Here is a 57,289-nt window from a genome sequence, read left to right on the forward strand (position 1 = left end):
ATGGACCGTCCAACACCCTGTACTCAAAACACACCACTCTCCTGAAATCGGCTCGTCGAACCACAACAGGAAAGCGGGTAGAGAACGATATCGGTATCGAGGACGACCAGTCCCGCGGGTGCGGACTCGTCGTAGGAAGCGCCCCGGTCGGCAGCCCGAGCGGCGGCCTGCGACCGCAGCGGCACTATCCCGCCTCTACAGGTGTGGAGATGCGGGTCAGGTGGACCGGTAGCTGTTGGTGGCCGACGCTGATGAAGCTGTCCAGCGATTCCAGCGCCTCGGGTTCGGTGGCGAGTGTGAGGTGGGGGAATCTGGTGAACAGGGCGGGCAGCGCGGCCGCGGCCTCGAGGCGGGCCAGGCCGGCGCCGAGGCAGTAGTGCGGGCCGTAACCGAAGCTCAGGTGTTCGAGGTTCGGCCTGCTGGGGTCGAATTCGTCGACGTCGGTGCCGGGCCGACGACGGTTGGCGGCGGCGATCGCGGCGATGATCGGATCGCCCGCTTCGATCCGCTGGCCCGCGACGTCGACGTCGATGTCGGTGATCGCGTAGCGCAGCGGCAGATTCGCCACCGGCGGCGCGTAGCGCAGGGTCTCCTCGACCAGACGCGGCCATTCGACGGTGCCCGCCCGGAGCGCTGCCCCGAGTTCGGGGCGGGTGGAGACTTCGTAGATGGCTTGGTCGAGCAGGTTGACCGTGGTCTCGAATCCGGCGGTGATGACCAGCAGCAGGGTGTGGACGAGTTCTTCTTCGCTGAGCCGGTCTCCTTCGTCGCGGTGGTTGATGAGCAGGCTGGTCATGTCCTCGCCGGGTTGCGCGCGGCGCAGCGCCACGAGGGTGGTGAGCAACTCCAGCATCTCGGTGAGGGTGAGGGCCGGATCGCGTTGTGGGAGTGTGGAGAAGATCTCCTCCACGCATACCCGCAGGCGTGGTTGGAGACGGTCGGGTACTCCCATCAGTTCGGTGATCACCCGCAACGGCACCTGGGCGGCGTATTCCTCTCGCAGATCGACCACCGATCCCGGCGGGTGTTCGGCGAGTTCGTCGAGCAGGTCGCCGACGATGCGGTCGATCTGTGGTTGCAGCGCGGTGACTCGTCGGGCGGTGAACGCGGGTCCGACGAGTTTGCGTAGCCGGGTGTGGTCCTCGCCGTGGGCGGTGAACATGTTGCGCACCGACACCCACGTGATCAGTGGCCAGTCCGGCGGGACCTCGCCCGCGAGGAACGCGGGCCAGTGCCGGTAGCTGTCCTTGGACACCCGCTCGTCGGCGAACAAGGATTTGAGCAGGTCCGAGGTGGTGATCGCCCAGGCCCGGATCCCGCCGGGCAACACGACCGGGACCAGCGGCCCACGCTCACGCAACAGAGCGGCTTCACCACGAATGTCGGTACCGGTGGCATCGAGTACGTACGGGTCGAGGACGGATTTGAGAGCGGTCATACCAGGACTCCAAATGCAGAAGGCGATCAGAAAATGCGCGGTAGAACAGGTCGGGTGAACGGTCAGCGGTGGGCGTGCCGCGCGGTGAGCGGATCGAAGGCCACCGGTAGGGCCGTGAGCGCGCGATGGAAAGGCCCCGGCCGCCACACCAATTCCTCGCGGTGGCAGGCGAGTCGGAGATCGGGCAGGTGATCGAACAACTCGCCGACAGCGTCGGTGGCGCATTGATAGGCGATGTCGCGGGCCGGGCAGTCATGGGCTCCCGCCGAAAAACTCAGATGCGAGACGTTGCGGGAGTAGTCGATGTAGCCGGTGGCATCGGGGTCACGGGTGACGCGGGGGTCGGTGTTGCAGGCCGCCATGCCGATGAGCACCGGCTGGTCCGCGGGCAGGATCACACCGTCGAGGTAGTGGACCGGATGACGGGGATAGCGGACACACAGGTTGGCCAACGGGGAATCCCGGAACAAGACCTCGTCCAAGGCATGTTTCGTCGTGCACGCCCCACTCACGACCTCTCCACCGAAACGCGGATCGGTCATGACCAACCAGCCGGTGTTGACAATCCAGTGTTGGAAGGGCTCGATACCCGCCGCGCACATGGTCAAGACCTGCTCACGTATTTCCCGCTCGCTCATATCGCCCGCGTGCCGAATCAGCCTGGTCGTGACGTCATCACCCGGCTCGGCACGTTTGAGGTCGATCAACGCCCCCAGCGCCGCATCGAGGATCGCATCGACCCGCTGAGGATCAGGCACGGCCTCGAACATCATCGCGAAGCCCGCGGCAAGCTCGGCACCGATATCCGGCGGGCAGCCCATGATCTCGTTGATCGTTCGAAACGCCAGCGGGCCCGCGTAATCCGCGACCAGGTCCATCTCGCCGTTGGCGGCGACCGCGTCGATGAGAGCGCTGCCGTGTCCGGCGACGGTTTTGTGCAATCCGTGCAGATTCACCGCTTTCAGCGCGGCGTTGGTGGCCTTGCGGTATCGGAGATGGTCGTACCCGTCGCTACGCAACGCGTTGTCCCTGTCTCCCATCATCGGCAGGACCGGGCACCGCGGATCCATCGTGGCCTGCCACCTACTCGGATCGGCCCGAAAGCGATCCGAGTCGTGCAGGATCTGCACCCCACGCCCCCACCCGATCACCAACGTCGCCATGACGCCCGGTGCCAGCTCGACCCGAGCGAAATCGGGATGGTAGCGGCGCATTTCGGCGTAGAAGCGATGCGGATCGCGCGCAAACGCCAGCGAATGCAGCGCGAACACCGGACCATCCAAGCCGCTCGGTACGGATTGCTGTCTGACCGTGCCTCCCACCGAGGCCGACAAAGTGACACGGTGCGTGGGCGATGGAGGGACCGTAGTGGCCATGGAGCGTGTCCTTCTCTACGACTGTTTGCGATCCAGTCGGCGTCTCAACGCAATGCGTCTGGTGGGCACCGGAACCGAGAAATCGCGGCTGTTCAACACTCTTTGCAGATCAGTGCGCCGGGATGGGACCGACATTCTCCCGAACCGGATGCTTGCAGCGACGGTAGGAGCCGCCGAATGCCTGCGGTGTTGGGATATCGATGATCCGGATTCGGATATACGGAAACTTGTATATTGTTCCGGCGGAGCTTATTTCGAGGCGTGAGGCATTTGATTTCTCCCGGCGGCGAGGACATCGAAGTCGATCCGCTGCCGGGAGGCTTGGAGCATTGGGCGTTGGGCTGGCCGGTGGTTCCCGGCGTACTGCACGGAGTCGCGGCGTTGCCCGGCTCGTCCGACCTCCACGTGTCGGTGGCGCGTCAGCCGAGGATTTGCCACCTCGGGCCGTGGTTGCCATCGTTCGATCTCCGCTCGGTACTGTCGGCTCGTCCTATTGCTCAGCTCTCAGGAAACTGGCTGCCTACACTGATCAGAAAGGTGGCAACTCCCGGGAACGGGGTTTGCCATACCCGTGGGGTACACAAATCGATCCAAACGTGGAGGGCATCGGTGACAGGTCTGACCGAACCGGACCGGCAACCGGCGGCCATCGCGAACCGTTTGGCGCGTGAAATCAAGCGGCGGCGCCTCGAGGCGGGCCTCAGCCAGCGCAAGTTGGCCGCCCAGATCGGCTACACACGCCAGTATGTGTCCATGTGTGAATGGGAGGATGCCAGCCTTCCTTCGGCGGAATTGGTTGCGGCGATAGACACCGCAGTCGGCGCGAACGGTGAACTGGTCTCGATGCGCGCCGAAGCGCCCGACAGACGTCACCGATCTCGGCGAATATCGACCGAGTTGGTGGCGGCGTCCGAACGCGGCCCGGCCGCTGCGATTCAGTCGACGGCCGTGGTGGCTGCCGAACTGGATCTCGATCGGGCGTTTGATGCTGAGTTGGCCACGTCATTTCTCCGGTCGCGCTCGGTGTCGGAGGCGACAATCGACAGCTTCACCGCAGTCACGAATCTCCTCGCCGGTCAGCGGCAGAGTATTGCGCCCGACGCACTGATAGGGCCGATAGAAGCTCATCGGGACGCTGTTGCCACACTGTTCCGTGCTGCCACAAATGAGCGTGTCAAACAGCAGGTCGGAGCTCTCCTAGGGGAGACTTCTGTTGTCGCAAGCCGCGTTTGGAGCGCCGTAGGCGACAGGTCGATGGCTCTGACCCATTGCGCGTTCGCCCGCAAGCTTGCAGACCAGCTGCAAGACAGGGCAATGAGTGGAATTGCGCGAATATTTGAAAGCAATCTACGATCCGACGCTGCAACATTGATCAGCTCGGATGGCGATGTGGTGATCGGACTGCGGATTCTCAAGGAAGCCGCTGAGTTCGCCGATTGTCTACCACCCGCCGCACGAGCCCGGATCGGCGCGGAGCAAGCACAGGCATACGCAGTACTCGAGCTGCGGGAGGAATGCGAAGAAGCACTCATGCGCGCCCAGCGAGCCGCTGAATATATCTCCGAGGGTGACCGCACAGGATTATTCAGCGACTGGAACACGACACGAATTCAGGTGTATGTGGGCACGAGTCAGCTCCTGCTCAACGAGCCTAAGAGGGCGATCGCTGCTCTCAGCTCAGCTTTGAACACCAAAATGGGCGACAGCCCCAATGTCGAACTTGCTGCGCGTGTTGACCTCGCCAGCGCATACACGCTATCCGGTGAGCTAGAAGAGGGTTGCAGGATTCTTGAAGACGCATACGATGCCCTGGCGGCGATGGGGAATCATCGCGGAATCGAGCGCGCGCACCGAGCCATCGAGAGGATGTCGCCCTGGCAGAATGAACGGCCGGTACTGGCGATGAGGGAAAAGATCGGTAGTCTCAATTCCTGCTGATGGTGCCGATTATCGACTCGATGGCCTGTACCGTCGTATCGGGGTCTAACCAATCAATAATCGAATCAGGCGAGTGTTGCGACAATTCGGCGCGCGTTACTCTGTGAGTGACAGCAATGACTCTAAATCCAGCGTGTCGTGCGGTTGCGATATCGTTGGGTGCATCACCGATGATGATCGTTCGCGTGGGGTCAACTGCTTCTCCATATTTTTCGGAGAATCGACCGGACACGACGGCAGGCAGTTCAAATCTGTCTCGAGCATCTGAGCCAAAGCCGCCGATATTCAGATCGAGGTACGAATCCAGGCCTGCTACCCTGAGTTTGAATTCCGCAGCGACGCGCAAATTTCCAGTCAGCGCGGTCTGTACGAACCCACTTTCTGCCAGGGCGGTGATAGTGTCGGCCGCGCCAGGATATGCAGGCTGGTCCCGTGCAAGTTCGTCCTCTCCGCGGGACATGACATCTACCAACTCGACACTGAATCTTTCTAGTCCGCTTTCTGCCAATGCAGCGGAAATTCCAGACGCGATTGCAGTATCAATAACTATGGACTCGTCGGTATAGCCGTGGACGCGCGCGGGAGGGAAAATCACTTCAGACTCCTCAAGACCGTATGTCCGTGCGACGGCCCTGCGCAGCCAACGCAAGTCCGCAGGAATCAAAGTGCCATCAACATCCCAAATAACGAGTCCCTTGTATGTCGCAACCATGCCTACGGATTCTTCCAGACACCACCGTTTACCGCAGTGCGCACCCCGACGAACCGGAGCACCGGGAGGGTGATCAGGCGTCCTCGACGGCAAATTCTGCCGTGACGGTAGGTACACGGCCGTCGACTAGATGATTGAGCTCGCAGTGCCCCGTCGGAGGTGGAGATTGCCGGGAACCCGGCAAATTTACTGACGGCCCGACAGCGACCAAGGCCGCCGACCACAGGGAAGCGGACAGGATCGCGACCCTACCGGAGAGGGTGCTCACGATCAGTCCGGACAGCCGTGCGCTGCCTGCCTCGATCCGCACCCGCCTTGGCGGGGTGTCGGTATCCATGGTGTGTCGTCCCCCGTTGTCGATCCTGGTCATCGCGAGCCGCGCGAAGCGAGGCCGGTCGGCTCATGCTTGCGTGCGAGGCGGCGCTCACTCGGTGGGTACCGGTGCGACACCTGACCGAGGTGCGGGGTTCGTCCCCGGCTTCGGTCAGGTGCCGCTGTATCCGATCCGGCGTCCTGGGGCGGTCGAATGGCTGTACGACGTCAAGGGCACCGAGTGATAGTCCACCAGTCGCTGGTCCATACCGTGGTGTAGGCGGCGGCCGTGGCCAACAGTGGCAGACCGAGCAGGATCAACAACAACAGCAGCAGCGCTGGGTTTCAGCTGCTGCTGACGTGGCGCGAGGGGTCCTGTTCCGATTCTCTTTGTCGGTGAGCAAGGATGAGCGGATGTCGAAGGCACGGGGGCAGTGTTCTAGCAGTTGCTCACTGAACCCGACCTGGGAACTTTCGCTCCCCAGCACTGCACACTCGTGGAGAATCCGCAGCTCGCCGAGATCGGCGACGTTCTCGTACGGGCTGCCCGCGAGGCCGAGGATGTTCTGTTGGTGTACTACAGCGGTCATGGCCTCGTCGATAGTCGAGGACGCCTGTATCTCGGTCTTCCGGGCAGCAGCCAGACGCGAGCAGCCTGGAAGGCTCTACCCTTCGAAACGTTGCGTGAGGATCTCCTGGACAGTCCGGCCAAGATACGGGTTCTGATCTTGGACTGCTGCTTCTCCGGTCGCGCGTTCGAGTCCATGAGCGACGCCGATACGTTGCAGGCCAACCAGTTCCGGACTAATGGGACATTCACGCTCACCTCCTCCGCAGCGAACGAGCCGTCCTTCGCGCCGCTAGGAGAGATACACACGGCGTTCACCGGGGCCCTCCTGTCCCTCGCCCGACTGACACCGGGGCTGACCCTCGATGAGCTGTATGGCGCAGTGCAAGGCCACTTGTCGGCCCTCGGCCGCCCCGCGCCTCGCCGGCGAAGTGTCGATGAGGCCGGGACTTGGTGATCTTCGGGCATCCTCACCAGAGCCGCTCGGCTGCTGGCATCGAGGTGGAGCGGTTCGAGCGCACCTATGAGTTCGATGAAGCCAGAAGAGTCGCGCCTAGTGTGAACCCGACTTTGGGGTTGCCCGGCTTCTGGGACGTCACAGTCCACAACGGCAGCGCCACACCGATCGCTCAGCTCGAAGCAGATGTCTATCCCGTTGACGCCACAGGCAGTCGCATCGAGGACGAGTGCGTGACAGCCAAAGGTCATCGAATGCTGTGGAAGACCCTGAGCGACCGCAACCGCGCCGAGGTTCGGGGCAAGGTCAATTCATCCAACCCACACAGCGGCACTCCGTTCGCCGAAATCACCGCCGCCACGATGGAAGACTTGATCATGAATATCGTCAGCCCGATCACAAGCCAGCAAATAGCACGGCTGGCGGACTGCTACCCGGACCCGTTCCCTGCCGGGGCGGAAGAGACGGTCGTCTACTACGCGCCCAACGCCGCGACGGTCCGCGCGGACCTCACGTTCACCGACACCTCCGGAAACAGATGGACAAGATCGCACGACCAACGGCCGCGGTTGGTCGAGCGATGATAATGTCCTGCCGGTCAGACAGATCTGGCTTTCCGATAGCAGTCACCGGAAGAAGCGACGCTCCCTAGCCCGACGATCAGGCAGACATCCGGGCTTCATTGCGAGAGTTCGGAATCCACACCCAATGCCTGCCGGTCCACAGGCCGTCGATCCAGCGCCATCCAGGTCCTCTCATCGGCCAAGTCCAGAACCTCACGCATCCGCCGACGGTGTCGGGTAGGGGACGGTGTGCACTGGACCTCCAATGAGCCACCGAGCCACGTCGTGATCCCGTCGGTCCAGATCATCAAACCAACCTCGGCGGGAACCAGGCGCGGCACCTTTCGGTGCAACCGACACCCTCGACTGTCGGCGGGATCCGGAGCAAATGCCCTACACCGCACACCGCAGCCCTGAATCAGGATTCCGTGAGCGGCACCGTCACCGATGTTGGTCAGTTCGCTCCCCGACCTGGCACCGCCGTGGATGTGATCGGGCGTCCTCGCCGACAAGAATCCACCGTAACGGTAGGTGCACGGTCATCGACGAGATGATCAAGTCCGTGGTGCCCGTCGGAGGTGGAGGTTGCCGGGAACTCGGCAAAACGGTTCCCGGGGCACGACCAGTCGGCCACTCTGGCAGTGCTGCACTGGGTACCCGGCACAGCCGAACCGCCCTACCAGCAGCCGGGCCTCGCCCATCAGATGGGTGCGGCCACCGCACACCTGCACCGTAACGCCGCCACGGTCGAGATCCCCGACTTCGATCGGCCGACATGGGATCACGAAACAATCCTGCTCGAGGGAGCGGCCCTGACCGATCGCGCCGCGACTGTGCACCTGCAAGACCACGGTCGCCGGACGCTGCGTGCCGTCGCCGACCGTTTCACCCACGCGCTCGCCGGAAAAGATCCCCTGATTCACTGTGATCTGCACCGTGAGAACATGATCGCCCTGCCGACCGGCGGCGTCGGGATCATCGACTTCGGCGACTGCGGTCAGCGAAGCCCGATCCTCGACATCGCGACCGTGCTCCCCTCGATCCACCGGATCGCCCACACCATCCCGGGTGCTTACGAGAAATTCGCCCACGACTTCCTCGACGGCTACGCCGGAATATTCGCGCTACCCGCTGATCTCAACGACCTGCTCGAGCCGTACCTGGTCCTGCGCGACTGCTTCGTGCTGAACTTCGTCAGCGGAGCCCTGTCCAACGCATCGGTCGCCGCGTGGGGCACAGCCGGATCGCCGGAATCCTCGCCACAATGGACGCCTACCTGGCTGGGCAGCCATACCCCGGCGGGATCAGCTGAAGGTGCGGGAGCATCGGATATGGTTCCTGTCGGCGAACTCCAGGCAGCATTAAGGACACCACCTCCGCCCACTGGGTGGCGGGCGCAACCGAACCGGGGCGGCGCCGATCAGTCAGATCGACGCGAACGGCCGATCAGCCACTTCGCCGACGAGAACTGTCCGATGAAATGGCCCGTGGCAGGCCGCCACCTACCAAGCGGCGCCGCCGGGCGCAGCGCACGTTGTCTATGCAATTTCCACTAATTCGACTAGATCCACGCAGTCGAGGAGGTGTGCCGAGATCTTGCATGCTTCCGCCGCCAATAACTCGGTAGACACCGATTGCACCAAGAGCTCCAGACAGACCTGGCGTTCATATTTCTCATCGAATGCGCGCACCTGCACCCCAATCGCGACGCTGGGATCGTGAATACCGGCGACCACCATTGCCTGGAAAAGGCCGCGGTGCTCGCGTTCGTCGTCAGGATCGTCCGGATCGGGGTTGTTGTGCGTCACACACCACGGGGGACACTCCCCATCGGCGGACCTCAGTCGCAGGTCTGCGGCGTCGATAAGCATCTGCGCTATCCGCCGAGCTTCATCGGCGGTCAAGGCCACGCCGACTCCATGGGGATCAATCAACTCGATGAAGCACTTGCGTGTTTCGCCATGATCCCGAGCAGTCACTCGAATCGAGATACGACGGACTACACCGATGACTACCACCTCGGCGATATCCAGTGCCAGTTCCGGTCCATAATGAACGAGGCCCGCGCTGGAATTATTCATATCCCACACCCGATGCGATTCGCACCAGGGCGGGCACGAAAGATCTACGGCCACAAAGACTCCCAACACTCATAGCCGACTCCCGTCCCACGCCCGACAGACTCAACTGTAACCTTCTGACATGGCGACTGACTAGGCGGGCGAGACATCCCGACGGTTGCGTCAACCGGTAGTGCGACAGATCGGCCCGTGTTTTGAGCATCCAGGACACGAGGCAAGCTTGAGGCTTCGAGGTTCGCATGCATCGCGGATATGCGCAGCCAAACGCCTGCGGTCCGTCAGCAGCGCCACGGCGGGACTATCCATCGACCCCGGTACATGGAGTAGTGCGCCTCCACAGGGTCGACGGCGTCCGCACTCTACGACGACATCTCGCTGTCCCCCTCGGCGGCCAGCTGATGTGGTGCCGCTCGCATCCCGGTATCAGGGTCGGGGATGCATCGCTCGACGAGATCGGTGATCTGGTCGCGGTGTTCGCGGGCCGTGCGGATGGCTAGGACGTGAGCTGCGGTGATCGCACGACCGTACTCGATGTCGCGGTGTTCGATCCGGCTCCGATGATCGGCGCGTTCGGTACCGAGAAGTTCGCGCAGATCGGTGATCTCGGCGATCAGGGCGCGGTTCGCGGCCACGACGACATCGCGTTCGCCTTCGGCCCGCGCCTGGGCCAAGAGTGCGGCCTCTGCCTCCGCGCGCGCCTCGGTCATCACCCGCGCCGCGTTCTGCTCGGCACGGTCGCATTCGCGCTCGGCAGCGACGATCCGGGTGGCAGCGTCTCGTTCGGCGGCGTCGGCCCGCAGGGTCGCGTCTCTGGATGCGGTGCGGGCTTCGCGCGCGATGGCACGAGCGCGACTTTCGCTGTCAACCACGCGGGCAAGCCGTTCGGTCATCGTCGCCCGTGCCTGTTCGGCCTGGGCCAAGGCATATTCAGCCTCGGCGATCCGGTGCCCGGCCTGGCGATGTGTCTCGGCGATCTCGCGGTCGATGACGGCCGGGTCGGTGAGATGGGCGAACAGGGTGTCGGTCTCGCGTGTGACGGTGCCGAGTTCGTCTCGTAGTTGGTTGTAGCGGTCCAGGAGCGCGGCGAGGGTGGGGGTTTCGTCGGTGAGCGGTCGGGGCGACGGGTAGTGCATGGCGTTCGTGGCGGCGGCGTCGCGCAGGGCGCGCAGGGCCGTTTGTGCGGTGTGAGCAGGGTTGTCGCAGTAGCGGCGAGGTGCGCCACGTCGGCCGGGTGTGCGGGTGGGTAGCGCGGCGTGGCAGCCGGGGAACCGGCAGTGGTTCCGGGATTCAGTGGGGGTCGACGTCACGGTGTCCGGCATCGGAATTGCCTTCCTTCCATTCCATTTCATTTCTCGGCGGTGCGGAATGAAATGGAATAGATGTCGGGGTCGGTGGGTGTGTGGTGACGTCGGTCAGGCGGCGAGGGCGAGCATGTCGGCGCGGACGCGGGGCAGGCGGGCGGCGATGATCTGGGCGGCGGATTGGCTGGCGGTGCGGTCGTTGTGGCCATATCGGCGGTCGGTGGTGTTGACCGATTCATGGCCGGCATCGCGGGAGACAACGAACAGGGGGACGCCGTCCTGGAGTTTCCAGGAGATGCCGGTGTGGCGCAGAACGTAGGGGGTGAGGTGTTTCATGCGCAGGGTGGCGACCGCGGGGCCGTAGCGTTCGAGCAGTGCTCGCGGGTCGGTGCCGTGCCAGAGGACTTTGGCTCCCGGGCCGGTGAATTCGCGTCGGGCTAGGGCTTCGAGGCGGCGCAGGGCGGGTTGCCAGCCTTTGCGGTGGAAGTAGCCGGCGGTGATGGGGGTACCGGTGTATTTGTGGAACAGCAACTCGTCACCCGGGCGTGACAGGTCCAGGCGTGCGATGGTCTCGAGGGGGATGTTGACGGTGCGGATGCCTCGGGCGGATTTGGGTTTGCCGAGTTTGAGTTTGCTGCCGCCGTCCTTCCACGCCTTGTTGATGCGGACCGCGCCGGTGACGGGGTTGACGTCACGGACCTGGAGAGCGCCGATCTCGCCGGGGCGTGCCATGGAGACGAGTCCGAATTCGGCCTGGACGCGCCAGCGTGGGGCGAGGAGCTGTTCGAACAGTTCCCATTCGTCGTTGTCGAAGATCTCGATCTCGGTTTGGTCGTGGCGGGGCAGCCGGACGCCGGCGCAGGGGTTGAACGCGAGCAGCGGTGTCGGGCGTTGTTCGACCGCGGCGCGCATGGCGGCGGAGAGGAATCCGTGTTTGTTCTTGATGGTCTTGGGGGCGTTGCCCTTGTCCTGTTCGAGGTAGACGATCCAAGCGGCGTCGGTGTCCTGGGTGACGGATTCGACGGTGGCGTGCTCGCCGAAGAACGGGACGATGTCGTTGGCGATGTAGCGGTGGTATTTGTCGCGCCCGTCCTCCTGGACGCCGGTGAGCCGGTTGGTGTAGCGGGTCAGCCAGTCGAACAGCAGGACCGCGCCGGTACCCGCGTCACGTTTACCGGCGAGGACGTCGCGTGCGGCGTCGAGCCCGATCTTGTCGATGAGGTCGGCCCACCATTGGGCCTCGGTGTAGTCGTCGAAGCTTTCGGCCGACATCCGGCGTTTATTCGCGGTGTCGTAGTAGTGGAACGGGACCTGCCAGCTGACGGTGCCGTCCTTGCGGGTTCGCGGGCGAGGTGTGGGCATGGGCCACTCCTGTCGTGTCGAAGATGGCGACACGAGCTGCCCTGAGAAGCGGGTGGTGACGGCGGTGGTGACCGCGATCGAGATCCAGGCTACCAAATAGCCTCTGACCTGCACATACTAAAGTGGAGCTAAGGGGACTCGAACCCCTGACCCCCACACTGCCAGTGTGGTGCGCTACCAGCTGCGCCATAGCCCCTGGTTACCGCGCTCAGTTTCCCTCGCGCTTGAAGAAAGTTACACCACTGGCGTGTCAGCAACCAAATCGCCTAGTTATGCGAGTGGTGGGAGCAGGTACCACGCAGTAGTATCGAACATATGTTCGAGGCAAATCGAGGCTCTTCCATGGACTTCGGGGCCATGAGTGCTGAGGGGCTGATCGACGCCCTTCGGTCCGCGCACGGGGCTGCGGCGCGGGCGCAGGCGGCGGAGGTTTTCGCCGTGCGGGAGTTGTACAGGCGGCATCGGGCCGAGAGTGCGGAGCCGGGGCCGGGTGGGGTGCGGGCCGGGGAGTACGCGGCGAGCGAGGCGGCGGTCGCGCTGCACTCGGACGAGGCGACGATGGGCGTGCTGATCGATATCGGTCTGGCATTGGAGGAGTCGCTGCCACGGACGCGGCTGGCCTTCGAGCAGGGGCGGATCGATCTGGCGAAGGTTCGGGTGATCGTGGACTGCACCCGTGGGCTGACGCGGGAGGTGGCCGGTGCGGTGGAGACGCGGTTGATCGAGGCCGCCGAACGGACCGAACCGGCGCGGCTGCGGCAGACGGCGCGGCGGTGGGCGGCACGATTGGATCCCTCTGGGGCGCAACGCCGTAGGGAACTTCGGCAGGATCAGCGTGACGTGCGGATTCGGGCGACGCAGGACAGTATGGCGGTATTCGACGGACAACTGCCCGCGCCGGGAGCGCAGACGGTGGCGATGCGGCTGCGGGAGATGAGTCTGCAGGTGTGCACGCAAGATCCGCGGACCATGCCGCAGCGGCGCGCGGATGCGTTGGTGGCGTTGGCGGACGGGTCGGGTCGGCTGCGGTGCCGGTGTGGCCGGGGGCAGCGATGCGCGAGTTCCGGCGCGGCGGCCGAAACACCGCGGCGGCCGTTGATCCAGATCGGAATCCCGGCCGATTCGCTGCTCGGTATGAGTGAGGCTCCGGCGTTCCTGGCGGGATATGGGCCCATCGACGCGGCGTTGGCACGGACTCTGGCCGAACACGCTCGCTTCCAGGTGATTTCGGAGCAGGACGAATCAGGCGGCCCGGTCGCGGAGGCGAGGCGGCGGCACTCGACGGCGCGGCGAGTGCGGGCCCTCGACGGCATGTGCCGGTTTCCCGGATGTGTCATGCCCGCAGCCGAATCCGAGCTGGATCACGAGCGGATTTCCGAGGGTCGACGACCAACCGGCGGCGGATCCGTGCGCACCGAACCCATCGTCCTGTGTGCGAGGCACCTCCGGCTGAAAGCGTTGGCCGACAAGGGGAAATCGGGCTGGCGTGTCGCGCGGGCCGGACTCGATCGGCTGCGGTGGATCACCCCCACCGGTGACGTGCACACCACGGTGCGCGAGGGCGCTCGATATCTGTTTCCGCACAGCGATATCGATGCCCCGCTCGCCGCTCGAACCGGTTCGGATCGCTGCGAATCCGCCCCCGAGCCAGGACTGCTCCCCCGCGATCGTCCGACCGCCGAAGAGCTCACCTTCCCGCTCGCTGGACACCTCCCGGTGCACCGGCAACTCACCCGGCTCGCACCCGAAGACGAGATTCCCGACGAGCGCTGAAGCCTGACACGAGGCGGGCTCAGCCGGTCACGTCGACGACCCAGTTCTCGTTGTTCACATCGAGACGGGTGGGGCCGTCGAAGACGGCGGGGGTTGCGGCTTTTCCGTCGAGCAGACCGTTGAGTTGGTCGAGGGTGGCCTTGGCGTTCGCCGTGGCGGCGTCGACCTTCGCCCCGGAACCGACGCACCGCACGACTTCTTCGCCGGCGCCCGCCTCGCGGGCGAGGTCGGCCAACTGCTGGTTGGTCAGGTCGTCCTTGTTCTCTTCGGGCTGGTCGGTGACGAACAGCAGCTCGTGGAATTTCGCGTACACCGGGCCCGAACCGGCTTCGGCCACGCACTCGTTCGCCGCGACGGCGCGCGTCGAATAGTTCTTGCTACCCGAACGCGGGTCGAGGAAATTCACGAATCGGTAGCGGACGGCGAGTTCGCCCCCATCGATCTTCTGGGCGATCTCCTGGCCGTAGACGCGCTCGACCAACCCGCAGGCCGGGCACAGCGGATCCTCGTAGACATCGATTGTCTTCGCCGCGTCGACCCGGCCGAGCAGCACCGTGCCGTCCGGGGCGAGCACCGAGACGACGGCGGGGTTGTGCACCACGCCGTACCCGTCGTTGCGCACGTCGGCCTCGTCATTGCTCCAGCGCATCACCAGCAGGACGACCAGCGCGATCGTGACGATCGCGACACCACCGAGGGCATAGGTGGTGGTGTTCGACATCGGTCGCGGCGTGTACTTCTGCGGTGCTTCGCTCACGACCGCACCTCACGGATCCCTGGCATGGTGCCGACTGGTCGCTCGCTACGCTCACTCACCCCGACTACTCTGCCCGAACCCGGCCCGCGGCACATCGCCGGGATCCGGAAGGGCGCGGAATCGTCGGCAGGGTGGGATCGGGCTTCGAGCTCGACCTCCCCGTCGCGACGGGTTTCTGATGCCGGTCCGCGATGGCGGCTATGGTCGAACGCCGCATCCTCGCCGTCATCAGATCGTTGACCGCGCCGAGGGCCTCGTTCCGGTCGCATTCGAAGACGCTGCGCAGCACTCGGACCCCGTTGCACGAAGGTCGGCCGCGTCGTCGGCAACGTCCCATTCGCAGCCCTCGATCAAACTCATGACCGAGGTGCGCAATTCGAGCCGTTGCGTCGCGTCGAGCTCGTTCGTGGTCCGTCGCCACAGATCCGCGAGTCCGCGTTCCATCGCGTTGACCGGCGGCGGGGTGGCCTGATCGTCGAGCGGCATGAATTCCGGGAGCCGTGCGCTCTGCGCGGTCGCGCCCGCCACGTCACGGCGACGGTCGAAGACCTGCCGATAGTAGTCGTCGAGGTAAGTGCCCCAGGCCAGCCAGGCGGCCGAGATCTCGAGTTCCTCGGTGGTGGCGTCGGGGTTCGTAGCCGCCGAGCATTGCGCGAAATCGAACTGGCGCAGATCGTCCGGAGTCCACAGCGCCACACCGCCCAATTCGGGAACCGGCTGGTGGAATCCGACTTCCTGTCCCCAGGCCAGCAGGGCGTCCCTGACAGAATCCAGCCGCGGACTCGCCGCGGTAGCGCCGAATCCCGTCGGCTCCCGTGTCGGCTCGACGAGCGCCGCGCCCTTGTTCACAGGCAGGTTCGACCGCGGATGCCCGGTGTGACCATCGGACTGCCAGTCCGGCGATCCCGTCGCACAGGCGAGGACGCCCAGCTGGTCGATCAGCCCGTCCGCGTGCGCGTACAGCATCGGCGCCACATCGGCCGCGGACATCGTCTCGATCATCGGCCTACACCTTCCTGTCGGGATGCAGCCGAATTCCGCCGTCGGCGTTGGCGGAGTTCGATTGCGGGGCAGGGGAGTCCGCCGCGTCGCAATGGTGATCGGACGTGGGCGGCACTCCCGGTGACGCGGTTTCGGAACGCCGGCTCGGGCTACAGACCGGATGATCTATCGGCATCGCATTAGTTACAGGGCGACGCCGAAGGATACTGATCGCACGAAACGAATTAACCTACGGGACAGCAGATTCCGAACAGCACCGATTCTAGGGTGGTTTGCCACGAGATCGCTACAGAATGGTAAACATTCCGGACGGTCCGGTACGCGGATGGTAACGACACGCACACGATCCAGATACTCACCCGCAACGTCGTGTGACGACGTCCCCGCCGGAATCCACGGTCGCGGGGGTATCGGAGCTCTTGCCCAGGTGCGTCACCTGAACGACATCGAGTACCGGAGTCTTCGGCCGCAGGGTCTCCGGCACCAGTGACCACCACATCGCGGCGACGGCGAGCAGCGCACCGGTGACGACGAGCGCGACGCCGTAGGAGGTCTGCTGCGCCAGTGCGCCGATCGCGATGGGACCGATGACGGTTCCGAGATCCGCCGACATCTGGAAACCGGCGAGCACCGGCCCGCCGCGCGCCTTCGGACCGATGATGTCGGCCAGCGCGGCCTGCTGGGCCGGGGTGAGCATTCCCGAGCCCACCCCGGCGACCACGGAAGTCCCCAGCAACCATAGGAGATTCGGCGAGTAGCCGAGACCAGCGGTACCGATCGCGCAGATCAGGGCGCCCGCGACGAGGAACGGTTTGCGTCCCCAGCGGTCCGACAGTCCGCCCGACCAGAACAGCACCGCCACATTGCCCGCCGCGAACGCCGTCAACGCGACGCCTGCCATACCGGGCGGCTGTTTCAGGACCTCGACCACGAGTAGCGGCACCAGCGCCATCCTGACACCGAAGACGGCCGCCCCGTTGACGAAATTGGACCAGAGCACCGCGCGGTATTCCGGGAGGGACAGCGCGGCACGGAAACTCATCAACCGCAGTTCACCGGCGGCCTCCGGCACCGCCAGACTCGAATTCCGCAGACTCAGGTAGACGACGGCGCAGGCGATGAGCAAGGCGACCGCGTAGATGAGAAACGGTGCGCGCAGACCGAGTCCGGCCGTCACACCACCCACCAGCGGCCCGCTGATGGAACCGACGAGGAAACTCGTCGACCACAGCCCCGACACCCGGCCGCGCTGCTCGGGCGGTGAGATCCGGATCACCAGCGCCAGCGAGGAGACGGTGAACATCGTCGACCCGATTCCGCCGACCGAACGCAGCACCAGCAACTGCCAGTAGCTCTGGGCCAGCGCACTGGCTCCGGTGGACGCGGCGACGATGAGCACGCCGCTGAGATAGACCCGGCGCTCTCCCAGTCGCTGCACCAGCCTGCCGCTCACGGGGGCGAACAGCAGACGCATCGCCGCGAACGCGCTGACGATGGCCGACGCCGCCGCGACGCCCACCCCGAAACTTCTGGCGAATTGCGGCAGAACCGGTGCGACGAGCCCGAATCCGACCGCGATGACGAAGGCCGCGCCGATGAGCACCCAGATCTCGGTCGGCAGCGCGCGAGCGCCGCTCGCCGGGGTTGAGCGTTTACCCACCCGCCAGTGCCTGCCCGACCACTTCCTCTGCGGCCTCCTGCACCCGGAGCAGATGTTCGGGGCCGTGGAACGATTCGGCGTAGATCTTGTACTTGTCCTCGGTGCCGGACGGGCGGGCCGCGAACCAGGCGTTCTCGGTGGTGACCTTCAATCCGCCGATCGGTGCGCCGTTACCCCTGGCTCTGGTGAGGATCGCGGTGATGGGTTCGCCCGCGATCTCCGTCGTGGTGATCATGTCCGGAGTCAACTTCGCGAGCAACTCTTTCTGTTCCACCGTCGCGGTGGCATCGATACGCGCGTACGCGGGACTACCGTAGCGGCGTTCGAGTTCGACATACCGGGCCGACGGACTCTGCCCGGTGACGGCGGCGACCTCGGCGGCGAGCAGCGCGAGCAGGATGCCGTCCTTGTCGGTGGTCCACACGGTGCCGTCGTGTCGCAGGAAGGACGCGCCCGCGCTTTCCTCCCCGCCGAAAGCGAGGCTGCCGCTGAACAGGCCGGGCACGAAATATTTGAAGCCGACCGGCACCTCGTGCACGTCACGGCCGAGCACGCTCACCACCCGGTCGATCATGGACGAGGTGACGACCGTCTTGCCGATCTTGGTCAGCGCGTCCCAGCCCATTCGGTTCGCGACCAGGTATTCGATCGCCACGGCGAGGAAGTGGTTCGGATTCATCAATCCGCCGTCCGGGGTGACGATGCCGTGCCGGTCGGCGTCGGCGTCGTTGCCGGTGGAGATGTCGTAGTCGTCCTTGATCGCGACCAGCGCCGCCATCGCATAGCGCGAGGACGGATCCATCCGGATCTTGCCGTCACCGTCGAGCGTCATGAACCGCCAGGTCGGGTCGACGAACGGATTGACCACCTCGAGTTCGAGGTCGTAGCGCTGCCCGATCTCCTCCCAGTAGTCGACGCTGGCCCCGCCCATCGGGTCGGCGCCCAGCCGGATTCCCGCACCCCGGATCGCGTCCAGATTCAGCACATTGGGCAGGTCGCCGATGTAGTTGTCGAGATAGTCGTAACGCTCGACGCTGGTTTCCATGGCGTTGCGCACGGTGGTGCGCTTCACCTCGGACAACCCGTCGCGCAGCAACTCGTTGGCGCGCGCGGCGATCGCGTCGGTGGCCTTGGCGTCGGCCGGGCCACCGTGCGGCGGGTTGTATTTGAAACCGCCGTCACGCGGCGGATTGTGCGACGGAGTGACCACGATCCCGTCGGCCTGATGTTTCGCACCGCCGCGATTGTGGCGCAGCACAGCGTGACTCAGGGCGGGGGTAGGCGTGTAGCGGCCCCTCGCATCGATCACCGCGGTGATGTTGTTGGCCGCGAGCACTTCCAGAGCGGTCGTCCACGCGGGTTCCGAGAGCGCGTGGGTGTCGCGCGCCAGGTACACCGGACCGGTGATGCCGCGGCTGGCGCGGTATTCCACGATCGCCTGGGTGATGGCCAGGATATGCGCCTCGTTGAAGGCGGTGTCCAGGCTTGATCCGCGATGGCCCGAAGTTCCGAAGGACACCAGTTGCGCGGGATCGGTGGGATCCGGGATGCGGCTGTAATACGCCGTCACCAAATGCGCGATGTCTTCCAAATCGGTGGGCCGCGCGGGACGCCCGGCTCGATCATGGGCCATGCTCGGGTCTCCCTTCCGTGTCGGCTGTGCCCGGCTCGTCATCAGGATCATGTCCGTGACCACTTGGTCGCGGACACAGCGGCGTACACCGCGGCCGGGCCGGCCGCCACGCTGATCACGACCGCGCCCACCGCCAGGTGGTTGGCGCCGCCGGTGACCAACCGGATGATCTCGTAACCGGGTGTGCTGAATGTCGTCAGCGCACCGCAGAAGCCGATTTCGACGAAGGCAGGCAAGGCACCTGCCGCCCCGGCGCCGAGGAGCGCGCCGAGTATCGCCGAACCGACAATGCTAACGGTCGACGCCCGCCACGGCAGCGGGGATCGAAAACGCGCGGTGACGGCGCGATCGGTCACCGCTTTGCGTTGTCCCACCGCTTTGCGTTGTCCCACCGCCGGATCCGCACCGACGAGTGCACCGTGTGTGCCCGTGACCCGCATGCCAGACCCCTTCCGTGGGCATTCACCGTCGTTCTCCGCGCCGTCCCGCCGCGCCGTCTCCGAACATCGACCGCGTCGCACCCGATGCCGAGCGCCACCGCCGCGAGCGGCGCCACCACCGTTCCCCCGAGGTAGCCGAGTGCCTCGGCTGTCGCGCGCCCGATTCGAGCAGTCTACGAATCTCCGGGCTGTAGGTCGAAAAAGGTGGTGAATCCGCCGAGGACACCGGGGCCGCGGAGTGGTCGCACCACCGCCGACGTCCGGGACTGCCCGACCGGACGCTGACCTCCCGCCGCCCCGAATGTCACCGCCGCAACTCTATCGGTCCGCCGGTGAGCCGGTCCGCCCCGGGACGCGGCGCGAACGAGGAGCGGTGACGTTCTCCGATACGCGATCATAGGACGCTCGCGTACGTCGGCGAAGGCCGCGCCGATATCCACCCGAACGCGCCGACCGACGAAACGACAGCGCCCGCGTCGTCGTCGACGCGGGCGCTGAAGTCATTCGGACGGAACCTAACTCAGTGTGCGAGCACCAACTCCCCCTCGGCGGGTGCCGGCGCCTTGTTCGGAATGATCACCGCGGCGAGTACCGCGCCGACAACGAAGATCGCGGTGGCCCACCAGAAACTGGTCGTATAGCTCTCGACCTGGGCCTGCGCGACGGCCAGCGGATCGGGCCGTGTGGTGGACAGATAGTCCGCCGCGGCAGAGGCGGCGATCGTGCTCAGCAACGCGGTGCCGATCGAGCCGCCGACCTGCTGACTGGTGTTGATCATGGCCGAGGCCACACCGGCGTCCTCGTGCTGCACACCGGCGGTCGCGCCCTGGAAGGCGGTGGCCATCGCGCCACCGAGTCCGAGACCCATCAGGATCAGCGCGGGCAGCACGTGGGTGGCGTATCCCGTCTCCAGCCCGATCCGGGTCAGCCAGCCCATGCCCGCCGCACCGATCAGGAATCCGGCGGTCACGATGACCTTCGGGCCCACCCTCGGCAGCAGCAGCGGCGGCGCCATGGTCGAGGACACGACCATCGCGGCCACCATCGGCAGGAACGCCAGACCGGTCATGATCGGAGAGTAGCCCATGCTGAGCTGCATGTAGTAGGTGAGGAACAGGAAGATCGCGAACATCCCGATACCCATGACGAAAACGGTCATGTAGGAGCCGCCGCGCATGCGGTCGAGCACGATGCGCAGCGGAAGCAGCGGATGCGCGACCCGGGTCTCGAGCCACACGAACACCGCGAGCAGCACGGCGCCGCCGATCAGGAAGGACAGGGTGACCGAATTGGTCCAGCTGGTGGACTCCGCGTGCGAGAAGCCGTACACGATGCCGAAGAGCGCGGCGGTCACCACCACGGTGCCGGGGATATCGAGTTCGGGTCGCTCGGCGACGACATGCTTGGCCAGCAGCAGCACCGCGCCGACCAGCGCGACGGCGGCGAAGACCAGGTTGACGAACATCACCCAGCGCCAGGACGCCCATTCGGTGAGCATTCCGCCCAGCAGCAGACCGAGCGCGCCGCCGGTACCTGCGACCGCGCCGAAGATGCCGAAGGCCTTGGCGCGTTCACCGGGTTCGGTGAAGGTCACCGTCAGCAGCGACAGCGCGGCGGGGGCGAGCAGCGCGCCGAACACACCCTGTCCGACGCGGGCCGCGACCAACATCTCGAAGCTGGTCGCCGCGCCGCCGACGGCGGAGGCGACCGCGAAGCCGACCAGACCGACGATGAAGGTGTTGCGCCTGCCGAACAGGTCGCTGAGACGTCCGCCGAGCAGCAGCAGGCTGCCGAAGGCCAGTGCGTATCCGGTGACGACCCACTGCCGATCGCCGTCGCTGAAACCGAGATCCCGCTGCGCTGCGGGGAGCGCGATATTCACCACGGTCGCGTCGAGCACGACCATCAACTGCGCGACCCCGAGCACGGCGAGCACCCACCAGCGCAGGGCATGCGAGCCCCGCCTGCCGGAATCCGGCGTCGCGGGGGCCGAGGCCCCACGGTCGAGCGTGGTAGTCATAAGTCCCCTTGTTGTCCGGAATTAAGTGGAGTAAAGATCTCCGTTTATCGAAGACGCTAACAGAAGAACGGAGGCATTGCCTCCACTTAATCCCGCCGTTGGTAACATACGGGTGTGAATCACGCCACGGCCCCAGTCCCTACCAGGCGCCTGCGTGCCGATGCCGCGCGCAATCAGCAACGTATCGTCGCTGCCGCACGCGAACTCTTCGCCGATCACGGCCTGGAGATCACCCTCGACGACGTCGCCGAACGGGCGGGCGTCGGCGTGGGCACGGTATATCGCCGCTTCTCCAACAAGCGGGAATTGATCGCCGAGGTCTTCGAGCAGAATGTGACGCAGTTCGCGGTGGCCGCCGAGGAAGCGTCCCGACATCCGGATCCATGGCTCGGCCTGGTCCACCTCTTCGAATACGCCTGCACCCACCTGGCCACCAATCGCGGCTTCAGCGAGGTGATGCTGGAACTGGAAGAGGATCTCGACCGCTTCACCTCGGTCCGCGATCGCATCAAGCCCACGATCGCGGCCGTCATCGATCGCGCCACCGCCGCCGGCGCGCTCGCCCCCGGCGTCGAATCCTCCGATTTCTTCGCCCTGATCAATATGGTCGACGCCGTCGCCCAATTCTCGAAGCCGGTGAATCCATCGACCTGGAAGCGCTACATGGCGATCGCTCTCAACGGCGTCCGCTCCGACGCCGTACCGCGCCAGGAACTCAGCGTCGCCCCGCTCACCGACGAAGAGGTCGAGCAGGCCAAGACCTACGTATGCACCGGTCGCCGCCGATAACGCAGCGCGCGAAATCACCGCGGGTAGCGCAGGTCACAACCCATCCCCTACAGTTGGACGCATGACCAACTCGTGGGTGAACTGGGCGGGCGATCAGCGGTGCGCACCGTCGATCCTCGCCACGCCGCGCAACCTCGACGAGGTCGCCGAAAGCCTGGCGAACGCCGTCACCGCCGGACGGACGGTCCGCGTGGCGGGCGCGGGACATTCCTTCACCGATACCGTTCTCACCGACGGCGTCCTGATGGATCTGTCCCAGATGAATCGGATCATCGATATCGACGGCGCGAACGGTCTGGTGCGGGTCGAGGGCGGCATCACCCTGAACGCGGCGAGCACGGCCATGCACACCGCCGGCCTGGCCTTTCCCAATCTCGGCGATATCGATGTGCAGACCATCGCGGGCGCCACCGCTACCGGAACGCACGGCACCGGCGCCGCCCTGCCGAACCTCTCGGCCGCTATCCACTCGATGGAACTGACCCTCGCCGACGGCCGTCGCGTGGAACTGAACGCCGAATCCGATCCGGACGGCTGGCGTGCGGCACGGGTCGGCATCGGGGCGCTCGGGGTCGTCACCGCGCTCACACTGCGCATGGTCCCGTCGTTCGTGCTCGAAGGTATCGAACGACCGGTCCCGGTCGAGGATATTCTCGACGACCTCGATTCCTACGTCGACGGCAATGAGCATTTCGAGTTCTACATGTTCGCGCACAGCCCCCTTGCCATGACCAAGCGCAACAATACGGTCGATCTGCCGGAGCAGCCGCGCGCCAAAGCGGTGGACTGGTTCGCCGATATCCTGATGTCCAACTACGCTTTCGACGGGCTGTGCCGCCTCGGGAAATGGCAGCCGAACCTGATCCCCCTGATCCATCGTGGCGCGGCGTACGCGGGGAGCTACCGCAGGAAGGTCGATCGCTCGTACCGGGTCTTCGCCTCCCCCAGGTTGTTTCGCTTCACCGAGATGGAATACGCCGTGCCGCGCGCGCATTCCGCGGCGGCCATCCGCGAAATCAAGGAACTGGCGAAGAAATTCGACACCGCCATGCCGATCGAGGTGCGCTGGGTCGCGCCCGACGACGCGTTCCTCTCACCCGCGGGCGGTCGCGACACCTGCTATATCGCGGTGCACCAGTACCGCGGCATGGAGTGGGAACCGTATTTCCGTGCCTGCGAAGCGGTTTTCGACAAGTACGAGGGCCGCCCGCACTGGGGCAAACGTCACTTCCAGACCGCCGAGACCCTGCGCGACCGCTACCCGGACTGGGACCGTTTCGCCGCGGTGCGCCGCCGCCTCGATCCGAACGGCCTGTTCGCCAATCGGTATCTGGACCGCGTCCTCGGACCGATCTGACAGCCCGGCCTGCCGTGGGCCGCGCGGTTATCGCCGCGCCGCGAGCAGTTGGGCGACCAGCCTCGGCACCGCCGTCCCGATCGGCTCGTCGATGACCTCGGTCGCCAGCGAATCGTATGGCGTCGGTTCGGCGTTGACGATGATCAGATCAGCGCCGCTGTCGACGGCGATCGCGCACATCGACGCGGCCGGTTCCACCTGGAGCGAGGTGCCGATCGCGAGGAAGATATCGCTCGTCTGCGCGGTCACCGCGGCCTGGGTCATGCTGCGCCGGTCCATCTGCTGGCCGAACATGACGACCCCCGCCTTCAATACGCCGCCGCAGTCAGGACACGGCGGATCGGCCTCGCCCGCCGCGACCCGCTCGAGGGTGGCCGCCATACTCGCGTTGTACTGGCATTCGACGCAGACGACGTCGAACATATTGCCGTGTATCTCGATGACCCGCTCGGGCGCGGAACCCGCGCGCTGGTGCAGGCGGTCGATGTTCTGGGTGATGATCGTGACCGGGCGGGCGCGCGCCAATTCGGCCAGCGCGACGTGCGCCGCATTGGGCGTGGCCCGCCACGCCGGATTGTCCAGGCGGGCCAGCCAGGATCGTCGGCGCAATTCGGGATCCGCGACGTAGTTGTCGTAGGTCGACAGCAGTTCGGCGATGGGATCTTTCGTCCACACCCCGCGTGGACCGCGAAAGTCCGGAATACCGGAATCGGTGGATATGCCCGCGCCGGTCAGCACCCCGACCCGGCCCGCTCGCTCGCGCCACTCGCTCGCCATAGCGAAAAGCCTAGGTGGAGATCGGATCGCTCACCACAATCCCGCTCGACGCCTCGCAGAGAGAATGAGAGGTTGCTAAGATAAACCTCTCATCGTCGGGCACCTGGTCGATCAAAGGAGATCACAAATGACCGCGTCCACCACCCTCGAATCCGCCGACGCGCGGGATCTGCCGCAGCGTCACCCGTTCGGGCCGGGCACGCGCATGTGGGACGAGACCGGCCTGGTCACCTTCTCCTTGACCGCGGGCTCCGCCTTCCTGCTCCAAACCATGGAACCGACCATCTCCGCGGTGGTCGACGCGCATTCCACCTTCCGCACCGATCCGATGGGCCGCGCGCTGCGCAGTCTCGCCTCGGTCATGATGTGGGTCTACGGCGGCGAGGAGGGACTGGCCGAAGCCGACCGCCTACGCACCATGCACGCCACCCTCAACACCACCACCCCCGACGGCGTCCGGCACAAGGCGCTGACCAGCGGGCCGTGGGCCTGGGTGCTGCACACCGGAACTTTCGCCTTCAACGAGAACGCGAAATACTTCGCACGTCGCCCGCTGACCGACGAGGAGAAGGAGATCTACTACCGCGAGGCGGTGCAACTGCTGCGCAACTTCTCGGTTCCGCCCAAGGAGATTCCGGAGAACTACGCCGCGTTCGAGAAGTACTTCGCGGATATGGTCGACAACCACCTGGTCGCCACCGACACCGCCAAGGATTACCTGCGGGTGATCCGCTCGGTCGCCGCGCCGAAGCAGTTGCCGCGCGTCCTCAACCCTCTCTGGCGCGCCGCGGTCGCGCCGATCGGCACGTTGCAGTACTTCGTCACCGTGGGAACCACCCCGGAACCCGCCCGCCGCAAACTGGGGCTGGAGTGGACCGCCGCCGACGAACGCAAACTGCGCATCCTCGGCCGCCTCATCGCCTACCTGCTCCCGCTGCTGCCCGAGCGCCTGCGCTACTTCCCGATCGCCTACGAAGCGCGCCGCCTGGAACGCGACCGCGCCCGCCTGCGCCGGGTCATCGCCCATCGTCCGCTCTGACGACCCGACACACGCACTCCCGTCACCACGTCCGCCCGTGCGCGGACTTGGTGACGTTTTTCTGCGCGACCGAGCACAGCAGCGACGCCGCACCATACGACCGCGGCCGGCGCGAGGACAACGCGCACACGCCCGGACCACCCCTCACCAGCACGGCAATTTCCGGGCAATTTCCGTTCGGTGCGGACAGGTAACGCAACGGGTGCCCGAGGTGATCGTCCATATGGCCGTATCCCTTACGCTACGACTGTGTTTCGGCCCGAGCAGACCTTCGGACGACACGTACCGGACGGCTGACCCGGCCTCACGGCACACCCTTGGTTCGCTCTTCATACCGAAAGGCGCTCGATGGCCCACACACCCAGTGTGCTGTTCGTCTGCGTACACAACGCGGGACGCTCCCAAATGGCCGCCGGATTCCTCGCCGCGCTCGCCGGTGATCGCATCGAGGTTCGCTCCGCGGGCAGCGCCCCCGCCGAGAGCATCAATACCGTCGCAGTCGCGGCCATGGCCGAGGTCGGCATCGATATCGCGGGCGGGACACCGACATTGCTGACCGACGAGGCAGTCGGCGTCTCCGATGTGGTGATCACCATGGGCTGCGGTGACGCGTGCCCGTATTTCCCCGGCATCAGCTACCGCGACTGGGTGGTGCCCGATCCGTCCGGGGAGGGGATCGAGGTGGTCCGCACCGTCCGCGACCGCATTCGCATACTGGTGGAGAACCTCATCGCCGAATTGGTTCCCGCGCCGAAATCCTGAGCGCGTCCGATTCGTTCAATACCGCGGCCGACGTCGCTGCCTACGCTGCCGGTATGTCACCACAACTCGACTTCATCGGCATCGTGGTCTCGGATATGGCCGCGTCCCTCGCCTTCTATCGCAGGCTCGGGCTCACATTCCCGCCTGATGCCGAAAGCGCGCCCCATACCGAGGCGACGATCACCGGCGGCCTCCGGATCGCGCTCGATACCGAGGAAACCGTGCTCTCCTTCCACCCGGACTGGGAACGGCCGACGAGCGGGGGCCGCGTCGGTCTCGCTTTCCGCTGCGCCGATCCCTCCGACGTCGACGCCGTGTACGCGGCGATCATCGATGCCGGGTATCGGGGCGAGTTGAAGCCGTGGGACGCGCCGTGGGGACAGCGCTACGCGACGGTCGCGGACCCCGACGGCAACGGGGTCGACCTCTACGCTCCGCTGCACTGAGCGTCGGGCGCTGTGACGATCGGCGCCGTGACGATCCGCGCCGTGACGATCGGGTCCGGGGTATCGGGTCCGGGGTGATCCGCGCTCAGCTGCCTTCCTCCGGACCACGGGTGAGCAACTGTCCCAGGGACATTCCCGCCAACTCCCGCACCTCGCGGGACAGATGCGCCTGATCGGCGTACCCGGTCCCGGCCGCGGTGTCCGCGGGCGTCGCACCCGCCCTCGCCATCGCGACCGCCCGTTGCATCCGCAGGATGCGGGCCAGGGTTTTCGGCCCGTATCCGAAGGCAGCCAGCGAACGACGATGCAGCAGGCGCGTATTCACCCCGGTTCGCGCGGCGGTCGCCGCCACCGACAACCCGGAATCCATGGCGGCAACGATCTGGCGCAGCAGCGGATCGGGCGGGCCGACCTCGGCCGCCCGCGCCAGCGCGATCGATTCGAGTGCCTCGGTCCGGTCTTCGGCGTCATCGATCAGGCCGGTGAGCCCGCGCACCGTGCGCGCGGGCCACAGGTCGTCCAGCGCGACCCGGCGGTCCCGCAGTTCGTCGGCGCGCACCCCCAAGACCGTAGGCCCCGATCCGGGAAAGAATCGGATCCCCGCGTAGGCGGTGCCGATCGGCGCGTCCGGGCGGAACGCGGTGGTGTCGGGACCGGCGACGAACAGCGTGCCCGCACGCCACATCAGGTCGATACAGCCGTCCGGTAGCACGGAAACGACACGATCACGCCCTGTCACGGTGCGCGTCCACAGCACCGCGCCCGCGAGCCGCGAGGGACGCTCGCGATAAGCGGAGGATGCCTCGGGGAGAACGGTCACCGGTTCCACCCCACCGAGGCTACCCACGCGCACCGACACCCCTGCCGACTAATCTGAAGACAACCGCCCTCGGTTCTTGGGCGAATCAGTACATCGGACGACGTGGTCCGCGGCATCGCGCGCGGGACGAGCCGTCCGGTGACACACCGGAAGGAATAACCGCCGCCATGACCGCAAGCAATACCGAGGGCACTCCTCCGTTGGTCGACATCATCAACGGCGCACTGGATTTCACCATTCCCCCGGCCGGGAAGATGGGTGTGCGGGCGATCGAGGCACGCCGCGGATACGCCGCGGCCTCCGTGCCCGTCGAGGGCAACGGCAACCACTTCGGGGTGATCTACGCCGGCGTGCAGTTCACCGTCGCGGAGGTTCTCGGCGGGATGATCGCCATCGCGACCTTCGACAATTCGGCGTACTACCCGCTGGTCAAGGGCTTCGAGATCAGCTTCCTCGGCATGGCGAAATCACAGCTGCGCGCCGAGGCCACCCTCTCGGAGGAGGAGATCGCGCGCGTCGAGGCCGAGGCGGCCGAACGCGGGAAATCCGATTTCACCCTGGAAGCAGTGGTGACCGATGCCGACGGGAAGACCGTGGCGGTGACCAAAGGTCTGTACCAGTTGCGGGCACACGGTAAGTAGTACGCGGACACGATCGAGGGAAAGACCGCGGCCCGAGCGGATCGGCGATGCTCAGTTCGGGTTCGCGCCGCGCGGTGCGACGCGAATGAAATGCGCCTCGTCGGCCGGGATCTTATCGGCCGTATCCCTGCACCCGACGGTGACCTCGGTGGCGGGAGTCGAGGAAAACGTCCAGAGGGTGATCCACTCGCTGCCCGCGATGTCTTCGCGTTTCTTCAGATCCGACGAACGCAGATCTTCGTTGCGTCCGCTGCTATCGGTTACCGTACAGCGCAATCCGGATATGGCATCCCCCCACTCGGCGGGCGCCTTGATATCCATGATGGCGTCCGCGGGGATCACGACCGCCCGCGTGGCCCCGATCGGGATGCGCACCCCGGCACCCTGTTCCTCGGCACGCCGCTCCGTCGTGGTCTGCGGCGCGCCGGAAGTGGACGCGATCGACGAGGTAGCGGCCGTTCTCGCGGTGTCATCGCCGGAACATCCGGCCGCCGCGACGGCCAACGCGACGGATGCCGCCATCCAGATCAGTCTCACAGGTCAACCTCTCTTCGCGCCCCCGCTCGTGCGGGGGCCGGATCAGCGATCGAACACAGCGAAAACATCTCGCGGTAAATCACACTACAGGGCTCACTAATTCGCAATTTATCGGCAAATGGCAACGGGCGTGGCACTGTCGGCGAAATCAGGAAATCCGAGCATCGATCCGCGCGTGCGCCAGCGGAATTCCCGGTCCGCGTCCGAAACCGGTCGGCGGCTAGGATCGCGCTGGTGATCGCGACACCGCCGTCGCGCTGCCTCCGCATTCCGGCCACCATTCGTCCTGGAGAATCCCGATGACGTTATCCGTCGTATTCCACACCGTCGACGTCCCCATGCCCGAGGGCGTCGCGGACGCCTACGTGGCCCGACCGGACGACGGAAGCGCCCACCCCGGCGTGCTCTTCCTCAGCGATGCATTCGGACTTCGCCCGTGGATTCGCGAGATGATCGAAGTCATTGCCGCGCAGGGTTACACCGTGCTCGCGCCGAATATCTTCTACCGTTCCGGAACGGCTCCGGTGCTGCCGATGCCCGATTTCGCCGAACCGGACGCTGCCGCGACATTCTTCGCCGCGCATGCCCCGGTACGAGCGGCACTGACCCCCGAACTGTCACTGCGGGACGTGGGCGGCTATCTGAACTGGTTGTCCGACTCCGAGCACGTCATCCCGGGCGGGGTCGGAATCGTCGGGTACTGCATGGGCGGCAGGCTGGCCCTGCGCGCCGCGGGTGAATACGGTCCGGGGGTCGCGGCGACGGCCAGTTTCCACGGCGGCATGCTCGCGGTCGAGGAGGCGCCGGACAGCCCGCACCACGCCGCCGACCGGATCGAGGCGGAACTGTTCATCGCGCACGCCGACGCGGACCGCTCCATGCCCGCCGACCAGATCGCGGTGCTCGACAAGGCATTGGAGGCGGCGGGTGTGCGCTACACCTCGGTGACCTACCCCGGCGCCGGTCACGGCTTCACCATGCGCGACGTGCCCGCCTACGACGACGCGGCCTATCGACGGCACCTGGGTGACCTCGTCGAGCTGCTGCGCCGCACCCTTCCCGCCGAAGCGGCGTGATCCGCCGAAACACCCGACCGGGACCGGACGCAACGGTCTGTGTTGTGCCGAGTGGCGCCGATAACCGAACCATCGGACCTCGCCGAGCGACCGACGGAAGTCACTACCCGGCAACAGAATCGGTTCGCTACCCGGCAACAGCCCATCCATCGGCGACACTGGTGGCATGACAAGGGACGCGGTCGCGGTCGCACACCGATTAGTACTGGAGAAGTTCCCACAGGCACGCGCCGCATGGCTCGGCGGCAGCGTGGTCACCGGCGGAGCCACCGCCGCCTCGGATCTCGATATCACGGTCCTGCTGACCGGCGATCCCGCCCCGTACCGCGAATCCCTGCACCGCGGCCGGTGGCCGGTGGAGATGTTCGTCCAGACCGAGACGTCGCTGATGCGGTTCTGCACCGACGAGATCGAATGCCGCAATCCCACGACCCTGCGACTGGTCGGACATTCCGAAGTACTCGTCGACGTCGACGGCAGCGGACACCGCCTGCGCACGCTGTTCCTGCGCCTGCTCGACACCGGGCCGATCTCCCCCACCGGCGACGAAATCCGCGCCGCCCGTTACGGAATCACCGATCTGCTCGATGATCTGACCGCGTCGGATTCGGACGACGAACGTCTGATGATCGCCTCTGTGCTCGCGACCCGCGCGGGCGAATTACTCTTGACCGGCTACGGTCGCTGGATCGGGCGCGGAAAATGGCTGCGCCGCGAAATACAGTCCCTCGATGAGCGATTCGGCTCGGAGTGGGCCGTCCGGCTGCCAGCGGCGGTGCGCGCCGTCGCCGCGGGCGATATCGGCCCGATGGTCGCCGCGAGCGAGGAGATCCTGGACCTGTTCGGCGGCCGACTTTTCGAGGGATACCGCTCGCGTGCCGCCGCCGATGTGCTCACCGAACGCTGAGCTCGGGGACCGCACGCACAACGACTCTCGGACTAGGTGCCCACGACCGCGTTCATGATGGTGCCCGCACTGGTGGCGACGACACCGCCGATCATGGCCCCCGCCACCATCTTGGGCGATTGCAGTCCGCCACCCGACCACTTCTCCCACGCGAAACGTCCACCCGCGTAGATGATCGCGGCGATGCCGGAGAGCAGCACGAACCAGGTCAGATAGCGGATCAGCTGAAGAATCTTGTCGGCGACCGGCGGGGCCTCCGGTGTCGGGTTCCCGATCTGCGCCAGAACCGCGCCGTACGCGTCCTGCGCCGTAGCAAGAATGATGCTCACAGTCGTACCCCTCTTCGGATGTCGACGAATCGGTTCGAGAACGCCCTACACGAGAGTACTAGCTTCCCCTCGGAAACATTGTGGGCCAGTGGGTTTCGACAAGAATGCCGACCGGTCGGATATTTCTCTTGATAAATACATACGGTCGACCGTATTCTCATCTTGTGACCGCTACCAGGCAACACTTCACCGAAGAGACCGATCCGTACTGCCTGCCCGCACTGGAGGCATCAGCCCTGCTGTTCGACGCGCCGTGGCGGCGTTTCGCCGTACTCGGCGACAGCCTGTCCGCGGGGACAGGCGACCCCAGCCCCGGCTACGCGTCCATCGGCTGGCCCGATCGTGTCGCCGATATCCTGCGGCGCGTGCGTCCGGACCTGGCCTACCTGAACACCGCCGTGAACGGCGCGACCACCGCCGAGGCGGTCGAGGGTCAACTGGATCGGGTTCTCGCGTTCGAGCCGGATCTGTTGCACCTGCCGAGCGGGGCCAACGACATCGTGCGCCGCTCCCCCGATTACGGCCGCATCGAGCAGACGCTGCGCGGGTTGTACGAACGCGCCGCGGGAACCGGGGCCCAATTGCTGACCTTCACCCTCGGAAAAGCCTATGTCGTACCGGTTTTCCCGGACTGGTCGCAGCGGGTGCGCACCGTCAACGGCATCACCCGCAGACTTGCCGCCGAATACGGGGCCGTTCTGATCGAGATATGGGACCACCCGATCAACGACCGCGTAGATCTGCTCAGCGCGGACCGCATACATTTCGCCGCCTCCGGTCAGGCCGCGATGGCCGCCGAAGTCGTGAAACACCTCGCGCACCACATCGATCGACGTCCGGCATGAGTGGGAACCAGCATGACGATCTCGCGCCCGATATGCCCACCGACAGACGTTTGCTGCGCGGCGTCCGCACCCGGTCGGCGGTGCTGCGCCGTGCCGTCGACCTCGCCTCGCTCGACGGCCTCGACGGCCTCAGCTTCGGCAGGGTCGCCACCGACACCGGCCTGAGCAAGGCAGGTGTGCAAACCCTGTTCCGCACCAAGGAAATACTGCAACTGGCCGCCGTCGAGCATGCCCGCGCCCTGTTCATCGAGGCGGTCGTCGACCCCGCGCGCACCGAGGCCAGCGGCGTCGCCCGATTGCGCGCCCTCGTCGAGAACTGGATCGTCTACGCCGAAACTCCGCTGTTCCTCGGCGGCTGTTTCCGCGCTGCGAATATGACCGAATTCGACAGCAGACCAGGAACGGTCCGCGATGCGCTGCTGCGCGACCAACGGGACTGGCGCACCCTCCTCGCGAACCACTTCCGCCACGCCGCCGCCGCTGGCGATATCGCAGACCTGGATCCCGAACTCGCCGCGTTCCAACTCGACGCGGTGCTGCTGGCGGCGAATACCGCTTTGCGCCTGGGTGATTCGGGGGTGACCGATCAGGTGCGGCGCATCCTCGACGACATGCTGCGGCCGGCAGGGTAGCCGCCCGCCTCGGTCCAGCGCCGTCGCGGCCACAGCACCCCGGCCCGGCCCTCATCGATCGGGAGTGCCAGCGCGGGTCTGCCGAGGTCCACCGGCGCACACGATCACCGCGTCACAGTTCGGTTCGCAACCTGTCGAAAGCGATTCGGGTCCGGCTGCCCGTCAACACCAAGTCGTCATCGGAGGCGGCGCAGGTCGGACCGAGGAGCAGGAATTCGATGAGCCACAGATCCTGGTCTTCCGATTCCGGCGAGCACGCCATCAGGGTCGAGTGCGGAGCTCTCGCCTCGAGGACGTCACCGGTGATATCCGCGTCGAACATCGTGGTGTTGCAGCCGGCGTGCGCCGACAGCCTGCGGGTTTCGGTGACGAACCAGAGGGTGATCCGGGTATTGCGGACCAGTGCGCGCGGCCTGCCGTCCTCGGTGACGGACGCGGAGACGTAGCGCTGGCCCCAAGGGTTCGGTCGAGTCATCGGCGGGAATAAGCCCTCACTGTCGGTGGTCGATTGCTCAACCATCCTCGGACGGGGAGATCGACGCCGAAACCTGTCGGTCCGCTCACCGAACCGATCAGCGCAGATTCTTCTCGATCTCGCGCGCCGCGCGCGCGACCAGTCCTGGCATACCGGGCGGGAAGCGGGTCGTCAACGACATGCAGCCGATCGTGGCGACACCGCGTCCCCCATTCCAGCGAATCGGCGCTGCCGCGCAACAGATTCCGCTCACCACATCGAAGTGGTCGACGGCGACCGATCCGTTGTCCTCGATGCCCCTGCGCACCTTGCGCCACTCGGTGGCCGAATAACCCGGCGGCGGGGCCGCCGCGTCCGCTCGCCTGTCCATCAGCACCTGCGCCAGCGCGGTCCGAAATACGATGTCGTTATCCGGTCTCGCGCTGAGGAAGACGTCGGCGCCGTTGAACCCGGTCACCGTATGGATCGCGCCCTGTTCCAGCACGCATACCGCGACCATGGATTCGGTCAATGCCGCCAGTATGCGACCGGGCCGCTGGGCGGCCCGCCGCAGCATCGGCGCGGCCTGCCACTGGCGTCCGAGTTCGGCCAGGCGCGAGCCGACGAAATACCGCTGCTCGACCCTTTGGACGGCACCCAGGCTCACCAACTGTTCGGCCAGCCGGTAGGCGGTCGCCTTCGGCAAACCGGCCGAACGCGCGAGCACCGACAGTCCGCACCCCTCGGGGAATTCCGAAATCGCTTGCAGTACTTGAAATCCGGAATCCAGCACACCGCGCCCTGAGCTCGGCGACGCGGCGAGCGACTCCTGCGGACTATTCGACGTCATCGCACACCCCTCTCCCGCAACGATTCCGGTAGACGCGGGCTCTCACCCCCAGCCGCACCGTACCGATGCGGGCAGCCTATCGACTCAGGGGGTGGCGGCGCACCCGGTGGCCGCGAATTCCGCGGCGGAGGTCAGCTCGGTCACGCGGCCGAGTTTGGACCTCGCCGGATCACCGCTCGCACAGCACCGTCTCCAGCATCGCGTCGGTGCCCACGATCAGTCCGATATTGCCCGAGACACCCGGTAGTTCGTTCAACACCACGGTGACCGCGCGATCCTCGGCCGCGACGGTGACCGTGCTGAAGCCATGGATGGATCCGGTATGACCCCACGCCGAACGCCCGCATCCGGTGGAGAATCGGAACAGACCGAGCCCGGAACCTTCCGAAAAGCCGACGAGTCCGGTCGGCACGGTGTGTTGCATCTGCTCCAGCAGAGCGGGCGCGAGGAGTTCTCCCGCGAGCAGCGCCAGATAGAAGCGGTTGAGGTCGCGACCGGTCGACACCATCGCGCCGTCGGGCAGACCCCACGCCGCGTCGATATCGGTGACGTCGAGGCGGAGATCGCCGAAGCGGTGGTATCCGCGGGGATGTGGACCGTGCAGCACGTCATCGATCGGGAACAGCGGCCAATAGGTATCGAACAGCCCGAGCGGCACCAGGATTCGCTGTGTCACCGCCACAGCGATCGGCAGCCCCGTCACCCGTTCGACGAGTTTGCCCGCGAGCAGGTAGTTGGTATTGGAATAGCCGAAGGAGGTTCCCGGCAGGGATTCCGACGCACTGCCGAGTCCGAGCCGGATCAGGTCGTCGGCGGTGCGCGCGGCCGTCAGGTCGGCAACCGACTCCTGTTCCAGCAGCGGCAGGTAGTTCGGTATGCCGCTGGTGTGGCGCAATAGATCTCGCACCGTGATGAGCGCGCCGTCGCCGCCTGGCCCGTGCACGACGCCGGGCAGATACCGCTCGAGCGGACCGTCCAGATCCACTCGCTGCTCGGCGACCAACTGCAATACCACCGTGGCGACGAACGTCTTGGTGATACTCGCGACCCGCACTTGCGCGTCGTCGGGGAACGGCGCACCGCTCGTCAGATCCCCTATCCCGCTATCGAATTCGTCGACGCGCCCGGCAGCCGTGTACACCAGCTGCGCGCCGGGTACATCGGCCGCCGCGACGAGTTCGTCCAGCTCCGACTGTAGGAGCGTGGTCTGATCGGCGGGACGGGCGAGCGCGGGCGGCGCGGCGGGAGCCGACAGAGCCGCCGCCGCCAATACCACCATCGCCCGGACTATGAACTGCCGCATCGGCATCTCCTGGCTGAGAACGCAATCCCCCACGAGGTATATCGCGCCCGGCGCCTCCGACGTTTACCGGTGCGCCGCGACGCCGTCCCCGGCGCGTACGCCGTGGCGCGATCTTCTCAGCGAACTCTCACCCAATGCCAGGTCATCGTCTCAGCATCGCCCCGTTGAATATCCCCAGCTGCCCCGCCCGGGAACACCTCTCCCGGGCGGTAGGCAGCGCCAATCCGAACAGCCCAGCGGAAATAACCCGGACCGGTCTATCCGCGCACGGGTCGCGGACTGTCCACCGGTGTCGAACTCGGTTCCGTCGGCTGCACCGACGGCGCGGCGGACTCGGCGGACGCGACAGGGGCCGCGGACGCGCGCCGGGTCGTGACGAGGAACAGCACCACGAGCAGCACGCTCAACCACACATAGGTGTTACCGATGAAATGCTGCCACGGCGTCCACAACGATTCGCGCTGTTCGCCGTTCGGTAGCCAGTTCTGCGGTCCGTAGACGAAAACCGCCGCGGTGACGGCGGCGACCGCATACCATCCAGCGGCCCCGCGCAGCGGCAGCCTCGTGGCATAACCGATCATGGCGAACAGCGCGGGCGCGATCCAGACCCAGTGATGCGACCACGAGATCGGGGAGACCAGCAGCGTGAACACCGCGTTGACGGCGAGTGCGAGCGCGGGCAGATCGGCGGCGCGACGCATCGCCGCGACCACGAGGACCAGCAGCGCTGCGCCCAGGACCAGCCACGTCACGGTGAAAGCGGGTTCGGGGACCCGCAGCCTGGCCAGCACCGCCTGGATGGACTGGTTGGTGTGGAAAGCCGAACCGCTCAACCCGTCGACATTGCCGAGCCCGCCGAACCAGTACTTCACCGAGGCGTCGGGCAGCACCGCGAAACCGAGCGCGGTGGCCGCGGCTCCGGTGACCGCGGCGGTGATCGCGGATTTGTAATCCTTGCGCACCAGGAAGTAGAGGACGAACGCGGCGGGGGTCAGTTTGACCGCGGCGGCGACGCCGATCAGCATCCCGCGCCGCCACTTGGGCTTCTCGGTCAGGCAGTCGGCGACGACGAGAGCCATCAGCAGCAGATTGACCTGTCCGAAATCAAGGGTGGCACGAGTCGGTTCGAGCAGCATGGCCAACGGCGCGGCACATGCCGTGGCGAACAACGCGAGCCGCCTGGCGCTCTCTCCCTGCCACACGCACCGCGCCACCAGGTACAACGTCAACGCCAGCGCGGCGGTGGAGGTCACGAAGAAGGCGAACGCCGCCGCGTCCCACGGCAGCAGCGCGAAGGGTCCGAGGACGAGTGCGGCGAAAGGCGGGTAGATGAACGGCAGCCCGATCCCGAGGGTGGTCTGCGGCAACTGCCCGTACATATCGCCGCCGTGGCGAAGGGTTTCCACGCCGAGGCGGTAGACCTGCAGGTCGATGAAACCCCCGGTGATCTCCTTGCACGGCCAGATCGGCTGTGTGAGACACAGGGTCGCGAAGGCTACGAGTAGCACCGGGAGAAGCCACTTCACGCGCCCGAAACGGCGGTTCGATGACTTCGACATATCAGCGGCGGCGGAACTACTCATCCGCGGCGACTATACCGGGGGCCCCGTCCGCGATCGACGGGTGTCGACTCCCGCCCTCACCGCACCCGATTGCTATCCGTTCGCCCTGGCCTGGGCAGACATCGCACGGTCGCGCTGCCGCGATACACCGACGCGGAACGAACAGCACGACCCGGTACTTTCGATCGGTGTGCGCCCCGGCAATCGTGCAATCCGCCCATGACAACGCCGTGCGGACCAGTCGCCGAGCGCTACTCGGCGCCATCGGCCTGGCCGCCGCCACCGTGTCGGCCCCGCTCGCGCGGGCGGTGCGGCCCGCGCGGGTCGTCGACCTCACCCACACACTGACCCCTCGGCTCCCGGTGTGGCCGGGAAATCCGCCCGCGACGATGATCCCGGTCGCCCGCCACGACATCGGCGGGTTCGCCCAGCACGCGCTGGCGCTGTGGGAACACACCGGCACCCACCTGGACGCACCGGTGCACCGAGTGCCCGGCGGCGCCACCACCGACCGGCTGGCGGTCGAGGATCTGGTCGCCCCGCTGGTCGTCATCGATATCAGCGCCAAGGCCGCCGACCCCGACGCCACCGTGACCCGCGCCGATATCGACAGCTGGCAGTCCCAGCACGGGACCATTCCCGAGCGGGCCTTCGTCGCTATGTACTCCGGCTGGGAGCGCCGGCTCGCCGATCCGGCCGCCTTCCTCAACCTCGACGCGGCAGGCACCCCGCACGCCCCGGCCTTCGCCCCCGAGGCGGCCGAATATCTGGTGACCGAATGCGGCGTCGTCGGCGTCGGAGTCGACACCCTGAGTCTGGATTCGGCGACCAGTCGGGACTACGGCGCGCACACCGCGATCCTCGGCGCCGGCCGCTATGGCGTCGAGATGCTCGCGGGTCTCGCGTCCGTGCCGCCCTCGGGCGCGACCGTGGTCGTCGGCGCGCCCAAGCACGAGGGCGGCACCGGCGGACCGTGCCGGGTACTCGCTCTGGTCTGAGCTGCTCCGTCGTGCCGATCGAACTTCCGGCCGGGGCCGACGGCAACCGCATGGCGAAACTTCATCGAGCCGAAACATGTGAGCTGTTGTGCAGAAACAGGACCTCCCGATGCTTCACGCGAACCCGTTGGACAAGAGGTACGAGTGTGAATTCGGGAGATACCGCGTGGATGCTGGCGAGCACCGCGTTGGTCATGGTGATGACGCCGGGTCTGGCGTTCTTCTACGGCGGCATGGTCGGCGCCAAGAGCGTGCTCAACATGCTGATGATGAACTTCTGCACCATCGGCGTGGTCAGCACACTGTGGCTGTTGTACGGCTACAGCGAGGCATTCGGCGACGACGCCTACAGCGGGCTGATCGGCGATCTGTCGCACGCCCTGCTCCGTGACACCCAGGGAACGCTGTCCGGACCGGCGGGTCATCAGATCCCGACCATGGCGTTCGTGATGTTCCAGCTCATGTTCGCGGTCATCACCACCGCGCTGATCTCCGGCTCCATCGCCGAGCGAGCCAAATTCTGGGCCTGGATACTGTTCGTGATCGGGTGGTGCACCGTGGTGTATTTCCCTGTCGCACACTGGGTTTTCAGTTTCAGTGGTTTCACCGACACCGACGCGTCCGGTATTTCCGACACCATCGGCGGGTGGATCACCAATGATCTGGGCGCGCTGGATTTCGCGGGCGGCACCGCGGTCCACATCAACGCCGGTGCGGCCGGACTCGCGGTGGCCGTGGTGATCGGCAGGCGACGCGGCTGGCCCGCGAGCACACCGCGCCCCCACAATGTGCCGTTCACCCTCCTCGGCGCGGCCCTGCTGTGGTTCGGCTGGTACGGCTTCAACGCCGGATCGGCCCTCGGTGCCAACGATCTCGCCGCTCTCGCCTTCACCAACACCACCATCGCCACCGGTGCGGGCTCGCTGGCCTGGATCATCGTCGAGCAGGTGCGCGACGGGAAACCCACCACCCTCGGCGCGGCCTCGGGCGCCATCGCGGGTCTGGTGGCGATCACCCCCGCCTGCGGATACGTCGACTCGATCGCGGCGCTCGCCATCGGAGTGGTGGCCGGAATCGTCTGCGCGCTGGCGGTCGCGCTGAAATTCACCTTCCGGTACGACGATTCACTCGATGTGGTCGGCGTGCACCTGTTCGGCGGATTGACCGGGACGCTGCTGGTCGGCGTATTCGCCGATGACGCGGTGAACCCCGCGGGTCACAACGGACTGCTCCACGGCGGCGGATCGACGCAGCTGTCCCGCCAAGCCATCGCGGCGGGCGCGGTTTTCGCCTATTCCTTCCTCTGCGCTCTCGTCATCGCCTGGCTCATCGACAAGACCGTCGGCTTCCGCATCAACAAACACGACGAGTTCGACGGTATCGATGAATCCGAACATGCCGAAAGCGCCTACGATTTCGGCTCCGCCGCGAAACCTGCCCCGGTCCGCGCCACCCCGGCACGCCGACCCCGCGAAAGACTCGACAGCGAACCGATACCGAATTCCGTTCCGCCGCAGGATCGTTCCCCCCGACGCTACAACAGCGAACCGATACCGCGTCAGCCACCGCCCGACCTGAGCGGCGCGCGCAGACCGCCCGAGCGCGGGTTCCACGACGAACCGATGCCCCGTCCCCGTCCCGGGCCCTATCGGCCGATGTAGCCACGAGAAAGGCCCGTCACGAGGGGCCTGCTCCGGCACCCGGGTTCGGTCGCGGCAGTGCCGTAGCCGCACCGTCGGTAGGAGCCGTGTCGGTGACAGGGACGTCGGAGGCCGCGGTGGCGGCCCTGTTCTCCTCCTGACCCGATCTGGTGATCGCGACCCCCGACAGGCAGAGCAGGCCGCCGACGACCGCGAGGGGCGCGGGGACCTCACCGAGTGCGATCCAGGCCATCAGGACGACGAGCGCGGGCACCAGGTAGGTCGTCACGCCCATATTCCCCGCGGTAGTACGCGCCAACGCGTAAGCCCAGGTGGTGAATGCCACGGCGGTCGGGAAGACACCCAGATACAGCAGGCTCGCGGTGGCGGACAGCGGCGCTCGGGCGGCCTCGTGGACGAGTTGCCCCGCGAAGGGCAGACAGGCGACGGCACCGATGACGCAACCGCCGGTGGTCATCTGGAGCGCCGAGGCGTGTGCGAGCGCGGGTTTCTGCGCGACGACCGAGATCGCCCAGGTGGCCGCCGCGGTCAGGCACAGTAGAACACCGAGTATCGCGCTGCCGCCACCGCCCGAATTCGACAACCCGACGACGATCGCCCCGGTGAACGACACCGCGATCCCCGCCATCAATCTCCGGGGAAATCCCTCCCCCAGCACCAGACCGCTCAGCAGGGCGATGAGCACCGGCCCGATATTGATGACCATCGCCGCGGTCCCCGCGTCGACATAGCGTTCACCCCAGTTCAGGGCGACCATATACACCCCGAACCACAGCACCCCGGAAATCAGGATGCCCCGCCACGCGCCACGGGCGGGCAGCCCCTCCCGCGTCGCGACCAGAATGACCACCAGCGCGACCGAGGCTGTCAGCAACCTGCCCAGGGCCAGCGCCCCCGGCGAGAAATCCGCACCGGCGGACCGGATGAAAACGAATGCCGAAGCCCACAGCACCACCGTGACACCGGCGGCGGCCACAGCCCGCCGATCGCTCGACCGAACAGCTTGCACCATTCCCGGCACGGTAGAACACCGTCGAGGGGAACGCACGCGGGTTTTGGACACCGCAGTGCGGCGCGCGATGCCGGTATCGTCGATATCGCCAGAGCGCCGGGCGGAGGGACCGCGCGCACCCGCGCTCACCGAGGAACCCTCTTGAAATATGTACCCCGCCTGATCATGTTCCTGGCGATCCCCGCCCTGCTGTTCGCCCTGCCGTGGTGGACGCTGGTCGCCGCGCCCACCAGTGGCGCGAGCACCCTGTTCTGGCTCGGTAGCGCGGTCTTCCTGCTCGGCTACCTCACCCTGCCCGCGGCGATGTTGTCCGGGCATGGCACACGGCAATCGGATATCGCGTCGATCGTGGGCGACACATTGCTCGGCATCATGTGGGTGGTGTTCAGCTGGTCGGTGATCGGCACCGTTGCCGGGTGGGTGCTCACACTCGCCGGAATCGATGATCACGCCCGGATCGTCGCGGGCGGTGTCTTCGCGATCTCGGTGGTGCTGGTCGCCTACGGCATCGTCGAAGCCAGGCGGGTGCCCCGGGTGCGCACGGTCGACGTCGACATCCCCGGACTCGGACCGGGTCTGGACGGGCTGCGCCTCGTCGTCGTCACCGATACCCATTACGCGGCGCTCGACCGGTTGGGCTGGTCGGAGCGAGTCGTCGAACTCGTCAACGCGCAGCAGCCCGATATCGCCTGCCACGCGGGCGATCTCGCCGACGGATCGGTGGCGAGACGACACCGGCAGGTCGACCCGCTCGGCAAGGTCGAGGCGCCGCTCGGGCGCTTCTACATCACCGGCAACCACGAATATTTCGGTGACGCCCAGGGCTGGATCGACCATATGACCTCGATCGGCTGGCAACCGCTGCACAACCAGCACGAAATCATCACCAGGGGCGGCGACAGCTTCGTGATGGCGGGTATCGATGATCCGACCGGCTCCGCACTCCCCGGTCACGGCCCCGACCTGGATTCCGCGCTCGCGGGCGCGAACCCCGCACACCCCGTCGTGCTGCTCGCCCATCAGCCCAAACAGATCGCCGACACCGCCGCCGCGGGTATCGCACTCCAGATCTCCGGGCACACCCACGGCGGCCAGATCTGGCCCTTCCACTACCTGGTCCGGCTCGATCAGCCGGTGGTGGCGGGCCTCAGTCGCCACTCCGACCGCACTCAGCTCTACACCAGCAGGGGCACCGGATTCTGGGGACCGCAGTTACGTGTCTTCGCTCCCAGCGAGATCACCGTCCTGATCCTGCACCCCGAGCCCGCCGCCTGAGGCCGCCGCCTGAGCCCGCCGACGCACCGCCCCTGCCCTACGGCTCCGGCAGCAACGCCGATTCGGGGAAGGCGACCGGCAGCGCTGTCAATGCCCGATGGAAAGGTCCCGGCCGCCACGTCAATTCGCTCGGCGACACCGCGAGCCGAATTTCGGGCAGGGCGTCGAGCAACTGATCGATGGCCTCCTGCGCGATCAGGTAGGCCATCGAACTGGCGGGACAGGCATGCGGACCCGCACCCCACGCGAGATGAGATCGGTTGCCCGCGTACTGATCCGCCGCGATCTCAGGATCGTTGTTGCAGGCGGCGATGCTGATCACCACAGGTTGGTTCGCCGGCAGCCATACGTCATCGATCAGGATCGGCTGGCGCGGGAAGCTGATGCAGAAGTTCGCCATCGGCGGATCGTTGAACAACACTTCATCGATGGCCTCACGAGTGGACAGACTGCCGCCGAGCACACTGTCGCCGAACCGTTCGTCGGTCAGAATCAACAGCAGCGCGTTCACGATCAAATTCTGTTGCGGCTCGATCCCCGCACCGTACAGCGTGCTCAGCTGATGCACTATCTCCATATCGCTGAGCCCGGCGGGGTGCTGGATCATCCGCGAGGTGACGTCGTCACCGGGTTCAGCCCTTTTGAGCCGCGCCAATTCCGTCAGCGCGGCGATGAGTCCCTGATTGCCCCGCTCGGCGTCGATCCCCTCGAAAATCGCCGCCATCCCCTTCGCGGCCCGCTCGGCGATCACCGCCGGCGAACCGAGCAGCGCATTCAACACCGCGAACGCGAGCGGAAACGCGTACTGACGCACCAGATCCGCCGACCCCGCCGCGCAGAACGAATTGATCAGTGGAACAGCGATTTTCGCCACCGTATTCTGCAGGCCGTACTGATCGACCGGATCGAGCCCCGCCGTATTGATCTGCCGATACTTGACATGCTCGTCCCCCGCACTTCGCAGCGGGTTCGGACGCCACTTCATCATCGGCAATACCGGGCAATCAGCGGGGATATCCCGTTGCCAGGTGCGCGGATCGGCCGGGAAGTGGTCGGGATCATTGCGGATCCGCAGCGCGGTGTAGTAGCCGACCACCAAGGTCGCGGGAATCCCCGGCGACAACTCCACCGGCACCAGAGATCCGTAGCGCGATCGCATCTCGCGATAGACGCGATGCGGATCGGCCGCGAATTCCGCCGTATACATCGGCACCCGTGGACCGTCGGTGTCAACGGGTGACCCCTGGGCGGGGCGGCTGAACGCGGCGGACGGTGGCGTCGTCATCCGAGGTAACTCCCAGCGATCGAAGAACAAGAACCGTGAGCGTAAGCAGGAGATCGGCCTCGCGCATCGGAATCAGCGGATCGATTCTCGCGGGCGGGTGTTATCGCGGGATTACCATCGTCGTCGGATGGCCGCACCCCCAGATTCACGCTCCAACGGGTCCGATGCACTGGGCAGGGCCAACAAGGGTTCGTGCTGATGGAACTCGCTCGTCAGCTCAACTGGGCATCCGAGGGCGTCAGCTTGTTCCACTACCGCACCAAGGACCGAGTGGAAGTCGACGCGGTTCTCGAAAACCGGCGCGGTGAGGTAGGAGGCATCGAGGTCAACGCCGCCTCCACGGTTTGCTCGGACGACTTCCGCCACCTGGCCGAACGACTCGGCGACGACTTCATAGTCCGCAATTCTCCGGACCAGGTGGATCAACACAACAGCACGGCCTACGGCCGCGCCAAAGCCGCGGATACGAACGCAGTGACAGCCAGCACCACCATTGCGACGAGCAGGCAGCTCACAGCGCTGTCCGCGAACCGAAATTTTCGCCGCGCGACATCTGCGTTCGCCCAAACCTGCGCCGCCAACTGTTCCGCGATGTCATCCGGCCGCCGACTCAACTCGACCATGGCTTGGACGTATCGTTGACGTGTGAGACTGCGGTCTCCCATGAAATCGCCGAAGTAGAGCAGATTCGATGCCGAGTCGCCGGATTTCAATCGAGGCCACAGTACACACATCGCGCACAGACCCGATCCGGTGACGAACAGGGCACACACACCGGCGGAAACGAGTACTGCGATCGGGGCTTTCTTCGACCCTGGCTGGACCAGAGCGAAGAGTATCTGGCCGACCACGCCCGATGCCGCGAGTGTAGCTATCGCTTTGGTCTCGGCGTGCTTGATCAGTGAGAGCACCAAATCCAGTGTCTTCCAAGAATTTTCGATACCATTGCGACTTGCGTTGTTCCACCTCCATGCGGAACGCCACCGATCAGACGCTATTACTCGCATCGGAAACACCTTTCCTTCATCGAATCCGGTCCGCGTCGTTGTCGTCGTGATCCAGCTCGGCCGCCTGGATTCCATCGAATCGTTCATCCAGTCGCAGCGTGTGAATAGCCGCTGTCGTGTCATCGATCAGACTGTTGAGCAAGCCGTCGAGCTTCTCCGGATCGACATTCACGTAGTCGGCCCCACCTCGACTGAACCATTCCTTCAGCACCGCGGCGTATTCGGTCACAGTGTGTTTCGCCACTTCCCGACGACGTTTTTCTTCGCGATCCGCCTCACTTCGTAAACGGCTCGCGATCTCGGCTGTTGTGAGTTCGCCACGGACAAGGGCGAGATACAAAGCGAACTGCGGTCCTGCGCCCATCTTCTGAAGGTGCTTGTCGAGTTCTTCGAACTGAAAGTGCCGCTGCGCGGCAGACAGTTCCTGATCATGCTGTTGGCGCACCTCTCGTATCTCGTGATCGTGGTCCTCGAGTTTGCTTGTCAACGAGTGGGTCAGGCCGGCTCGTTCCGCCTCCAGGACGGTCGATTGCCAGAGTTCCCGACGCAGCCGCTCGAATTGCGCCAACTCGGCGGGCATCAGTAATTCGATGCTCGACATCCTGATCTCCATACCCGGTTCGACAGGTGGGTTCTGCGTCGACTCGCTGAGAAGCCATGCGTTCAGTTTCCTGCGCACAATATCGAATTCGTCGATATTGTTGCCCTGGGCAAGTTCGAAAATTTGATGGTTGGCACGGAGGTAGCCCTCCAGGAATGAACGGGCGTCTGCTCGGCCGTGTCGCACAACCAGTACCGGGTCGGTGACGGTGCACTCGAACGTCACTTGGACGGTGAACGTCGTAGCACCAGCTGCGGGTATAACTATCTCTACGATGACCGGAGCGCGCAGGCTGACATCTACAACACTGACGTGCGATGCCTCCACCACCTGACTGTGCGTTGGCCTCAAGCCCCCGTTATCGACATAGAATTCACCGTTCACCCGAAATACCAACACCTCGTGTGCGTGTGCTCTCGGAAGCTCCTTCGGTTCGCGAACTCTTCGGCGAAATGGCCGTCGAGGAACCGCGTCGAGGTACCGCTGCTCTTGAATCGGATATCGCATCTCGTTGCTTTCGTTCCATGGGGTCGGACACCAGATGCGCCAGTAGGATTCGCACCAATTGGTCCACAAGCGCATCGCGTTGCGTCGTTTTGGCGGACACGGTGATTCGCCGGACGAACCGGCGCTTCGCGGTCATCGCAACCCGTTGCCGATGCCGAGCCGACAGATTGTGCGCAAGCAATCGGTACTCCCGAGATGGCATCATTCGACCAAGTGCGGCAGCGAGGGCACGGGCAGTCCGCTCCGGTTCCGAAGTGATCTCCGTCAGATCACGCAAACCATCGATCAGCGCATCGAGCGCGTTTCGACGAAAATTACAGCCGCGCAGAGCGATGGCCCACAATCGAGCAAGCAGTTCCTGGTGATCGGGAGAAGTGTCGAGATAGCTGAAGACGGCGGACAATCCTGTAGCGCCATCCTGGATCGCGAGTATCTCGGCAATCGCCGCTTCCACCAACAACCTACCCGTCGGCCCCAGCCTCGCGTCGCTGTGCTTACCCTCGAGAAAACTCAGAACGGTATCCGCCTGCGGAGACCACGTCGCCAACCGCGCGAAAAGCTCGGCCAACACCGCGCATCGTTCCACCGCGTCTGTGGCGCTGCTTCGAATGATCAAGCGCCACAGTTGGCGAGTGGCTTCCTCTGGAAAGCTGACTCCGAGCACGCCGCTCAACGCAAAGGCAGCGGTCCACTTTTGAAGTGCGGAGCCTGATTCAGCCCAACGCACAGCGATCTGCAACGCGGCCGGAGCCAACACCTTGCCCGCACACATATCCCAGAGCAGGAAGATAGCCATATCCCGACATGCCAACCCATGCTCACCGCGTGACCAGGGCTCCAAGTATGCGTCGGCAACCTCATCGAAGGAGATGTTCGCAAGTACCAGTAAGCCCTGCGCAATGGTTCGCTCATGCAGGGCTCCGTCGTCCTCCGAGGAGCGCGAAAGGATCTCGCACAACCAATCACGCACAGCGTTCCAGAAGGCGACATCCATTCTTCGCCACAACTCGTCGATCACATGCTCGCGGTACAGATTCTCACGTAATGCGACATAGGACTTCGGAGTGATATCCGACTCGACCGAGATCAGGTGCAGCAGGCTGTTGTCATCGACCATGGCGATTCGAAGCTCAGGGACGGAGTCGACACGCTCGGGAGGTGCCGGGATCTCACCATTCGCGGCTGCGTCTTCGGCACTCTCAAAGCGTTGCTCCAAGTCGATCAGGCATGACTCGAAGGTCCGCTGACCACAAGGAGAGAGAAAGGCGGCAACAGTGACAGCCAATAGATTTCGTCGCGAGCGCTGGCCGGACGCGTCGAACCATTCCGCCACTCGCTGACGGGCGCCTTCCTCGAACACCTGGATCGCCGCCGCTGTCGCAGCTCCACTTGCGATCAATGTCACGATCTGCCGTAGATCCGAGAATGCGAACTCGGCCGGCACGTGTGACTCGATCTCGATGATTTTCGCTTCCAGATCCTCATCGGTGACGTCGCTCAGGGACAACCAGGACCTGAGAACAGCTCGGACCTCCGGCCGGTGCCACGCCACCCTGGGAACGAATTCCGCGTCTCGTCCGCTCGTTACCGGACCGGTCACCACCAACCAGGCACCGATATCACAGACCTGATCACGAACCGCATGCCATTCGTGCTCGGAGTCGATCCGGCTTGCGGCGTACTCACTGTCGGTGACCAGATACCCTCGCCCCGCCTCGTAGTCGTAGGTGGCGAGTTGTTTCACCGACATCGTGGGTGGCAGAGAAATCACGGGACCGGTTGTCAGTTCACGCAACAACATCGTCGCGCCCGCTCGCCTGCCAGTACCCGAAGGTCCCTCGAGCACAATGGCATGAACCCGCCGCAAGACATCGAAAGCTACCGCGAACGCCTCGGGGCGAATGTACCCGACCGCGAGATCTTCGATATCGGAATCGTTGAGCTTTCCGGTCAGTGGTCCGGGTGTCCGCGAGGCTTCGGATATGCCGAACCGAGAACCGGATGCTTGAACCGTGCCATTGAAATACTGGTTGAAGTAAACCGTTCGTTTTCCGGAACTTCGATCTGAATCGTGCTCGGGCGGCCTATCGGCAGCGCTGTCCCGCGCGTCCTCAGGCGGTGGCGAATCGGGAGGAGCGGGTACGGATGAACGCTCGGCAGGCCCCGCCCCATTCGCACCGTTCACACTGGGCTGCGGGTTCTCGGAATCCGCCAGCTCGCTGTCACCCTGGGCTGAGCCGGGAGCGTCCGCCGAAGCGCTGTGCTCGGACTCCGTCATTACTGATTCCACACCATGCCTATCACACCGTGCGACATGTTCACATTGCCGTTGATAACCGTCGACGACGTTGGTTGCGCACCGGCGGTAGAGGGTTCAGTCCCTGACTGTCCGGTTCGCGCCCGAGACTCGTCAGCGCTCGAGCGGTCATCGCCCCCTGTCGCCTCGAGTTCGACCGCCAGGATGTCATGCCCAGGTACGAGCAGGTATGCCGCTTCGGTGAATTCCTTGTTCCGAACCAGCACCTCGCGAAACGACGTAGCCGTGTGTGAGGTGTATCGGGGAACAACTACATCGCTGTACACCTGCGCGGAGAGAATCACCGCCAAGTCGGCTGTCGGCAAAGCCTGGAGCGCGCTCTTGATCTGCGCACAGTCGACCAGCCGGGAAACAACGATGACACCCTTCCCCGCGAATCCGTTGGCGGCGGGGGCAGCCGCACCGAAATGCACAGCCAACCGCAATCGTAGCCGGACCTCATCCCGCAGATCTTCATTGTGTTGGGTAAGTGCTGTGGTCAGCTCGCGAACGAAATCATCGACAATCACCGGCTCGGACTGATCGGCAGGCAGGATCGCCAGTTCCCCATCTCCTGCTTGCTGCTTCACCCAAACGGACCGATCCAGACCCGCAGCGACGGCTGCACGTTCCATGACGGCGAGCAGCCCTGTCTGAATTGCGCGGTGGCGCTGATCGTCACCACGCCCGTAGCCGACCGCGTCTACCGACAACAACAGCCGCCGACTGAATTCCGCATTCCTGGCCATGATCGCTGTCCTTTCGTCGACCAATGCGCCGAGGGTGATTCGCCCAGCGACACTCGCGTGACCAGGTCGAGCGTGACACTCTTCGCGTACCGAAACCACGTATTAATACGGACTCTCCCGAAAACCTCAGTAATCGTCGGCGAAAACGCGCAACGCTTCGAAGTCGGTGATGGTGACGGTGCGATACGCGGTGACGACCAGCCCGTCCGCGCGCAACTGCCGCATAGCGGAGCTGACGGTATCCTCACGTGCCCCGATGAGCGCGCCGAGTTCCGTCTGCGAAAGCCGAACACCGAGTTCGTATCCCCCCGCGACCGCACCGCCGTGCCGTTCGGCTAGATCGAGCAGCACACGGGCCAGCCGAACCGACACCTCATATCCGGCGAAGTCTAGGCGGCGACGGTTCGCCCATTCCAGTCGGTCCGCGATCATTCGGCACAGCGCCTCCCATGCGTCGGTACGACTGTTGAGGAACTCGAGGAAATCGCGGGGCGCGATGGTGTGTACCACCGTGTCGGTGCAGGTGGTCACCGTTGCCATACGCGGCGCACCGCGCAATGCCGCGAGTTCACCGACAACATCGCCGCTGACTCTGATACCGAGCAGCCCCCGCTTGCCACTACGAGAGTCGGCGGTGATCTTCACACAAGCCGATCGTTCCGGGTCATCCGAGCGCAAGAGCAGCACATGCTGCCGCTCATCACCCTGACTGATCAAGACCGTGCCCGCGGGCACCCGCTGTGGACGTGTCAGCCCCAGCAGTTCACGGCCGGATTCCAGGGTCAACCGAGCCATCAATGTGCCAGACGGCCACGCCGAGCCAACCATGGCATCGCCCCCACCTGCCGATCATCGAAACCGCACCGAACGCGTCCGCACGTTCGGACCGATCGAACCGCTGTCGCGGATTCTCTGTAGGTGAAAGATACTGCAGATCAACAGCATCGGCGCGGTTTCACGAGTGTGTCAGCCGGGAAGCGACACGAAAGAGGCTGGGACCTTCTCGGCGGTACCGCCAGAACTTACTCGAACTGGACCGGACTGCCGGAATACCTCGCTGATCTGCGGCAGCAGATCGAGGGGAAACGGACCGCGAACTCGGACTCATTCAAACCGAACTCGCTGAACGCGTTGGCCCAAACCGAGCCGAAATCTCGCGCATCGCAGGCTCCGACACCGTGCTCCCTCCCCTTACTCGCCAACGCGCTCGACATCGATCTCGACGCCGACGACACCCGTGTAAATTGCACGATTCATTACCGACGCAGCCTGAGCGGCAACAACCGAGTCCCGAGCAGGTCGACAATGTGGGTGGTCTTCGCTCAGCGATGGCCATGGCAGCGCTACCCATCCGACTCGAAAATCGTGCCGGTCAATGGGTTTACCGGAACCTCGCTCCTCGTCAATTGCTCCATCATGCGAGTCATGACGATTGCCCGAGGGGTGGAGTATCCTTCGACCCGCCTGTCGATTCGACCGATCTCCCGATGCGAATACCTGCGACGAACTGCCTTCCGGGTTTCTGACTCGACGTCACGCAACGCGTCCGCTGAGCTAAGCGACTTTGACGCTCCAATCACCAACGTGAGTAACAACATCCCAGGTTCCTCCGAGCGCGACGATGTAGTCACGAACCAAATCCATGGACGTAATCTTGCCGTGCTCGATCTGCGACGCCCTGGCCTGCGAACCCCCATCAGCTCAGCGACCTGGGCCTGCGTCGCCCCACACTGCTTGCGCAGGTCGGCGAGCTGGTGTCCGCGCTGCTCCGCGCGCATCTGCTCGCGACTCTCATCTCGCGCTGCGATGCGCTCAGGGGAATCCCATGTCGGGTCGATCTCGCGAGCTCGACGCTTGGCCTCTTCCCAAGGCGCACTCTTCATGACTCTTCCTTCGTTGCTCGGTAGTCCTTATAACGCTGTTCGGCGAGGGAGATCGCATCTCGGTACCAACGATTCCACTGGCCGGACTTGTCCCCAGCGACCAAGACGACCGCCTCCCACGTTGGGTCGAAGACGAACAGCATCCTGATCTCGGAACCCGCCGGGGGTCGAGGACGAAGTTCTTTGAGGTTGTGCAGCGCTTTGCTGGACTGGATCCAATCGACCAATGGTCTTCCCAGTTCCGGTCCACGCTCGGTCAGTTCGTCCGGTGCTTCCTCAATCTTGCACCGTTCACCCTGCGACTCGATCCAGTCATCGGAAATAGAAAACCCGCAGGTCATTGACCTGCGGGTTCCCGTTAGGTGGAGCTGCCGGGAATCGAACCCGGGTCCTCCGCCGCGTCTTCAGGGCTTCTCCGTGTGCAGTTCGCTGAGCCTCTACTCGGATCTCCGGGTCTCACGAACAAGCTCGGATGACGATCCCAGTCGCTGTTGGATGTCCCGTCCGGCTCCGCGACCGAGCCTGACGGTAATTCCCTCTAGCTGATGCCAGTACCCGGACCGAGGGACGAGCCCGGACTGACAGAGACGACCTGCTACTTAGGCAGCGAGGGCGTACTCGCGCTGATTGGAATCGGCGCTTAATTGGTTGCAGCGACGCTTACGGTGGTCTCTTGCCTGCACCGACACGCTTCCCCTGAATCAACGTACGCAGTCGAAACCGTTCAGCCCCGTACGTGCCCGCACCGTGCGGGCTAGTCATGTTAACACTGCGCCCGCCCCGGTCATTCCCATTATTCGCCACGCGTCGCCGACCCTGGCGAATTCATGAGACCGATCGGGTTCACTTCTCGGACGTGTACGGGGCGTCACGAACGAAACGTGCACCTCACCGCATACCTTTGATGCGCCGTCCGACCTCTCGGGTGACCTCCCGCTCAGCGGTACGCCTCGCCAGATCCTGTCGCTTGTCGTAGTCCTGCTTACCTTTGGCGAGGGCCAGTTCTACCTTCACCTTGCCGTCGGAGAAGTACATCGACAGCGGCACCAAGGTCTGGTTGCCCTCGCGGGACTTGCCGACCAGCCGCTCGATCTCACGTTTGTGCAGCAGCAGTTTGCGGACCCGGCGCGGCGAATGGTTGGTCCAGGTGCCGTGGCTGAACTCCGGGATGTGCAGACCACGCAGCCACACCTCGCCGTGGTCCACCGTCGCGAAGGCATCGACCAGCGATGCCTTGCCCTCACGCAGGCTCTTCACCTCGGTGCCGACCAGCGCGATCCCGGCCTCGTAGGTATCGAGAATCGTGTAGTTGTGTCGCGCCCGGCGGTTGGTCGCGATGACCTTGCGCCCCTTCTCCTTCATAATGGTCAACTCTAAGTGACGCGACAATCGGATTATTGCGAGGTCGTCGCGCCCTCCCGCGGTTGTCGCCACCTCCGGCCGATGGTCGCCGCCACCTCGTGCCGATGACTCAGCGAAGTGTGAGATACAGCACCAGCAACGCGCTGAAGGCGACGACCAGCAACAGCGTCGACAGCCGGGGGCGGCCGAGGGGCTGCGGGCGGGCGCGGCCGAGCCAGACGGACTCGACCGAGGGGTCGAGGGCACGCCTTCCCGGCGGTCCTTCGGGAGTCTCGCCGGGCGCGGGGCCGTCCGGTACCCCGGAGTCATCGGAGGAGTCGTCACCGGATCCCATGGATGCACCGTAGCGCCAGCGGGCATCATCTCGCCCGGTTTGACGGCCGAGTTTCCAATGACGTTGTGATTCAGTGACGTTGCCGCGCCATCGATGAGACGCTAACCGAGACGGCGATGGAACGCTTCGGCACTCGCACCGGATGCGAGATCGACGGTGACGACACGTAATTCGACCGCGTCCGCGGTGAGATCGAGCACCATGAAGCCGAGTTGATCGTGATTCTCGAACAGGGCCGGATGCGCGGTGGTCTTCGGTTCGCTGCCCGATGTTTTCGCCGCCGCCCCGCTGATGATCTGGCGTGTGCCCTTCGATTCGGGGGTGGGTTCGAGCACCTGGAGTGAGTGGTCGTGTCCGGACAGGATGAAATGGCAACGGCCGACGACGAATTCCTCGAAGAAACGTTTCGCGTGCACGCCGTTGAGGGGTTCCACGGCGAGCCCCTCGTAGTGGCCCGCGTCGCCGTGCGGGCCGTTGCTGAGGTAGGGCTGGTGGGTGCAGGCGATCTTCCAGGTGGCAGGCGATTGCGCGAGGGCACGATCAAGCCACGCGCGCTGCGCGTTCATGTAGTCGCCGTCGACTGTCCAATACGGCGAAAGCAGCGGCGGCACGTAGGCGGCCAGCGGGTTGACGTCGAGGACGAAGAATTCGACCACCGGGTTCTGCTCGGGCAGCCGCACCGAGTAGTACCGGCTCGGCATCCACCAGCGGGCCGAATTCGCGTGATACTCCACCTCGTGGTTGCCGCGCAGCAGCCAACCGCCGTCGCCGGGCAGGACCGAACTGGTGTCGTGATTGCCGAGCACCATCGCCCAGGGGAAATCCAGTCCGGCGTTGGGGTTCTCGAACTTGTCGGCGAATTGCGGGTCGGTCGCGCCGGTCGGGCCGCTCTCGTAGATATTGTCACCGAGACCGATCGCCAGCGAAAACGGTGTGCGCCGGTGGTATTCGCGTGCCGCGTCGGCGACCGCCCACTGGGTGCGGGTTCCGGTACCGGCGTCCCCGGTGACCAGGACGCGCACACTGTCTCCGGTCGGGAAGTCGAATTTCGTCACGCCCTGCGCGACGGGGACCGCCTGCGCGGGTGACAGACCGACCAGGGTGACACCAGCGGCCATGGCGGCAGCCCCGGTGAGCAGCTCCCGCCGCCCTATACCTTGCGCCTCACTCATTCCCATGCCCTCCCGTTGGTCCGACGCCGCCCCGGGGACTCATGGCAGGTGCGAGTCCACGGAAACGGCATGCCACGATCTGTCGATACGCGTGCACCCGCCGGGCAATCATGCCCCCGCCAGCGTCTCGAGCACGCCCTCGCCGTATTTGGCGAGTTTGTTCTCACCGACCCCGGCGACGGTGCCGAGTTCCGCCAGACTGCCTGGTTTGCGCGCGGCGATTTCACGCAGGGTGGCGTCGTGGAAGACGACGTAGGCGGGCACGCCCTGTTCCTTGGCCGTCGCGGCGCGCCATTCGCGCAACTTCTCGAACAGCGGAACATCGGAGGGGGCCATGTCGACGACCGCCTTCGCCTGTTTCGCCGCGCGGACGGACTTGGTCGCGACCCGCTCCGGTTCCCGCCGCAAGCGCACCTGACGTCCCTGGAACAGCACCTCGTCGCTCGCGTCGGTGAGGGTGAGCACGCCGTAGTCGCCGTGCACCGCGAGCAGGCCCTGGGCGAGCAACTGCCGTACCACCCCGCGCCATTCGATATCGCGCAGATCGGTGCCGACCCCGAACACCTTGAGTTCGTGGTGGGCGTGCTGCAACACCTTGGGATTCGATTTGCCGAGCAGGATGTCGACGATATGGCCCGCGCCGAAGCTCTGGCCCCGTTCCCGCTTCAGCCGCAGAACCGTGGAGAGCATCTTCTGCGCGGCTACGGTGCCGTCCCAGGATTCGGGCGGCGTCAGGCAGGTATCGCAATTGCCGCAGGCGGTGCCGCCCGGCTGGCCGAAATAGGCGAGCAGCTGGCCGCGACGGCAGGACACGGTTTCGCACAGCGCGAGCATCGCGTCGAGGTGCAGCTGGAGTTGTCTGCGGTGAGCGGCATCACCTTCGGAGCTGTCGATCATCTTGCGCTGCTGCACCACATCACTGAGGCCGTAGACCATCCAGGCCGTGGACGGCAGGCCGTCGCGACCGGCACGACCGGTCTCCTGGTAGTAGCCCTCCACTGACTTCGGCAGGTCGAGGTGGGCGACGAAACGGACGTCGGGTTTGTCGATTCCCATACCGAACGCGATCGTCGCGACCACGACCAGGCCGTCCTCACGCAGGAAGCGCGCCTGATTGGTGGCGCGGGTCCGATTGTCCAGACCGGCGTGATAGGGCACCGCGCTGACGCCGTTCTCGGTGAGGAAGGCCGCTGTCTTCTCGACCGAATTGCGAGACAGGCAGTAGACGATGCCCGCGTCGCCCGCGTGTTCGGCGCGGATGAATTCCAGCAGCTGGCGATCCGGCCGGTTCTTGGGTTCGATGCGGTACTGGATATTTGGCCGGTCGAAACTGGAGACGAAGCGCCGTGCGCCGCCGAGGTCGAGCCGGTGGATGATCTCGTCGCGGGTCTTCTCCGTCGCGGTGGCCGTGAGCGCGATGCGCGGCACATCGGGCCAGCGTTCGTGCAGCACCGACAGCGCGAGATAGTCGGGACGGAAGTCGTGGCCCCACTGCGACACGCAATGCGCCTCATCGATGGCGAACAGCGATACCTTGCCGCGTTCGAGCAACCGCACCGTCGCCTCCGAGCGCAGGCGTTCCGGCGCCAGATACAGCAGGTCGAGTTCACCGGCCACGAACTGGGCCTCCACCATCCGGCGCTCGTCCGGGAACTGGGTGGAGTTGAGGAAGCCCGCCCGCACACCGAGTGCGCTGAGCGCGTCGACCTGGTCCTGCATGAGCGCGATCAGCGGTGAGACCACCACTCCGACACCGGGCCGGACCAGCGACGGCACCTGGTAGCACAGCGATTTACCGCCGCCGGTCGGCATCAGGACCAGCGCGTCCCCACCCGCGATCACGTGCTCGACGATCTCGTGCTGATCGCCGCGGAAGTTGTCGTACCCGAACACGCGACGTAGAACCTGTTGCGCCGCACCGATATCGGAACCGATATCGGCTTCGTCGGTCACCAGATCCGCAAATGTGTCGGGGGGAGTCACCCGGCCCATCCTACGAGCGCGGCGCAAGCCTCGCGCCGCCAGCGTTGGCGCGACCGGGACGATCTGCCGAGTACTCCACATGTGCACAACTGATCAGGGTGCACCGATCACGCGGACCGCCGCCCTGAGCGGGGCGGCGGCCCGCGGTTCGGCGATCTATTCGCGCACGTAGTAGCGCAGTGTCGCGTACGCCGTCACCGCGGCCACGACCAGCCCGATGGGAGCGATGGTCAGCGCGACGGTGGCGATATCGTCCCCGGTGATCCGCGGGAAGACATTGCTGTCGAACAGCGGGCCCAACGCCCGGTCGATGACCAGTGGCCGGGCGATCAGCAGCCCGGTGATCGCCAGCAGCGAACCTGCCAGCGCCGCGACCACCGCCTCCATCAGGAACGGCAACTGGGTATACCAGCGGGTGGCGCCGACCAGGCGCATGATGCTCACTTCGGTGCGGCGGGTGAAGGCCGCGATCTGCATCATGTTCGCGATCAGCAACAGTGCGGCCAGCGCCATCACCACGGCCAGGCCGAATGCCGCGTTGCGCAGACCGTCGAACAGGCGCAGCAGCCGGTCGACGAATTCCCGATCGTTGGCGACGGTGCGCACGCCTTCCCTGTTGCGGAAGGTGTTGTAGATGTGCTCGTACTCGTCGCCGTCGGTCATCTTCACCCGCATCGATGCGGGCAGTGGCGTTTCGGAGATGTACTGCACCATCTCGGGCTGGTCCTCGAAGAGTTTCTTCGCCTCCTCCAGCGCCGCGGCGCGATTGAGGAATTGGACGCTGACCACGCCCGGGGTCTTCTTCATATCCGCGAGCAGCGATCGGCACGGTTCGACCGCGCAGTCGGGATCCTCGGCGGAGATCGCCTCGTCGAGGTAGAAGCGCACCTCGAGCCGACCGGTGAAGTACTGCTCGGTCTTGTCGGCCATCCGCACCGAGAGCAGACCGCCGCCGAGCATCGCCAGTGAAACCGCGGTGGTCAGGATCATCGCGATGGTCATCGTCAGATTGCGGCGCAGACCGGTGAAAACCTCGCTGAACAGGAAATTCGCGCGCATTACCGGCCCACCCCGTAGACGCCGGTCGCATCGTCGCGCACCAACCTGCCGCGATCCAGCTCGACCACCCGCCTGCGCATCGCGTCGACGATGTGATTGTCGTGGGTCGCCATCACCACGGTCGTTCCGATGCGGTTGATCCGCTCGAGCAACATCATGATGTCGCCGCTGGTGTCGGGATCGAGGTTGCCGGTGGGTTCGTCCGCCAACAACACCAGCGGCCGGTTGACGAAGGCGCGGGCGATCGCGACCCGCTGCTGCTCGCCGCCGGAGAGTTCGCTCGGCAGGCGGTCGCCCTTGCCGCCGAGTCCGACCATATCCAGGACCTCGGGGACGGTGCGGTCGATGAACTGGCGTCGTTTGCCGATCACCTCCAGCGCGAACGCGACATTCTCCTCGACCGTCTTCTGCTGCAACAGCCGGAAGTCCTGGAAGACGACGCCCATCCGCTGGCGCAGCTTGGGCACCTTGCGCCCGGGCAGCCGATCGACTCGGAAATCCGCGACGCGGATCTCCCCGGCGGTGGGCGCTTCCTCCTTGAGCAGCAGGCGCATGAAGGTCGACTTACCTGAACCGGACGGTCCGATGATGAAGACGAACTCGCCCTTGTCCACATCGACGGTGACGTTGTCCAGCGCGGGTCGCGTCGAGGTCTTGTACGACTTGGTGACGTTCCGCATGGTGATCACGGGGAGCCAGTGTAACCAGACCTGCTCCCCGATCCGCTGGGTCGATCGGACTACTGCCCGGCAGGATCGGAAAACGTCGCCACCGGCGATGTGTTCACCAGCACACCCGTCCCGATGGGCGGCGGCTGGTCGGGCTTGACGAATAGGTAGAGCACGAGCGTCGCGACCCACACGACCATCAGCACCGCGGTCGACTTGCGGGGTTTCACCGTTTCTCTCAGGATCACTGTCGTTCTAGGTGGACTCACTGATTCCCTCCCGGCGCAGGGCCGCGGCGACTCGCACCCGCAACTCTCGGCCGACTTCGAATTGTTTACCCGGCAGTGTCCGGGCAACCATTCGGATATTGATCTGGTCCATCGCCAGGTCGTCGATACCCATGACGGTGGGTTCGTCGAGTAGCAGAGGTTTCAATCTCGGGTCCTCGTACGCCCGGGTACCGACCTCGTGCAGTATCTCGTTCACCCTGGTGATGTCGACGCTGGCGGCCACCGGCACGTCGATCGCTGCGCGCGCCCAATCCTTGGACAGATTGGTCACTTTCACGATCTGGCCGTTCGGCACGGTGATCACTTCGCCGTCCGAGTTGCGCAGCGTGGTGATCCGCAACGTGACATCCTCGACCGTACCCTCGGCGATCTCGGCCGAACCGGTCACCGCGATGCGAACTACGTCACCGAATCCGTACTGCCGCTCGGTGATCAGGAAGAACCCGGCCAGGATGTCCTGCACGATGCGCTGAGCGCCGAAACCCAGCGCCGCGCCGAGTACCGCGGCGGGCGCGACCAATCCGGTGACCTGAAAACCCAGACGTCGCAATACTTCCATACCAACCAGCACGTAGACGATGGTCAGCACCACCCAGGTGAGCACCTGTGCCAGGGCGTGCCGATGCTT

Annotated in this window: 56 protein-coding genes, 1 tRNA gene, 1 other RNA gene and 1 pseudogene (1 of these 59 cut by a window edge); 20 read left to right on the forward strand and 39 right to left on the reverse strand. The window is 65.3% G+C overall.

Annotated features, from left to right (window positions below):
• Positions 1–184 precede the first annotated feature (184 nt).
• Positions 185–1,438 (reverse strand): cytochrome P450, encoded by a 1,254-nt coding sequence (locus ABZS43_RS12585; protein ID WP_355035985.1) that lies wholly within the window; start codon positions 1,436–1,438, stop codon positions 185–187.
• A gap of 62 nt (positions 1,439–1,500) precedes the next feature.
• Positions 1,501–2,709, reverse strand: coding sequence for a cytochrome P450 (locus tag ABZS43_RS12590; protein WP_355035986.1), 1,209 nt, complete (start codon positions 2,707–2,709; stop codon positions 1,501–1,503).
• Between the two features lie 714 nt (positions 2,710–3,423).
• Between ABZS43_RS12590 and ABZS43_RS12595 the strand changes: the two genes are divergently transcribed.
• Positions 3,424–4,752 (forward strand): helix-turn-helix transcriptional regulator, encoded by a 1,329-nt coding sequence (locus tag ABZS43_RS12595; RefSeq protein WP_355035987.1) that lies wholly within the window; start codon positions 3,424–3,426, stop codon positions 4,750–4,752.
• Here ABZS43_RS12595 and ABZS43_RS12600 read toward each other — a convergent pair.
• The gene (locus ABZS43_RS12600; RefSeq protein WP_355035988.1) at positions 4,739–5,464 is read right to left on the reverse strand and encodes an HAD family hydrolase; all 726 of its coding nucleotides are present in this window, start codon (positions 5,462–5,464) and stop codon (positions 4,739–4,741) included. The two genes, ABZS43_RS12595 and ABZS43_RS12600, sit on opposite strands and share 14 nt — an antisense overlap.
• A 431-nt stretch (positions 5,465–5,895) precedes the next feature.
• On the opposite strand from ABZS43_RS12600, the gene ABZS43_RS12605 reads away from it, so the two are divergent.
• From ABZS43_RS12605 to ABZS43_RS12620, 4 genes are all read left to right on the forward strand, one after another.
• Positions 5,896–6,021, forward strand: a complete 126-nt coding sequence (locus ABZS43_RS12605) for a hypothetical protein (RefSeq protein ID WP_355035989.1) — start codon at positions 5,896–5,898, stop codon at positions 6,019–6,021.
• 252 nt (positions 6,022–6,273) lie between these two features.
• A complete protein-coding gene (locus ABZS43_RS12610) occupies positions 6,274–6,801 on the forward strand; it encodes a caspase family protein (RefSeq protein WP_355035990.1) in 528 nt (175 codons plus the stop codon).
• Positions 6,795–7,385, forward strand: coding sequence for a hypothetical protein (locus ABZS43_RS12615; protein ID WP_355035991.1), 591 nt, complete (start codon positions 6,795–6,797; stop codon positions 7,383–7,385). The genes ABZS43_RS12610 and ABZS43_RS12615 overlap by 7 nt, the downstream gene beginning before the upstream one ends.
• Before the next feature lie 557 nt (positions 7,386–7,942).
• Positions 7,943–8,920: a phosphotransferase gene (locus ABZS43_RS12620; RefSeq protein ID WP_355035992.1), complete on the forward strand. Its 978-nt coding sequence runs from the start codon at positions 7,943–7,945 to the stop codon at positions 8,918–8,920.
• Here the strand turns inward: ABZS43_RS12620 and ABZS43_RS12625 are convergent.
• The 4 genes from ABZS43_RS12625 to ABZS43_RS12640 all read right to left on the reverse strand — a co-directional run bounded on the left by ABZS43_RS12625 (position 8,903) and on the right by ABZS43_RS12640 (position 12,304).
• A complete protein-coding gene (locus tag ABZS43_RS12625; protein ID WP_355035993.1) occupies positions 8,903–9,445 on the reverse strand; it encodes a hypothetical protein in 543 nt (180 codons plus the stop codon). The genes ABZS43_RS12620 and ABZS43_RS12625 overlap by 18 nt on opposite strands.
• A 359-nt stretch (positions 9,446–9,804) precedes the next feature.
• Positions 9,805–10,764 (reverse strand): hypothetical protein, encoded by a 960-nt coding sequence (locus ABZS43_RS12630; protein WP_355035994.1) that lies wholly within the window; start codon positions 10,762–10,764, stop codon positions 9,805–9,807.
• A gap of 93 nt (positions 10,765–10,857) precedes the next feature.
• Positions 10,858–12,108, reverse strand: coding sequence for a site-specific integrase (locus tag ABZS43_RS12635; protein ID WP_355035995.1), 1,251 nt, complete (start codon positions 12,106–12,108; stop codon positions 10,858–10,860).
• A 123-nt stretch (positions 12,109–12,231) separates the two neighbouring features.
• Positions 12,232–12,304 (reverse strand) — tRNA-Ala (locus tag ABZS43_RS12640).
• A gap of 146 nt (positions 12,305–12,450) precedes the next feature.
• Between ABZS43_RS12640 and ABZS43_RS12645 the strand changes: the two genes are divergently transcribed.
• Entirely contained in the window at positions 12,451–13,881 is a 1,431-nt protein-coding gene (locus tag ABZS43_RS12645; protein WP_355035996.1) for a DUF222 domain-containing protein, read from the forward strand.
• A gap of 19 nt (positions 13,882–13,900) precedes the next feature.
• Here ABZS43_RS12645 and ABZS43_RS12650 read toward each other — a convergent pair whose 3' ends face one another.
• From ABZS43_RS12650 to ABZS43_RS12675, 6 genes are all read right to left on the reverse strand, one after another.
• Positions 13,901–14,638 carry a thioredoxin domain-containing protein gene (locus tag ABZS43_RS12650; RefSeq protein WP_355035997.1) on the reverse strand — a complete coding sequence of 246 codons (738 nt, stop codon included), beginning with the start codon at positions 14,636–14,638 and terminating at the stop codon, positions 13,901–13,903.
• A gap of 228 nt (positions 14,639–14,866) precedes the next feature.
• Positions 14,867–15,640 (reverse strand): hypothetical protein, encoded by a 774-nt coding sequence (locus ABZS43_RS12655; RefSeq protein ID WP_355035998.1) that lies wholly within the window; start codon positions 15,638–15,640, stop codon positions 14,867–14,869.
• Between the two features lie 355 nt (positions 15,641–15,995).
• Positions 15,996–17,300 (reverse strand): MFS transporter, encoded by a 1,305-nt coding sequence (locus tag ABZS43_RS12660; protein ID WP_355035999.1) that lies wholly within the window; start codon positions 17,298–17,300, stop codon positions 15,996–15,998.
• A complete protein-coding gene (gene pgm, locus ABZS43_RS12665) occupies positions 17,293–18,933 on the reverse strand; it encodes a phosphoglucomutase (alpha-D-glucose-1,6-bisphosphate-dependent) (protein ID WP_355036000.1) in 1,641 nt (546 codons plus the stop codon). Before pgm ends, ABZS43_RS12660 begins: the two co-directional genes overlap by 8 nt.
• 47 nt (positions 18,934–18,980) lie before the next feature.
• A complete protein-coding gene (locus tag ABZS43_RS12670; protein WP_355036001.1) occupies positions 18,981–19,373 on the reverse strand; it encodes a CrcB family protein in 393 nt (130 codons plus the stop codon).
• A 520-nt stretch (positions 19,374–19,893) separates the two neighbouring features.
• Positions 19,894–21,393 carry an MFS transporter gene (locus ABZS43_RS12675; RefSeq protein ID WP_355036002.1) on the reverse strand — a complete coding sequence of 500 codons (1,500 nt, stop codon included), beginning with the start codon at positions 21,391–21,393 and terminating at the stop codon, positions 19,894–19,896.
• A 114-nt stretch (positions 21,394–21,507) separates the two neighbouring features.
• Between ABZS43_RS12675 and ABZS43_RS12680 the strand changes: the two genes are divergently transcribed.
• Both ABZS43_RS12680 and ABZS43_RS12685 read left to right on the forward strand, forming a co-directional pair.
• Positions 21,508–22,182, forward strand: a complete 675-nt coding sequence (locus ABZS43_RS12680; RefSeq protein ID WP_355036003.1) for a TetR/AcrR family transcriptional regulator — start codon at positions 21,508–21,510, stop codon at positions 22,180–22,182.
• A 61-nt stretch (positions 22,183–22,243) separates the two neighbouring features.
• Positions 22,244–23,539 (forward strand): D-arabinono-1,4-lactone oxidase, encoded by a 1,296-nt coding sequence (locus tag ABZS43_RS12685; protein ID WP_355036004.1) that lies wholly within the window; start codon positions 22,244–22,246, stop codon positions 23,537–23,539.
• A gap of 27 nt (positions 23,540–23,566) precedes the next feature.
• Here the strand turns inward: ABZS43_RS12685 and ABZS43_RS12690 are convergent, their stop codons facing one another.
• Positions 23,567–24,316: a Sir2 family NAD-dependent protein deacetylase gene (locus tag ABZS43_RS12690; RefSeq protein WP_355036005.1), complete on the reverse strand. Its 750-nt coding sequence runs from the start codon at positions 24,314–24,316 to the stop codon at positions 23,567–23,569.
• 127 nt (positions 24,317–24,443) lie between these two features.
• Between ABZS43_RS12690 and ABZS43_RS12695 the strand changes: the two genes are divergently transcribed.
• On the forward strand, positions 24,444–25,355 hold the full coding sequence (locus tag ABZS43_RS12695; RefSeq protein WP_355036006.1) for an oxygenase MpaB family protein: 912 nt from the start codon (positions 24,444–24,446) through the stop codon (positions 25,353–25,355).
• Between the two features lie 22 nt (positions 25,356–25,377).
• Here ABZS43_RS12695 and ABZS43_RS12700 read toward each other — a convergent pair whose 3' ends face one another.
• Positions 25,378–25,578 carry a hypothetical protein gene (locus ABZS43_RS12700; protein WP_355036007.1) on the reverse strand — a complete coding sequence of 67 codons (201 nt, stop codon included), beginning with the start codon at positions 25,576–25,578 and terminating at the stop codon, positions 25,378–25,380.
• A gap of 125 nt (positions 25,579–25,703) precedes the next feature.
• On the opposite strand from ABZS43_RS12700, the gene ABZS43_RS12705 reads away from it, so the two are divergent.
• Positions 25,704–26,117, forward strand: coding sequence for an arsenate reductase ArsC (locus ABZS43_RS12705; RefSeq protein ID WP_355036008.1), 414 nt, complete (start codon positions 25,704–25,706; stop codon positions 26,115–26,117).
• A 53-nt stretch (positions 26,118–26,170) separates the two neighbouring features.
• Entirely contained in the window at positions 26,171–26,563 is a 393-nt protein-coding gene (locus tag ABZS43_RS12710; RefSeq protein ID WP_355036009.1) for a VOC family protein, read from the forward strand.
• 85 nt (positions 26,564–26,648) lie between these two features.
• Here ABZS43_RS12710 and ABZS43_RS12715 read toward each other — a convergent pair whose 3' ends face one another.
• Complete coding sequence (locus ABZS43_RS12715; RefSeq protein WP_355036010.1) at positions 26,649–27,383, reverse strand: helix-turn-helix domain-containing protein; 735 nt, start codon at positions 27,381–27,383, stop codon at positions 26,649–26,651.
• 167 nt (positions 27,384–27,550) lie between these two features.
• On the opposite strand from ABZS43_RS12715, the gene ABZS43_RS12720 reads away from it, so the two are divergent.
• Entirely contained in the window at positions 27,551–28,024 is a 474-nt protein-coding gene (locus ABZS43_RS12720; RefSeq protein WP_355036011.1) for a DUF4442 domain-containing protein, read from the forward strand.
• Between the two features lie 51 nt (positions 28,025–28,075).
• Here the strand turns inward: ABZS43_RS12720 and ABZS43_RS12725 are convergent, their stop codons facing one another.
• Positions 28,076–28,546 carry a hypothetical protein gene (locus ABZS43_RS12725; protein ID WP_355036012.1) on the reverse strand — a complete coding sequence of 157 codons (471 nt, stop codon included), beginning with the start codon at positions 28,544–28,546 and terminating at the stop codon, positions 28,076–28,078.
• Between the two features lie 314 nt (positions 28,547–28,860).
• On the opposite strand from ABZS43_RS12725, the gene ABZS43_RS12730 reads away from it, so the two are divergent.
• Together ABZS43_RS12730 and ABZS43_RS12735 are read left to right on the forward strand one after the other, a co-directional pair.
• The gene (locus tag ABZS43_RS12730) at positions 28,861–29,637 is read left to right on the forward strand and encodes a dienelactone hydrolase family protein (RefSeq protein WP_355036013.1); all 777 of its coding nucleotides are present in this window, start codon (positions 28,861–28,863) and stop codon (positions 29,635–29,637) included.
• A gap of 166 nt (positions 29,638–29,803) precedes the next feature.
• A complete protein-coding gene (locus tag ABZS43_RS12735; RefSeq protein ID WP_355036014.1) occupies positions 29,804–30,544 on the forward strand; it encodes a nucleotidyltransferase domain-containing protein in 741 nt (246 codons plus the stop codon).
• Between the two features lie 32 nt (positions 30,545–30,576).
• On the opposite strand, the gene ABZS43_RS12740 is transcribed toward ABZS43_RS12735, so the two are convergent.
• Positions 30,577–30,873, reverse strand: coding sequence for a hypothetical protein (locus tag ABZS43_RS12740; RefSeq protein ID WP_355036015.1), 297 nt, complete (start codon positions 30,871–30,873; stop codon positions 30,577–30,579).
• Positions 30,874–31,037: 164 nt separating this feature from the next.
• Here ABZS43_RS12740 and ABZS43_RS12745 point away from each other — a divergent pair, with 164 nt between their 5' ends.
• Entirely contained in the window at positions 31,038–31,718 is a 681-nt protein-coding gene (locus ABZS43_RS12745) for an SGNH/GDSL hydrolase family protein (protein ID WP_355036016.1), read from the forward strand.
• Positions 31,715–32,350, forward strand: a complete 636-nt coding sequence (locus tag ABZS43_RS12750) for a TetR/AcrR family transcriptional regulator (protein ID WP_355036017.1) — start codon at positions 31,715–31,717, stop codon at positions 32,348–32,350. Before ABZS43_RS12745 ends, ABZS43_RS12750 begins: the two co-directional genes overlap by 4 nt.
• A gap of 112 nt (positions 32,351–32,462) precedes the next feature.
• Here ABZS43_RS12750 and ABZS43_RS12755 read toward each other — a convergent pair whose 3' ends face one another.
• The 4 genes from ABZS43_RS12755 to ABZS43_RS12770 all read right to left on the reverse strand — a co-directional run bounded on the left by ABZS43_RS12755 (position 32,463) and on the right by ABZS43_RS12770 (position 36,483).
• Positions 32,463–32,825: an META domain-containing protein gene (locus ABZS43_RS12755; protein WP_355036018.1), complete on the reverse strand. Its 363-nt coding sequence runs from the start codon at positions 32,823–32,825 to the stop codon at positions 32,463–32,465.
• 97 nt (positions 32,826–32,922) lie between these two features.
• Positions 32,923–33,654 carry a helix-turn-helix domain-containing protein gene (locus ABZS43_RS12760; RefSeq protein ID WP_355036019.1) on the reverse strand — a complete coding sequence of 244 codons (732 nt, stop codon included), beginning with the start codon at positions 33,652–33,654 and terminating at the stop codon, positions 32,923–32,925.
• A 169-nt stretch (positions 33,655–33,823) separates the two neighbouring features.
• Complete coding sequence (locus ABZS43_RS12765; protein ID WP_355036020.1) at positions 33,824–34,957, reverse strand: serine hydrolase domain-containing protein; 1,134 nt, start codon at positions 34,955–34,957, stop codon at positions 33,824–33,826.
• A 257-nt stretch (positions 34,958–35,214) separates the two neighbouring features.
• Positions 35,215–36,483, reverse strand: coding sequence for a glycosyltransferase 87 family protein (locus ABZS43_RS12770; RefSeq protein WP_355036021.1), 1,269 nt, complete (start codon positions 36,481–36,483; stop codon positions 35,215–35,217).
• Positions 36,484–36,749: 266 nt separating this feature from the next.
• Between ABZS43_RS12770 and ABZS43_RS12775 the strand changes: the two genes are divergently transcribed.
• Together ABZS43_RS12775 and ABZS43_RS12780 are read left to right on the forward strand one after the other, a co-directional pair.
• The gene (locus ABZS43_RS12775; protein ID WP_355036022.1) at positions 36,750–37,517 is read left to right on the forward strand and encodes a cyclase family protein; all 768 of its coding nucleotides are present in this window, start codon (positions 36,750–36,752) and stop codon (positions 37,515–37,517) included.
• Between the two features lie 170 nt (positions 37,518–37,687).
• Positions 37,688–39,178, forward strand: a complete 1,491-nt coding sequence (locus tag ABZS43_RS12780) for an ammonium transporter (protein WP_355036188.1) — start codon at positions 37,688–37,690, stop codon at positions 39,176–39,178.
• Positions 39,179–39,194: 16 nt separating this feature from the next.
• On the opposite strand, the gene ABZS43_RS12785 is transcribed toward ABZS43_RS12780, so the two are convergent.
• Positions 39,195–40,190 carry a DMT family transporter gene (locus ABZS43_RS12785; protein WP_355036023.1) on the reverse strand — a complete coding sequence of 332 codons (996 nt, stop codon included), beginning with the start codon at positions 40,188–40,190 and terminating at the stop codon, positions 39,195–39,197.
• Between the two features lie 141 nt (positions 40,191–40,331).
• Here ABZS43_RS12785 and ABZS43_RS12790 point away from each other — a divergent pair, with 141 nt between their 5' ends.
• Entirely contained in the window at positions 40,332–41,465 is a 1,134-nt protein-coding gene (locus ABZS43_RS12790; protein WP_355036024.1) for a metallophosphoesterase, read from the forward strand.
• Positions 41,466–41,502: 37 nt separating this feature from the next.
• Here ABZS43_RS12790 and ABZS43_RS12795 read toward each other — a convergent pair whose 3' ends face one another.
• Complete coding sequence (locus ABZS43_RS12795) at positions 41,503–42,750, reverse strand: cytochrome P450 (RefSeq protein WP_355036025.1); 1,248 nt, start codon at positions 42,748–42,750, stop codon at positions 41,503–41,505.
• 102 nt (positions 42,751–42,852) lie between these two features.
• Between ABZS43_RS12795 and ABZS43_RS12800 the strand changes: the two genes are divergently transcribed.
• Positions 42,853–43,392 carry a DUF4143 domain-containing protein gene (locus tag ABZS43_RS12800; protein WP_355036189.1) on the forward strand — a complete coding sequence of 180 codons (540 nt, stop codon included), beginning with the start codon at positions 42,853–42,855 and terminating at the stop codon, positions 43,390–43,392.
• Here the strand turns inward: ABZS43_RS12800 and ABZS43_RS12805 are convergent.
• From ABZS43_RS12805 to ABZS43_RS12875, 15 genes and pseudogenes are all read right to left on the reverse strand, one after another.
• A pseudogene (locus tag ABZS43_RS12805) lies at positions 43,305–43,880 on the reverse strand (Pycsar system effector family protein); the annotation flags it as partial. The gene ABZS43_RS12800 and the pseudogene ABZS43_RS12805 sit on opposite strands and share 88 nt — an antisense overlap.
• The gene (locus ABZS43_RS12810) at positions 43,774–44,742 is read right to left on the reverse strand and encodes a hypothetical protein (protein ID WP_355036026.1); all 969 of its coding nucleotides are present in this window, start codon (positions 44,740–44,742) and stop codon (positions 43,774–43,776) included. The pseudogene ABZS43_RS12805 and the gene ABZS43_RS12810, both read right to left, overlap by 107 nt.
• Entirely contained in the window at positions 44,732–47,143 is a 2,412-nt protein-coding gene (locus ABZS43_RS12815) for a hypothetical protein (protein ID WP_355036027.1), read from the reverse strand. Before ABZS43_RS12815 ends, ABZS43_RS12810 begins: the two co-directional genes overlap by 11 nt.
• Entirely contained in the window at positions 47,143–47,910 is a 768-nt protein-coding gene (locus tag ABZS43_RS12820; RefSeq protein WP_355036028.1) for a hypothetical protein, read from the reverse strand. Before ABZS43_RS12820 ends, ABZS43_RS12815 begins: the two co-directional genes overlap by 1 nt.
• A 126-nt stretch (positions 47,911–48,036) precedes the next feature.
• Positions 48,037–48,705: a Crp/Fnr family transcriptional regulator gene (locus tag ABZS43_RS12825; RefSeq protein ID WP_355036029.1), complete on the reverse strand. Its 669-nt coding sequence runs from the start codon at positions 48,703–48,705 to the stop codon at positions 48,037–48,039.
• A gap of 1,084 nt (positions 48,706–49,789) precedes the next feature.
• Entirely contained in the window at positions 49,790–50,134 is a 345-nt protein-coding gene (locus tag ABZS43_RS12830) for a type II toxin-antitoxin system RelE/ParE family toxin (RefSeq protein WP_355036030.1), read from the reverse strand.
• A 19-nt stretch (positions 50,135–50,153) separates the two neighbouring features.
• Positions 50,154–50,525, reverse strand: a transfer-messenger RNA (tmRNA) gene (gene ssrA / locus ABZS43_RS12835).
• A 156-nt stretch (positions 50,526–50,681) separates the two neighbouring features.
• On the reverse strand, positions 50,682–51,155 hold the full coding sequence (gene smpB, locus ABZS43_RS12840) for an SsrA-binding protein SmpB (RefSeq protein ID WP_355036031.1): 474 nt from the start codon (positions 51,153–51,155) through the stop codon (positions 50,682–50,684).
• A 109-nt stretch (positions 51,156–51,264) separates the two neighbouring features.
• The gene (locus ABZS43_RS12845) at positions 51,265–51,489 is read right to left on the reverse strand and encodes a hypothetical protein (protein WP_355036032.1); all 225 of its coding nucleotides are present in this window, start codon (positions 51,487–51,489) and stop codon (positions 51,265–51,267) included.
• Positions 51,490–51,590: 101 nt separating this feature from the next.
• The gene (locus ABZS43_RS12850; RefSeq protein ID WP_355036033.1) at positions 51,591–52,661 is read right to left on the reverse strand and encodes a metallophosphoesterase; all 1,071 of its coding nucleotides are present in this window, start codon (positions 52,659–52,661) and stop codon (positions 51,591–51,593) included.
• Between the two features lie 108 nt (positions 52,662–52,769).
• A complete protein-coding gene (gene recQ, locus ABZS43_RS12855) occupies positions 52,770–54,644 on the reverse strand; it encodes a DNA helicase RecQ (protein WP_355036034.1) in 1,875 nt (624 codons plus the stop codon).
• 156 nt (positions 54,645–54,800) lie between these two features.
• Positions 54,801–55,703, reverse strand: a complete 903-nt coding sequence (ftsX, locus tag ABZS43_RS12860) for a permease-like cell division protein FtsX (protein WP_355036035.1) — start codon at positions 55,701–55,703, stop codon at positions 54,801–54,803.
• Complete coding sequence (ftsE, locus tag ABZS43_RS12865; protein ID WP_355036036.1) at positions 55,703–56,392, reverse strand: cell division ATP-binding protein FtsE; 690 nt, start codon at positions 56,390–56,392, stop codon at positions 55,703–55,705. The genes ftsX and ftsE overlap by 1 nt, the downstream gene beginning before the upstream one ends.
• Positions 56,393–56,442: 50 nt before the next feature.
• The gene (locus ABZS43_RS12870; RefSeq protein ID WP_355036037.1) at positions 56,443–56,601 is read right to left on the reverse strand and encodes a hypothetical protein; all 159 of its coding nucleotides are present in this window, start codon (positions 56,599–56,601) and stop codon (positions 56,443–56,445) included.
• A 25-nt stretch (positions 56,602–56,626) separates the two neighbouring features.
• Positions 56,627–57,289, reverse strand: the 3' portion of a protein-coding gene (locus ABZS43_RS12875; RefSeq protein WP_355036038.1) for a mechanosensitive ion channel family protein. Its footprint extends 186 nt past the window's final position; 663 of the gene's 849 nt are visible here — the last part of the coding sequence; its start codon lies off the right edge, out of view — the gene reads right to left on this strand; the stop codon is at positions 56,627–56,629.

Source organism: Nocardia sp. NPDC005366 (genome assembly GCF_040606855.1).
GTDB lineage: Bacteria > Actinomycetota > Actinomycetes > Mycobacteriales > Mycobacteriaceae > Nocardia.

Bases quoted from the DNA above. Each gene is read 5' to 3' on its own strand.
- ABZS43_RS12585 (WP_355035985.1), bottom strand. From the start codon at position 1,438: ATGACCGCTCTCAAATCCGTCCTCGACCCGTACGTACTCGATGCCACC.
- ABZS43_RS12600 (WP_355035988.1), bottom strand. From the start codon at position 5,464: ATGGTTGCGACATACAAGGGACTCGTTATTTGGGATGTTGATGGCACT.
- ABZS43_RS12625 (WP_355035993.1), bottom strand. From the start codon at position 9,445: ATGAATAATTCCAGCGCGGGCCTCGTTCATTATGGACCGGAACTGGCA.
- ABZS43_RS12630 (WP_355035994.1), bottom strand. From the start codon at position 10,764: ATGCCGGACACCGTGACGTCGACCCCCACTGAATCCCGGAACCACTGC.
- ABZS43_RS12635 (WP_355035995.1), bottom strand. From the start codon at position 12,108: ATGCCCACACCTCGCCCGCGAACCCGCAAGGACGGCACCGTCAGCTGG.
- ABZS43_RS12645 (WP_355035996.1), top strand. From the start codon at position 12,451: ATGGACTTCGGGGCCATGAGTGCTGAGGGGCTGATCGACGCCCTTCGG.
- ABZS43_RS12655 (WP_355035998.1), bottom strand. From the start codon at position 15,640: ATGATCGAGACGATGTCCGCGGCCGATGTGGCGCCGATGCTGTACGCG.
- pgm (WP_355036000.1), bottom strand. From the start codon at position 18,933: ATGGCCCATGATCGAGCCGGGCGTCCCGCGCGGCCCACCGATTTGGAA.
- ABZS43_RS12670 (WP_355036001.1), bottom strand. From the start codon at position 19,373: ATGCGGGTCACGGGCACACACGGTGCACTCGTCGGTGCGGATCCGGCG.
- ABZS43_RS12675 (WP_355036002.1), bottom strand. From the start codon at position 21,393: ATGACTACCACGCTCGACCGTGGGGCCTCGGCCCCCGCGACGCCGGAT.
- ABZS43_RS12685 (WP_355036004.1), top strand. From the start codon at position 22,244: ATGACCAACTCGTGGGTGAACTGGGCGGGCGATCAGCGGTGCGCACCG.
- ABZS43_RS12690 (WP_355036005.1), bottom strand. From the start codon at position 24,316: ATGGCGAGCGAGTGGCGCGAGCGAGCGGGCCGGGTCGGGGTGCTGACC.
- ABZS43_RS12695 (WP_355036006.1), top strand. From the start codon at position 24,444: ATGACCGCGTCCACCACCCTCGAATCCGCCGACGCGCGGGATCTGCCG.
- ABZS43_RS12700 (WP_355036007.1), bottom strand. From the start codon at position 25,578: ATGGACGATCACCTCGGGCACCCGTTGCGTTACCTGTCCGCACCGAAC.
- ABZS43_RS12705 (WP_355036008.1), top strand. From the start codon at position 25,704: ATGGCCCACACACCCAGTGTGCTGTTCGTCTGCGTACACAACGCGGGA.
- ABZS43_RS12710 (WP_355036009.1), top strand. From the start codon at position 26,171: ATGTCACCACAACTCGACTTCATCGGCATCGTGGTCTCGGATATGGCC.
- ABZS43_RS12720 (WP_355036011.1), top strand. From the start codon at position 27,551: ATGACCGCAAGCAATACCGAGGGCACTCCTCCGTTGGTCGACATCATC.
- ABZS43_RS12725 (WP_355036012.1), bottom strand. From the start codon at position 28,546: ATGGCGGCATCCGTCGCGTTGGCCGTCGCGGCGGCCGGATGTTCCGGC.
- ABZS43_RS12730 (WP_355036013.1), top strand. From the start codon at position 28,861: ATGACGTTATCCGTCGTATTCCACACCGTCGACGTCCCCATGCCCGAG.
- ABZS43_RS12735 (WP_355036014.1), top strand. From the start codon at position 29,804: ATGACAAGGGACGCGGTCGCGGTCGCACACCGATTAGTACTGGAGAAG.
- ABZS43_RS12750 (WP_355036017.1), top strand. From the start codon at position 31,715: ATGAGTGGGAACCAGCATGACGATCTCGCGCCCGATATGCCCACCGAC.
- ABZS43_RS12755 (WP_355036018.1), bottom strand. From the start codon at position 32,825: ATGACTCGACCGAACCCTTGGGGCCAGCGCTACGTCTCCGCGTCCGTC.
- ABZS43_RS12760 (WP_355036019.1), bottom strand. From the start codon at position 33,654: ATGACGTCGAATAGTCCGCAGGAGTCGCTCGCCGCGTCGCCGAGCTCA.
- ABZS43_RS12765 (WP_355036020.1), bottom strand. From the start codon at position 34,957: ATGCGGCAGTTCATAGTCCGGGCGATGGTGGTATTGGCGGCGGCGGCT.
- ABZS43_RS12780 (WP_355036188.1), top strand. From the start codon at position 37,688: ATGCTGGCGAGCACCGCGTTGGTCATGGTGATGACGCCGGGTCTGGCG.
- ABZS43_RS12785 (WP_355036023.1), bottom strand. From the start codon at position 40,190: ATGGTGCAAGCTGTTCGGTCGAGCGATCGGCGGGCTGTGGCCGCCGCC.
- ABZS43_RS12795 (WP_355036025.1), bottom strand. From the start codon at position 42,750: ATGACGACGCCACCGTCCGCCGCGTTCAGCCGCCCCGCCCAGGGGTCA.
- ABZS43_RS12815 (WP_355036027.1), bottom strand. From the start codon at position 47,143: ATGACGGAGTCCGAGCACAGCGCTTCGGCGGACGCTCCCGGCTCAGCC.
- ABZS43_RS12820 (WP_355036028.1), bottom strand. From the start codon at position 47,910: ATGGCCAGGAATGCGGAATTCAGTCGGCGGCTGTTGTTGTCGGTAGAC.
- ABZS43_RS12825 (WP_355036029.1), bottom strand. From the start codon at position 48,705: ATGGCTCGGTTGACCCTGGAATCCGGCCGTGAACTGCTGGGGCTGACA.
- ABZS43_RS12830 (WP_355036030.1), bottom strand. From the start codon at position 50,134: ATGACCTGCGGGTTTTCTATTTCCGATGACTGGATCGAGTCGCAGGGT.
- smpB (WP_355036031.1), bottom strand. From the start codon at position 51,155: ATGAAGGAGAAGGGGCGCAAGGTCATCGCGACCAACCGCCGGGCGCGA.
- ABZS43_RS12845 (WP_355036032.1), bottom strand. From the start codon at position 51,489: ATGGGATCCGGTGACGACTCCTCCGATGACTCCGGGGTACCGGACGGC.
- ABZS43_RS12850 (WP_355036033.1), bottom strand. From the start codon at position 52,661: ATGAGTGAGGCGCAAGGTATAGGGCGGCGGGAGCTGCTCACCGGGGCT.
- ftsX (WP_355036035.1), bottom strand. From the start codon at position 55,703: ATGCGCGCGAATTTCCTGTTCAGCGAGGTTTTCACCGGTCTGCGCCGC.